Consider the following 57,671-nt stretch of genomic DNA (forward strand, 5'->3'; position numbering starts at 1 on the left):
TTTTATAATGCCATAAACATCTCTCAAGTAGTCTTTTTAATAAATAAATATATACCTAGGGATACACATCACTCCTTTTTCATTATTCAATATAAAGGAAAGCTAATTAAAATTTATCACATTATAATATGAAGTTAATCTAAATATATAATTGATGAAAAAAAGAGCTACTGCATAATCTAGAGTAACTCTACTAATATATCTTAAATAACAGTAATATATGTACTCTATGATAATCATCTCATTTATTCTTTCTTCATCACTGCTAGTAAGAGTTGTAGCAGAGGTGATCTACTTGCTCTCTCCCAGCTGATATAGCATATGCATAAAAATCGATTCCAATCATTCTCTTCGATTCAATACCTTTTAATTCACCTCTATCTTCTATCACCTAATCTAATTAATAGACGATTACGTTCTTTTTATATCACTGCATTAGAATAATTTGTTCTACATAATTAATAAATTAATAACCAATCTACTTTACCTCTTATAATATCATTTAAAATCTCATCAATATTAAATATAACAAATTAAAATGAGAGGTACTGAATATATACAGTACCTCTCTTTTTATATAGAACGTGGGGAACAACACAATTCTAACGTTAAAATATATATAATTCTCCTAAAATAAATAATTAGGAAGAAATAATCCTAGTAATAAATTCATTTGAAATCAGGTTACTATTCTTTTGTCCTATAATGTAAATAAAATACGTTTGTTAATTAATGAGGAAATATAAAAAAAAGCTCTGTGGAGAATTCTCACAGAGCTTTTCCTAAGTTTTATTTTCTACAAAGAGAAGGGATTAGCCTTCTCTCCTCACAACTCTCATAGAGTAATGTCAATTAATTATTGAGCAGAAACATTGAAACTAGAAACTTTGTTATAACCACTGATATCAGTTAGATCAACTAGAGATCTGTCTGAGTTTGTTGCAACTGTTACACCACTTGCAGCTGTAGAAGCGTTAGAGAAGTTTAAGATTACAACGTTATCTGTAGCAGTATCGCCAGTGCTAGGAGCAGCAACAGTATATGCGATTTCAGTTGAACCTGTTTTGATTACAAAGTCATTTGTAAAGTTAGCAGTTGTACTACTTGTGTTAACAGCTTCAGAGAATGTTAATTTTAATCCAGTTGCTAAACCATTTGCATCTTTAACGTATTCTACTTTAGATACAGTTGGAGCAACATTGTCTTTAAGAGTAATAACTTGATCAATTGCTTTTACTTCAGTAGCAGAAGAAGATACAACGAAACCAGTTGAATATTCTTTTACTGCGTTAGCATTTAAAGTGATTTTTGCAGAAACATCATTTAAAGCAACAGAATATGAAGCAGGTAATTCGATTTTAACTTCATCTTTAGCAGATGTAGTGAAGTATGCAACAGATCCAGTTGGAAGTGCAGCTCCATTTAATGAGTAAGAAGATGTAGATGCAGCAGCATCATTAACTTTAGTTCCATAATCTACAGTAATTACATTTTTACCACTATCGTTAACTGCAGTAGTACCAAAGATAGCACCTGTTTTTAGAAGTGTAGAAGCAGTATTAGTAACTTCTGTAGTTAAAGTAGTAGCTTCGTTTACATTGTTACTGCTATCTTTAACTAAACCTTTATCAAGAACCAAGCTGTATGTTCCATTTGTAAGACCAGCAACATCTGTGATTGTGATTTCTAGGTTTTTACCTACAGCTGCAACAGATGCAGCTACTTTTACATTACCACTAACAACAGTTAGTTTAGAAGAATCAGCTACAGTTAATGTTTTGTCAAATGGTACAACAATTTTATCAGTAGCTTTATCATAAGTGATTAATTTTGATGATACTACTTTTGGAGCAGTTAAGTCTTTAGATAGAGTAACTGAACCAGTGTATTCATTACCAATTACAGTACCATTTTTGTAACCAGAAACAGCAACTGATAATGCAACTGAAGTTTCATTTGTACCGTATAAAGGGTTAGCAGAAGTAGCTTGTGTTGGAACTACAACTTTCACGTATTTAGAAGGAGTAGTACCAGCAGATGCAGTTGGGTTACCATCAGCATCAACATATGAAACTGTTAGATCAGCAGATGTGAATGTATAGTTTCCTTTTTTAACTGTGAAGTTAGCAGGAACAATTGTATCAACTGCTTTATTTAAAGTTAAGATAAATGCATTAGAATCTTCAGCTTTAATTGAAGAAACAGCAGGTGTAGACACATCAGCACTATAGTTTACAGAAGTTGTTGTAAGTGCTTCTTTGTTTGCTGAGAAATCTGCATAATTTAATAATTGAACTGTGTTAGCTCCAGATTTTAAAGTTGGTACTGTAAATGTATAAGTATAGTTACCAGCTTTAGTACTGTTAGCTCCTGGTACTAGTACAGAACCATTTACAGAAACACCACCTGAGTTAGTAGTCCAATCTACTTGCTCATCAAATGTTAATTCAACAGTAGTGCTATCTTTAGCAACAGCTGAAACTAATTTAGGAGCTGTAGTATCTTCAACTTTAACAGCTTTAGTTGTGAATTTAGGGAATTTATCATATCCACTAGTTAAGATTGCACCATCTGCGATTGCAACATCAACACCAGCAGCAGGAACTGCATTAGTTAATAATAAGATAGCTGATTTTCCGTCTTCAGCAAGTTTGAAGTCAACAACTGTATTAGCAGCAGCTGTACCAGTAGCTGTTACAGTGAAATCACCAACTGCCACACTGTTTGTTGAAACAGCTTTGTTGAATGTAACTTTTAATTCTTTAGCGTTAATCGCACTTACAGACTTAACTGCAGGAGCTAATTTCGCTTCATAGCTAGCATCTACAGCAGTTTCAGCTGTACGTAATTGAGTTTCGATAGATGGAAGATCTGGGTAAACATCAGTACGATTTGGGTATAATGCTCTTCCAGCTTCTTTGATTTCAACAGCGCGAACTTTAAGACGCTCTAATACTTTGAAGTTTTCTTCAGCAGTTGCAAGTTCACCAGCTGCAACTTGCTCAGCGATTTCGTTCATTAATTCATATTGAGATACTTCGTAGATTACTGCTTCGCGAGCGAATTTAGCATCTAGTAAGTAAGAAGATTGTAATGCTTCACGAACTTCTGATCCGTAGATTTTACCGATTACTCTTTCTGCTTTTCTGATAGTAGCAGATAAGTTGTTGTAAACTTCTACAGTTTCGTCAGTGATTTCACCAGCTTCAACGTGCTCTGCAAGAGCTGCAGTAGCTTCAGCTAAATCGTTTTGTACGAATTTAACACCGTCGATGTAGTAAGCAGCTTTTAAGCGGTTAGCATCAGCAGCTGCTACACGAGCTGATAATAGAGATTTTTGGCTACCAGTTAAAGTAGCAACTTAAGCTTTAGCGCTCTCGATTGATTTTTTCGCTTTGTTGTAAGCTGCAGAGAAATCAGCTGATACGTTAAGATCAGTGCTTCTGTAGAACTTTCCAAGAGCGATAGCATCTTTTTCTGCTTGTACTACTGCAGTCTCAACTGTTGAAGCTGAAGCAGCACTTGCTGGGTTTGCAGCGACTACTGCTGATGCAGCAACTGCAGCTGTTAAACCTAATTGTTTAGCAACTTTCTTTTTAGACATTGTGTGTGTTCCCCTTTCGAGTTTAAAAAAATTATTGTTTTTATTAATAGGAGATTATAGTTACATAGACTATATCCCTATCAATCTACAAACTATTTTAGCTATATTCTCCTGTACATTTAGAAATTATTTCATATTTTAATAGAAATTTCAACTATTTTAAGTATATTTTTTCTAATATATGAACTTATTTCTACCAGATGAATACATTACCAATAATATAACATATCTCGGTAAATTTCTAGTCCTTTCGACCATTTTTCTTTACCAATTACTTCTAATTTAATATCCCGTTAAAGTATTAAACTACGTTATATATGGTAGATTGCTATAATAGCTGTAGGTCTTTCCGAATATTATTTTATTCGAAAAGCATGTATAAAACAACCTTACACCAATATTATCGACATAAGGTTGTCATTATTTAGTATTTTCACGATAAATTTTTTATGGATTTTCTTCCAATTGAGTGATATTCTACCTTATACTTTTCTGCTTCTTCTAGAGCATAGCAATTACGCCCGTCAAAGATAACCGGCGTTTCTAACCAGTTCACATAATTGTCAAACTTAATGCTTTTAATTTCTTCCCACTCAGTCACGATAAAAACAACATCTGCCATCTTTACAGCTTCTTCTGCTGAATTTGTGTAGATTGTTTCTGCTGGTAGTAGTTTCTTCGCATTATCCATGGCGATTGGATCGTAGCCTACGACTTTAGCACCTTCCTGTACTAGTTCATGAGCTAAAGTGATTGAAGCTGCTTCACGCATATCATCTGTGTTTGGTTTGAACGCAAGACCTAGTAATGCGATTGTTTTGCCTTCCAGTGAACCAAAACGTTCCTTTGCTTTCTTAAGGAGTAAACGCTGTTGTTCGTTGTTTACCTGGATAACAGATTTTAATAAATTAAACTCATGCTCAACGAAGCTTGCGATTTGGACAAGCGCGTTTGTATCCTTCGGAAAACATGACCCTCCATAGCCTATTCCGGCCTGCAAGAATTTATTCCCAATTCGATCGTCCATTCCCATACCTTTTGCCACATCACTTACATTAGCGCCTAATTTTTCACAAAGGTTGGAGATTTCGTTAATAAAACTAATCTTAGTTGCTAAAAATGCATTTGATGCATACTTGATCATTTCAGCACTGCGGATATCTGTTTTATAGATTGGAATACCGAATGGCTTGTTAACTTCCTCTATGATGGCAGCTGCTTGCTCTGAGTCTGCACCAATGACAATTCGGTCACCATTGAACGTATCAGACACGGCAGAGCCTTCACGAAGGAATTCTGGGTTTGAGACTACTTCAACGTTTACGTCTTTAGCAAGGTACTCTAGGATGATACTCTTTACTCTTTCATTCGTTCCAACTGGCACTGTGCTCTTTGTGACAACGACAGCATCATTTTGTAGGTTCTGCGCAATGTCTTTTGCCACCTGCTCAATGAAGCGTAGATCTGCTGTACCGTCTTCGCGCTGAGGAGTACCAACGGCAATATAAACTACTTGTGCGTCGTTGAAAGCCTCTGCGTGCTTTGTTGTAAAGTTAAGGCGGCCCGCTTCGTAGTTTTTCACCATTAGCTCTTCTAAGCCTGGTTCAAAGATTGGCGAGATGCCTTGCTTCATTCGTTCTACTTTTGATTCGTCAATGTCCACACATGTGACGTTATGGCCGATATCGGATAGGCATACGCCGGTAACAAGCCCTACATAGCCTGTTCCTACTACCGCTATTTGCATATTAGTGACCTCCATTATCTTTGCTGACTACTTCTTTTAAGTACTCATACACCTGATCTTTTAAATCATCGCGTTGTAGAGCGAAGTCAACAGATGCTTTGATAAAGCCGAATTTATCTCCTACATCATAGCGAACACCTGTGAATGGATAAGCTACAACAGATTGAATGTCGTTTAAGATTTTTAATGCGTCTGTTAATTGGATTTCACCGCCAGCTCCTGCTGGTAGATCATCTAAAATATTAAAGATGTCTGGAGTTAAGATGTAACGACCCATGATGGCATAGTTTGATGGTGCATCTTGAGCAGCTGGCTTTTCTACTAATGAGTCAACTGTAATAACTCCTGGTTTTTGTTGATCCTGCTTAGGAGCAATAATTCCGTATTTAGATACATCCTGATCAGGTACAGGCTGAACGCCCACAACAGAGCACTCATATTTTTCATACATATCAATTAATTGCTTTGTACAAGGCACATCAGATTTTACGATATCATCGCCTAAAAGCACGGCAAAAGGCTCGTTTCCGATAAAACGGCTTGCACAGTTAATCGCGTGTCCAAGACCTTTTGGCTCCTTTTGACGGATGTAGTGGATGTTCGCAAGGTTTGAAATCTCTTGAACCTCTGCAAGAACCTTGTCTTTACCCTTTTTAGCTAGTGTTTCCTCTAACTCATATGATTTATCAAAATGATCTTCGATTGCTCGTTTACCACGACCGCTAACGATCATGATGTCTTCGATTCCAGACGCAACAGCTTCTTCGATAATGTATTGTATCGTTGGTTTATCTACGATTGGTAGCATTTCCTTTGGTTGTGCTTTTGTTGCTGGTAAAAATCTTGTTCCTAACCCTGCTGCAGGGATAATTGCCTTACGTACTTTCATGGTATTTCCTCCCCTATTTCAGATACGTTTTCTTAACTGAAGTCCATGCATAGCCGAGAAAAACAAAAACAGAACGAAAGAGACCGAGCTTCTCAACTTCTCGGTAAACCTTCCAGTTTTGTTTTGCTGCTTTCAATTTATTACTAGAAATTGAGCCTGGTACCAAACGGTAATAAGCTAATACTTCTTGATAGCCATGTGCTTTAAAGCCTCTTTTTAAGATAGAAAGCCAAGTGGCTAGGTCTTGTCGTGTTCGGATGTTCGGCATCTCAATTGGACCCGTCTTTTCAACATTTACAACGGCGGTTAAACAACCAATGATTGTGTTGCTTAGTAAGCCGTTATAATCAATGTTCCTTGGGACATCAATGACCTTGTCGAGTATATTGCCGTCCACGTCCATTAACTGATACTTCGAATATGTAAACGCGTAATCATTGATTTCCATGAACTCAATTTGCTTTTCTAGCTTCGTTGGCACCCATAAGTCGTCGCTATCAAGGAAAGCAATGTACTTTCCTTTTGCCGCTTTAATCGCTGTGTTACGCGCAACAGCAGCGCCGCTGTTTTCTGTTAACTCTATTAACTTAATTCTGTTATCTTTTTCGCTGTACTCCCTAATTACTTTTCGCGATTCGTCCTTTGAGCAATCATCCACGATCAGCATTTCCCAGTTTTGATAGGTTTGCGAGAGAACAGACTCAATGGTTGCCGGGATAAATTTCGTACTATTGTAAGAAGGTGTGACGATTGATACTAATGGCTTGTCCACGCTTTTCCCTTCCTTCTATAATAATTTCTTTTGATAGAGGGAAACCATATAAGCAGCGTTTTCCTCCCATTGATAATGCTTTGACACATGATCGCGCCCAAGCTTCCCCATCTTTTTGCCTTCTTCAGGGTTGTTAATGAAATAAAGCATTTTGTCTGCGATCGCTTGTGCATCCTTTGTTGGGATGACGAAACCCGTTTGCTTATCTAGTACAACCTCAGGTAAACCCCCAACATTTGCAACAACAACCGGAACCTCACAGGCTTGAGCTTCAACAGCTGCAACCCCAAAGCTTTCACTATCAAGAGTTGAAGGCACGAAGAATACGTCGAACTCGTTAATTTTGTTTGGAACCTGGTCATGCGGGATTTTCCCTGTGAAGGTTGTTTGGTCAGCAATGTTTAACTCTTTGGCCAAATTCTGATATTCCTCAAGCTTCGGACCTCCCCCAACAATAGTTAGGTGGGTGTTCTTATACGTTGCCTCGTCCACTTGCTCCTTAAAAAGAGCATACCCTTGTAACAGGTAGCGAATACCGTACTTTTCTGTCATCGTTTTCACAATACCGAAGTTGACCTTCTCTGATTCGGTTCGTACTTCATTTGGCTTAAACACATCAAGGTTCACACCAAACGGAGTAACTTCAATACTCTTGTCTGTATACTTAGCAGTTTCCACCTTCATGACTTCACTCGTTGAGCCAATCATGTCAGCCTTTTTCAATGCATATTTTACCATATATGTATTTAAAGCACCTTCTTTTGGGAAGTCAAAAATATCCATTCCCCAAACCGATATCACATACGGGTGATAATTCGCCAGTGCCCCGATTACTCCATAGCTCGATACATAGTGAGCATGAAGAATATCCGGTTTTTCCTCTTTTAATATTTTCTTAAGAGTTGATACCGTTAAAAAATACGTTAGTTTATTTGAACCTACATTAAGGTAGCGTGTTTTAACATTTTTCCAGTGTGAACGGTCTTGATCATCCTTGTGGCTATCAAAGCTAATGTTGATAATGTCAAAACCTTGTTTGTCATAATAATCAAGGAACTTTTTTGTGTGTACGTTACTTGCTGGTCCTAAGACGGCAATCTTCATCTATTAGTTCCTCCCTTCTTTTATACGCAGCATATCGTTTGCCACTTTCCGTACTCTTGCATACCAGCTATGGTTTTCCCATGCTTTTAGCTCGATGTTTTGTTTTGTTTGATTGTATGTGTCAGGCTGTAAAAGGTCGAGGATTGCCTTTCCGTAGTCAACTGCATCCACTTTTGACACTGCTCCAAATCCTTCTTCTTTTAAAAGTCGAGCTTGGGCATCACAATCTGTTGCTGCAACAGGCAGGTGGTGTGAAAGGTATTCGAACAATTTAACAGGCACAGCAAAATCATGGTACGCATTTTTCTCCCTTGGAATTAACGCCAAGTGGGAGCGGTCGTATACTTCGATAAGCTGGTCTCCTGATAAATGACTCACCTTTAACCAATGATATTGCTCGTACTTATGCATTTCTTCATATTTAGTGTACTCATTTTCACGGCAGACTAATTCAAGATTAATCACATGCTCATTTTCGTTTAGTACTTTGAATGCTTCAAGAAGCATTAGCATCCCAACTTGGTCACTGATTCCACCTACGAAAACTGCTTGATATGGCTTTTCCAGCTTTAATGAGATGTTGTTTCTTCTTTCAACTCTCTCCATACCAGGAGGCAGCTCACTTACTTCACCTTGCCAGCCAACATATTTGTTCATTTCTAATGAAGGAAGATAAAGTAGGTCAACATACTTCTGATATGTTTTTAACTCTTGCTTATAAACTTGTCTCATTAAATAGCGTAAAAACTTAATTCCTTTTGGCGGTACATACATGTCGTCAAATTTCCAATAAACATCACGGTAAAACAAGCTGATCGGAATGTTGTGCTGTTTCAATGTGTTCCAGAAACCGCTGTCTAGCTTTACGTTTTTAGGCTTGCGATCCGGGTCTGTGAACCAGTACGGCATTGTGCTGTTTTCCATGTAACAGAAAAGAGCATTGTTGTAATCGTTACGTGCATTATAATGTTCGATTGCAGCTTGTCTTTCTGACGTTGTCCCGGAAATCACAACAAGCTCAAGACTTTCTTCTTCACAATATTGTTTAAATGCCTCAACAATTCGTTTTGGCCTAACACCTGATCCGCTTTTTGGATTTTTTTGCAGTTCATATGGAAAGTACACGAGAATGTGCTTCATCTATTTCGTCCCTCAATTCAACTAGTTTCGTTTTTCGAACCTACGACAAAAACTCCCGCCACTCCTATCTATGGATAGGTTCGTCAAGACGGGAGATATTGTTTACTTATAAAAATTTAATGTGTTTTGCAGTCCTTCTAAAAGTGATGTTTCCGGATTCCAGTTTAACTGTTCCTTCGTCACTTTGTTGCAAAGGACACTCTTACGGATATCTCCGCTTCGTTCTTCTTTATAATTGACTTCCAAGGATGTTCCTGCCGCTTCTTGCATCGTTTCAAAAAGCTTGTTCACAGTAATTTCCTCTCCGGAAGATACATTCAATGTTTGGTTATGCCCCATTGTTAATGCACGAACGTTTGCGTCTGCAACATCTTCAACATAAACAAAATCTCTTGTTTGCTCACCGTCACCAAAGATTGTCGGAGCTTTTCCGTTTGCTAAGCAATCAGAAAAAATCGCAATAACGCCACCTTCACCGTGTGCATCCTGGCGAGGTCCATATACGTTAGCATAACGCAAAATGGTGTATTCTAGTCCAAATGTTTGACTAGCCATTTTTAAATAATATTCAACCGACAGCTTTGATACACCATATGGAGATAACGGGTTTGTCGGATGAGTCAGATCGACTGGAAGTGAAACAGGATTTCCGTAAACAGCTGCAGATGAAGCAAACACCATTTTCTTAATCCCATACTTTTTAGCCAGATCAATTAAATTTACTGTTCCACGTATATTTACGTTTTCATCGTACAACATATCATTTATTGAATGAGCCACACTCACCTGCGCAGCTTGATGAATAATTGCTTCAGGTTGAAAATCTTGGATTACTTTTTCCATCAAATCGCTGTTGATGTCACAATCCATCATTTGCACTCTAGGATCTAGATTTTTCTTGTGACCTGACACTAGGTTATCAACCACATATACATCATGTTTTTCTCCAATTAACTTATCGACGATATGTGAACCGATAAATCCACATCCGCCAGTTACAAGAACCTTCATACGAGAGATGTCCTCCTAAATCTACTACCTTGCACCTTCACCTGTAAAGATAACTCTTATTGTTTTAATCGCCGTGTTTAAATCTAATAATAAACCCATGTTTTTTATATAAATTAAATCATATTCCAATTTTTCTTTTGGTGTAATGTCGTACCCGCCATTCACCTGTGCCCAGCCAGTTAAGCCCGGCTTGACTAATAAACGCATTTTAAAGCCTGGAATGTCACGCTCAAATTCCTCTGTGAATTCAGGTCTTTCCGGACGAGGACCGATTAAGCTCATGTCCCCTTTAATCACGTTGAACAATTGCGGTAACTCGTCAATACGTGTTTTACGAATAAATGCTCCCACTTTCGTTACGCGGGGGTCATTTTTACTTGCCCACTGAGCACCATTCTTCTCAGCATCTGATCTCATCGAGCGCAGTTTAATAACATGGAAGTTTTCCCCTTTGTAACCAACACGCTCTTGAAAGAACAATGCCTTCCCCGGTGATTCCAGTTTAATCAACAACATTGTGATTAAAATAATAGGGGTAGCGAAGATTAAGCCAATGCTAGCAACTAGAATGTCAAATATACGTTTTAAATATAAGTTATATACTGTTTCCTTCGGTATTACGGCTACTCGTTGATATGAACTTGTTTGAAATATTGTTGACTCTGCTCGATTTATTGCCATCCTTATCACCTCAAATACTAAAAACATGGCTATCAAAAAAATAGAGAACCTTTTTGTGGTACTCATATAGTTCAAACACTTTTATTAACAAATCATCATAAAAAAAAATATCACTTGGAACGCAAAAGGTCAACAAGAACATTTAGAATTACTGGATAAATAATCCTCAAATTGTCATCCATTTTGTCATAGCAGATCAGAGACAGAAGTCCTACAATTACTTATTAATGTAGGTAACCTACGCTCTTTTCATTCACATATTGTTAAAAAAAGTGCCTAACACATAAAGGTAATGAAAAATTGTTCTTTAGATCTCAAGAATATTTTTTCACCGGCTGGTTAAGCTAGGTTCGTCATCATACACTTCGAACCTGCTCTTCTTTTTGTAGCCGTTCCCCTAAGAAACTATACAACATTCCTATCCATCCTACTATTGGAATCTGTAAATTCGAAAAGAAAATATGATAAATTTGTGAAACTTATTTTAACTAGTCGCGTCTAACAACTATATAGTCAAACACGAGAAAAAAATAACCTTAATTTGTTGCAATAAAATAATTGATTAGATAGTCTGCCCAAACTTTGTTTCCATTATCATTAGGACTTCCATTTGCTGTTATGTACTCTTTCATTTTGATGTCATTTAAGTCAGGCCAGTTTTCCCAATGATTTAAATAAACAATGTCTTTACTTTCAATATAATCTTTCAGCTGCGTAACCTCTTGCGGATAATACGTTGCCCCGTATATAGGGTTTGGAGGTTGCACCATTAGAATTAGCTCATTGTTTGCTTCTTTCCATGAATCAATGATCGTTTGAACATTTTCTAACGTGTTATCAATACCAACAACTCCATTATCCTTTAACATCGGAGGTTCAAATAGGATAACATCAGCTTTAGAGTTCAGTTCTTCATATGTCTTATCATTTATTATATCTAAAGTCGTTTTATCACCAGTTGAAACGATCGAGATATTAAAGACCTTTTCACCATAATGTTCCAAAATTTCATTTTTAATTTTTTCAGACCATGTATCATCTGATTCAACTGAACCAAAAATAATAAGGTTGATTGCTTCATTAGAAGCAGTTGATTTCTTTATTTTTTCTTGTAATTCCTTTGGTAGATGCTTAGAGGCTTCGAGAAACTCAGGTTCCTCCTCCTCAACTGGTTTTTTTTCAACCACTTCTACCTCCGTTTTTTGATTTGTGAATTTTCCTGTTTTAGCGGAGATTTTATTATTCCAATGTAGGTTTCCTACAATGATTCCAGCAACACAAATTAAAAGCGTAAGAACAACTGTGAATCGTTTCAATTTCTTTACCCCCATTTTACAAAAATTACTTAGTAAAATTATACACAATTTGATAGATTTCTACAAAGAACTTCCAAAAATCTAGGTAATTGGAAACAATTTTTGACAAAAAAAGATTGTCTAAATCCTTAATCAGCCATATAATTTCGTTAGTATTAAATTTTAAAATAAAAAGGATGAACATAGATATGCGTGAAACAAAGAAAAAGAAACGAAAATGGCTTTGGATTTCACTTAGCATCATTGGCTTATTAGCAATTAGCATTGGAGGCTATGCCTACTATATTTTCCAATCAGCTGCCGATACTGTTGCAAGCATCCATGAAGACATAGATCGAAAAGTATCTAAAAAAAGAACGGAAGAAGTTGTCTTCACTGAAAAAGATCCAATCTCAATCCTACTAATGGGTGTTGATGAACGAGAAGGAGATAGAGGCCGATCTGACTCTTTAATTTTAATGACCGTTAACCCAAATACAAATTCAACTCAAATGGTCAGCATTCCACGTGATACTAGAACGGAAATTATCGGTAAAGGTACTCAAGATAAAATTAACCACGCTTATGCGTTTGGTGGTACAGAAATGGCACTAAATACGGTTGAGAACTTCCTTGATGTTCCTGTAGATTATTTCGTTAAAATTAACATGGAAAGCTTTAAGGATACTGTTGATGCTGTGGGCGGTGTTGAGGTTAACAACACATTAGATTTTTCATACGATGGCTTTGATTTCCCTAAAGGAACAATAACTTTAAGCGGAGAAAAAGCATTAGCTTATACACGTATGCGCTATGAAGATCCTCGCGGAGACTTTGGTCGTCAAGATCGACAAAGACAGGTAATCGAAGGTGTTATGAAAAAAGGAGCGAATATCACGTCCATCACAAAATTCGGAGACATGTTCAATGTTGTCCGTAATAATGTCACAACCAACTTAACTTTCGATCAAATGTGGGACATCCAAGCAAATTATAAAGCAGCAAGCAAAAACCTAACTCAATATCAGGTGAAGGGATCAGGCGATAAAATTAATGGCGTATATTATTATATCGTCCCTGAAGAAGAACGCCTGGCTTTATCTCAGCAACTAAAGGATCATCTTGAGATCTCAAGTAATACAGCAAGTACAAACTAACGAAAGGTCAGCCTTTTAACGGGCTGCCTTTTGCCATGCATAATTTTGGTTTAATTCCATATTCTTTAAGGATATAGTATGTAAAGGGGGAATTTAAAAATGGAATTTTCATTTGGATTTATACTTTCTATAGCAATCGCGATTTACTTAGCAATCGATGCACCAAAGCATAACCGCAACCCTTGGCTTTGGGGGATTTTAGGATTTATCTTCGGGCCGATCGTGCTTGGTATTTATTTAATTAAGACTGGACGTAAAGTGGCAGGCTGGATTATTTTAATTATCTCGATCATCTTAATCATTCTCGTGATTCTGCTGTTTGCTGTCGGTATTTTCTTTGTCCTGAATGGTTTTAGCGGTTATTAAAAAAGTCCTTCACCCGAAGGACTTTTTTTATTTATACTCCCACACGACTTTCCACACTTCCTCATGTAAAACGGCATACACATCCTGCTTCACCGTAAACGTCCCGAATTTACTTTTAAACGTTTGACTCACCGTCATCTTGAAAGCAGTTGGAAACGTCTCAGCATCCTTAGCCATTTTAAAATTCTCGACCTCTTCTTCCCCGTCTACATCATATGAAAAAGTCGTCACCCCATAATGGCTCATATAAATATGCGAACGTTCCGTCACATAGCTGTTTTTCGTAAACCGCGCCTGCATGCTCGGATGAAAAAGCTCCCACGCACTACCAAAGTCACCCTCTTGCTCATACTCATAAAAAGCCTTCACAACATCTTCAGGATCATTCGCTCCAAAGCCTGAAATCAAGCGAACTAAGAAAAACCCACCTACCACTACCACAAGACCGATCAACATAATCGGCAGCTTGCTTGATGAACGTCTGCGCATTTTGGACACCTCTCTGCCTGTCTAATACAGAGTATGATGAGGGTTGGTGAGATATTCTTTATGTCTTTGGATGGAGGGATTTTTATGGATAATTATGGTATTATGGGTGGTGAACTGATTTAAAAGGGGGAAAACCGATGGAGTTAACGTTTGGAGACTTCCTGACCATTGTTTGTATCCTTATTGTGCTATATGTCATATACAGACTCTCAAAAATAAACTATCAATTAAATTTGATCATAAAACACCTTGGCGCCGATAAAAAAGAAGTTGTTCCCAATGATGAGATTGAAAAAGAATTGCAACGGGAATTTAAAAAATAGGTACGAGGCTTATTGCAATTTTCATCCGGATCTAACATAGTATAAGACGGATTTGAATTTTTTAAGGAAGTAGTGTGACGGAATGAAGGATGCTATTTTATTTCTCGTTGACATTGTTAATTCCATTCATGACATATTAATTGTTTTGATTAACGATATGCTCGGACTTCAAATGACAGATAAAGATATGCATTTTTGGATTATGGGCTTTATTGGGATTGGCACGTTTGCCGTTGTTTATCTTTTCACAAAATGGCTGGCAAAGCTTCCATTCGGCCTGCATCTTGTTGCGTTTATTTATACATTAACCTTTATGTTCGTGCTTGTCTTCGCCATTGAAATTCAGCAGGCTATTACAAGTCGGGGAAATATGGAATTTATAGATGCGGTTGTTGGTTTATGGGGCTATATTGCGTTGTTCCTCGTGTATGCTGCCATTGCTGCGGTGTTTTTGATTGTGAAGAGGTTTTTTAGTAAAGATAAAAAGAAACGTGATTTGACACTATAAATTCGAAAATGGCCATCAACTGCACAATTTTTGATGGTCATTTTTTGTATGTAGGGCAGTTCCTACGATTAACATCCTATAATAACATTTACGCTTAAACTCACTTTTAAGATCATTTTTCCCTTTTTGGATCTTTCGAATGGAATAGTCCTGCCCACTCATGCAAAAGCATACGCATTCCTTTTTTGCGTATGCTTTTAGCTCCTTTTCACTGAAAAATGATACACAAATGGACATTTTTTACAATATTATCCACTTAAGAACTCACTTTTCCCTTTTTTTTGGATCTTCCGAATGGTTTAGTCCTGCCCATCCACGTAAAAGCATACGCATTCCTTTTTTGCGTATGTTTTTAGCTCCTTTTCACTCAAAAACGATTCACAAACGGACATTTTTTACAATATTATCCACTTAAGAACTCACTTTTCCCTTTTTTTGGATCTTCCGAATGGTTTAATCCTGCCCATCCACCCAAAAGCATTCGCATCCCTTTTTCACGTATGCTTTTAGCTCCTTTTCACTGAAAAATGATACACAAATGGATAATTATTATAAGCTTGTTAAAAATCGCTTTTTCTCCACAAAATAAGCCCACTCTTTAAAGCCAATTTCTTTCAGTCTTTTTTGAACAAGCTCAAATTCATCGCAAATTCTCTCAGGCTTGTGTGCATCAGAGCCGAATGTTACTTTCACATTATAATGTAGGGCTCTTTCTAAAATTTCATCAGACGGATACCAGCCACCACAATACTTTGTTTTGCCCGACGTATTGATTTCGATTGCGACATCTTCTTGACCAATGACTTCTAAAGTTGAATCAATCATATTTGTTTCAATCGCAGAAAACTCAGGATAATAGCCTTTCATCGCGTCAATATGACCTAATACCTGAAAGAAGCCGCTTTTGGCTGACAGCTGAATGAGTCGGTAATACTCATCCTTTACCTCAATCTGCTCCTTTGACGTTAACCCTTCCCAGCGACTTTTCTTAAAAATATTCACATCGTGTACATAGTGAATGGAACCGATTATGTAATCAAACGGATGCTTAAGGAGCTGTTCACGATAAATGTTGAAATGATCCGGAAAAAAATCACTTTCCATCCCTAGTAGCACATGAATTTTATCTTGATATTTTTCTTTTAAATGAAGAACTTCCTCTACATAATTGACAAGATCACTTTTCGCCATTGCAATACCTGGGTACAGCTGATCCTCGTCACTGTGAAAATACGGAGTGTGATCAGAAATCCCAATATAATTCAAGCCATAATCAATCGCCTGCTTCACATAATCTTCAATCGTTCCAAGCGCGTGTCCGCAGCGCTCATGATGTGTATGTAAATCAAATTTCATGCTTCCAGCCTCCTCTTTTTTACCCCTCTCTCGTTATCTTAGCGTATCCTGTTAATTTTATCCATGATGTGTTTATAAGTTTTGAAAAGTGACCAAGATGGAGAAATGGAAGGAGGCTTTGATGATGATTGATATGAGAAGGGTTACGATTTTCGCATTTATTCTTTTGGTTATTATCTATCTTGGTAGCAAATATGTATTGATTGATGAAAAGGAGTCACCAACGAGTCACACACAGCAAAGGCAAATTGTGAAGGAATTAGAGGTTCCTGGCCAGACTGTTTTTAATCCTACAAAAATTGGTCATGTTGAGGTTAGCTCTGTTGGAGAAATTAAAGCTACTTATCAGCAGAAATTCGAGGACTTGGAAGCAAAAACAAATGAGAAAATTGATGCTTTGTTCAATAAAGCAAAAAATGATTACCAGGAGTTTTCGGAAGCTGGCGGTGGTTCCCTTAAAGACCTTTATAAAAAATACGCCGATGAAGGTCAAAAGATTGAGGATGAAACAGAAGCTGCGTTTAAGGTGCTTTATGAAGAGATGTCTAAGGAGCTCGTCTCAAACGGCTATAACTTGGCTGAGGCTGAAGAGTTCAAAGATAAATACATGGAGCAGAAAGAATTGCGAAAGTCAGAAATCTTGGAGAAAGCACTGTCGATTGTGCGGAATTAGAAAAGCCCTGTGTTTGGTAGTGACACAGGGCTTTTTGTTCGACAAATTTCGAGGAGTGACAGGCACCACAAACCTATCTAAACTTCCCCCACAACCACCTACTAAACATATATAGGTAACTGCCCGCCAAAAAGAAGATGGTGACCATTAAGTTGTAACTTAAAACAGCTTCACTGAATTCTTCTGTTTGATTTGTTGAAAGTAATGTTCCAATGTTTATAGCCAGAACCACTAAAAATCCATCCAATAGCGGTTTATACCATTTACGATTCCCTGCGTTTACAATGAATAATGCTATTAGTGTTAATAACCATGGAAGCATGTCAATTGAACTAAAAAATCCATCTTCAATTGGAAAGTGTGGAAACCACAGACTAACCATTGGTATTTGAACGAGAGCTATAAAAACACTGTAGGAATGTCTCCTTTTCCTGCTTTTCTCCAATCTCATTTTAATTTCTTCTGTTAAATACACATCATCTTTAGCAAAATCACTAATAATATCGCCTATGGTAAACGATAATGTGCCTTCATATTCTTGCTTAGGAATTCCCGCAATGGCCTCTGATGTATTTGGAGTCTTATTTAATGATAATTCAGTATGATAAAGAGGCACCTGATTTTCTCTAAAAACACGAACCCATTCATCAAACATTTCGTTATGGCCAATTTTAAACGTTAATACTTCTTCCTTTTCTAAGGTACTGCTTCCTTTAATATATAATTTTGCTTGCGCGACCTTTTTCAATCTTGGTTTAATTCCATCTAAAGTTTGTTCATTCTTCGGCAATAAAATATAGCTTTTTCCAATAAGAACATAATCGATTTTTTGATAAGGTAATAGGATTTCCTCTGTTTTTCTTGTTTTTTTATTATGAAAACTATAATAATAGCCATCATCACGAAGTTCTACTTTTATTGCATAATCCAGGTATTTTCTTAAATTTTTATATCCAAATAGAGCTAAAAATAAAATAATTAGAGCGGCAAACAATAATAAGAGAAAAGAGCCAAGACTGCTTCCCAACGCTACTGTAAACGCAAGGTAGGTAATCCCTAGACCTAAAAGCAGTAAAAATAAAATAAGCGTTACATGAGCACCAACTGCCCAATTTGGGAGTTTATTCGAAAAAAATCGGTGATCCTTAGAAAACATTTCCATTCTTTATTCACCTCACTTGTTCATTTGAGGATACACTCCCCGGAGAGTGTTCACATGTGAAATTACGAGATTTCTATACGAATCTATTGCTTTTTATCTGCTTGTTATGCACCTAAAAAAATAGGGCTTGGTTAGGCCAGCCCTATCTGTTTATAAACAACCTTACATCCCCGCCAGCTTCTTCTTCAAATCCGTCTCCATCATCGCAAGATCCTGCTCTGCCTGCAGACGCTTCGCACGCCCTTCCGCTTGGATACGAAGTGTTTCTTCTAGTGTAGAGACTAAGTGGTCTTGAACTTTCTTCAATGTATCCACATCTACTAGTCCTCGTTCGTTTTCTTTCGCTGTTTCAATTGTGTTCACTTTCAGCATCTCAGCATTTTTCAGAAGCAGGTCATTTGTTGTTTTAGACACAAGCTTTTGTGCTTCTACTGCATCTTTTTGGCGCAGTAGAGTTAAGGCAATGGCCACTTGGTTTTTCCACAACGGTATAGCCGTTGTAATGGATGATTGAATTTTTTCAACCAACGCTTGGTTTGCACTTTGAATTAAGCGAATTTGCGGGGCGCTTTGCATCGTGATTTGTCTGCTTAACACAAGGTCATGTGTACGTTTTTCTAATCTGTCGGCAAATTGCATGAGGTCGTTTACCTCTTGAAACGCCATTTGGTCTTGTGTGGCTTCTGCTTTTTTCTTCAGTTCTGGGATTAGTTTTGTTTCGAGCTCTTCTATTTTTAATTCGCCCGCTGCGATGTAGACGTTCAGCGCATGAAAGTATTCTTTGTTTTGTTCGTAAAGCTGCTCAAGAACCGTGATGTCCTTTAACAAACCCGTTTTTGCATGATCCAGTTTCACACTAATGCGATCGATTTGCACACCTGTTTTTTGGTATTTTGTTAATACTTCCTGGACGGAGTTTGATAGTTTTCCAAACACCTTAGAAATCAGTCCACGTTTTTCTGGTTTTAGAGCATCAGGGCTTACTTGCTCTAATTTCTTCATTAAGTCACCGATAATTTCGCCAATTTCACCGGTGTCTTTTTTCTGAACATGATCCAACATCGAGTGTGAAAAGTTTAATAGCTTTGATTGTGCCTGTGATCCATATAATGAAATCGCTTGTTGGTTTTTTGGATCAATTTGCTCAGCAAGCTGAATTGCCTTTTGGCGGTTTTCTTCAGGTAAAACGTCAATAAGCTTCACCTGCTTTGGTTCTCCTTGCTCTGTTTTTACTTCATTTATTTGTAGCTCTTCTTCGCCAAATGGATTGGCAAGCAGCTGATCTAATTCGCTTTTCATTGGGATGGCCTCCTACTATTTTTTAATTGAAAGTTTTGCAACATCTAGTTCGAAGTTCAACTGAGATATATCTTTAGACAAAACATCGTGTAAATCCTTCTCCAGTTTTTCTGAAAGCTTGGAAATCGTGTCACGCGTTTCATCTAGAGAGTGAGATAATTCACGGTTCTTTTTCGGCTGTGAAACTAAGAATGCATATTTTTCGCTTAACTCAACGAGCGAGTCTAAGTGAGAATAGTAAAACTGCTCGGCTAGGTAAAAACGCTTCGGCTCTTTTTTTGTAATCGAATAAATACGATTCACAACACGATACAGTTCGATATTTTGTTTAATGGAAGAAACTGATCGGATCGTAAAAAATGTTTTGCGAAGACGTTTTATTTTTTTATCTGCTTCCTTTAAATGATGATGAATATATTTGTACTCTTTTCTTGAAAGTTGGTTTTGTTTTAAAAAGCGTTGAGTTGTTAGTGCTTTTGTTCCGGCAAAGGCAATGGCCCCTCCCCCCAACGCATAGGCACTCGACATAAGGTACGTTTGGTCCAGTGGAAAAAAGCTGACCATCCAGATTGTACCCGTTGATACAAACGCTGAGGTGGACTGTATGAAAAAATTGACAAATGTATTCATGTTAATCGTCTCCTATAGTTTATCATTCCTACTATTTAGTACGTATCTCCCGACTTGAAAGTTTCATTGTTCTATTAAAAGTTTTTTGTTCAAGACTTGATCACATCTCATCTTTCCACTAAAATCACACTTGGTATACATACGAACGTCGCAGAAGGTAGAAAGAATCATGATTTTAGGTTAAGATTGTTACTAGGACAACCGCAGAATATACATTTAGAAAAGAATGATAGGTGATGAAATTGGAATTAAGACGTAATGATCCGTGTTCTTGTGGAAGCGGAAAAAAATATAAAAAGTGCTGCATGAAGAAAGAAAATGTAATTCAGCTTCATGTTGTAAAGGAAGAACGCTTTTATCAGCAAAAGCATGCACTTGTTGTAAAGGTGAAGGACTTTGTTTCTAAGAAGCTTCCTTTAAGTAAACAATACCAATTACATACGGAATTTAAAAGAAGAACAGATCACACACTGAACGAGCAAGCAGAAAAACAGTTCTTCGATTTTTGGCTGATCTTTTTTACCCGTTTTGAAAATGGTGTACGTGGAATTGAGTGGTTTTTACAGGAAAATGGATCTCGCCTTTCAGAAGATGAGCGCGAAATGGCGAACACTTGGTCATCTCTTAAGCCAAGGCTTGTACAAGCGATCGATCAAGGTGAGAAAACCGTTCTTTTCGAAGATGCTTTTACACATGAGCAATTGGCGGTAGCACGTACGCAGGAAAACCTGCCAAGCGTTGCACCATGGTACGGAACAATTGGTTTATTAGAGCCTTTTGATCAGTTATTCTATTTTAATGGCGTAAGAAAATTCGAAAGTCCGCAAAATTTCCACTATGCTGTGAAAAAAGTGGACGAGCTTCAGAAGGAAAAAGCACTGAATCATGAGCAAATTCTGATCGATTACTTCCCAGAGATCTTAGCGGCAATTGCTAAGGGTGAAGAACGTGAATTAGGGACAAAAGAAATTCATCAATACAATTCCTACTATACAATTGAAGATTTCGAAGCTGTTGATTCTTTCTTTCAAAACGAGGGAATTTTCGTAATGGATAAATGGGAGCCAGCTCAAAAGCTTTGTAACTGGGTGGAAAACTGGCACCAATACTCAGATAGCGAAATTTCTGGCCCAATCCGCATGGGTTCGGTATACGGCTCGATCCGAATTGAAGGAAATCAGCTTACATTTGTTACATTAGATGAAGCAAGAGCGGAAGAATTCAAAGGTATGATGGAGCGCGTTGGTGCTGTTTCATTTGTGAACGAGGAAACACATACACAAACCGTTCCTTTCCAGGTTGAAATCATCAACACCATTTCTTCGATGAATGAAGATACGCCACAGTACTTTGCTTTCTATGCAAAGCATGATCTTCGTTTTGATTTAGATAAATCTCTTCCATTGTTTAATGGTCAATCAATTAATGAGTTGGTTAAAGCAGGACGCAAGGACGAGGTTGAGGCATACTTGCAGCAAAGAGAATACAGCTTATATGTTCAAGCTCATTATGAGTTTAAGGATATCGCTGTTACACCAGACTTTAATTCAGTACGTAGAGAATTGTGCCTTCCTCTATCACCGTTTGTTACGGGTGGAAAAAGTCGAGCATCTTCAATCGAGAAAATCGATTCACCTTTAGCTAAGAAAAAATCAATCGTAAAAGAAGAAGATATCCCGAACTATGAACTGTTGGGTTTCACACCAGCAACGGTTGATAATTTCTTTGCTGGAGATTTCGTGACATTCTTCAAGGAAAAAACAGAAGGTAAATCAGATCTTACTCTAAGAAAATATCGAAACTGCTTATTTGATCTAAGAGAAATCTTCCTAGAACACCCTGTTTCAAGCTGGGAAGAATGCGACGAAACATTCTGGCACAACGTATTCCTGGCAGATTTCCCGAACCTCTACAAACCACTAACCAAGACTGTTGTTAAGGACTTTGCCAGCACAACAAAAGCACTGGCTAAATGGATTGAGAAAGAAAAAGGTGTTAAAGGACTTTCTAAGGTTGTTAATAAGATTGCGAAGGACGCGGAAGAGCCGTTGTTGGAGTTGGTTTAAATTCTATATAAGCAGCTACTAATTATAAAATTAGTAGCTGCTTTTTGTTGGTTGCAACCTACTTTTGGCTTGAGGCAAGCACTGTGAACCCAGAATCTAAACTTAAATGGATATTTCAGCTGAATTTTGTTGAATTTTGTAGAATCGGAGATAAACCTATTAAAATCGAAGATAAAACACCAATAATCAAAGATAAAAGGGGTAATACCTAAAACTAGTCTGTTTATTATCATACGTAATACAGAGGGAAAAACTGTTTAAAAGTTACCTACTTCAAAGTAATACCCTTAAAAAAGCTAAATTTTAAATATGTCACATGAATTTGACGTTATTACAATTAAAAAAGTAGTAATCTTCCCTAATTTGTAAGGTTGATTACTACTTTTTAAGTCTATTTTCTTATAACTCCACCAATTAACGCACCAATAACTGCTGGTACCAACCATCCCAGTCCGATCTCAAAGAGCGGAACGTAGTCTACTAAAAGGCTCATCCCTGGAATCGCGATACTTGCCGCAGTTAACCCGTCAATTATACTGAAAACTGCTGTAGCAATTAAGCTGAAAACATAGACTCTCGATTTGATCCCAACTGCATAGTCTACAAACGATAAAATAATAAGCACAATCGCTAACGGATAGAGCGCAACTAACAATGGAACTGAAACAGAAATAAGCTGTGATAATCCAAAGTTAGCAATGCATGTACTAAAAACAGATAAAACGAAGATTACCTGTTTGTACGAAAATCTCGGAACTACTTTTGATAGGTAATTTCCACAAGCTGATACTAGTCCCACACTTGTTGTTAAACAGGCAAACGTGATTGCTAGTGCTAAGATTCCTTTCCCCAACGAACCAAACAAAACGCTTGCTGTTGCAGAGAGAATGGCCCCGCCGTTGTCCAGGTAGCCAATCTGAGAAACACTTGTGGCTCCGATAAACGAAAGAGATACATAGACAAAAATTAACCCTAAACATGCGATTAACCCAGCCTTGATACAAACCTTCATCACTTCTACTCGTTCTGAGATACCTCTTTCTTTTATCGCCGAAACAATGACAATGCCAAAAACAAGTGCACTTAGCGTGTCCATTGTTAAGTAACCTTCTAGAAATCCTTTGAAAAACGCACCTTCTATATAATCATTCTGTGGTGCTTGAAGTGATCCCATTGGACTCAACAAAGCTTTTGCCGTTAAGATCACCAAAATGATCAATAGAGCCGGAGTCAACATTTTCCCAATACGATCAACTAATTTGCTTGGATTTAACGACAGCCAAAAAGTTATCGCGAAAAACAATATTGTATAAATGAAAAGTGGAAATCCTTGAGCTGCAAGGTCAACAGGCAGGAACGGAGTCACTCCAATTTCAAAAGCAACCGTTGCTGTTCGTGGAATTCCAAAAAATGGTCCAATTGTTAAATACAAAATAATCGGAAAAATCAGACCGAACTTTGGATGAACTTTGTTTCCAATTGTTTGAATGTCACTGCCAGACAAAGCAATAGCTAATATACCTAAGAAGCAAAGTCCAACACCTGTTATAAGAAACCCTAGAGTTGCTGCCCAAACATGCTCACCAGCCTGCTGGCCCATGGCGGGTGGAAAAATCATATTACCTGCACCTAAAAACAGAGCAAATAACATTAAGCCGATAACAATTGTTTCCTTACCGGATAATTTTTTTACCATAATATCCTCCTGCATGAATAAGTTATATCAATATATGAATGTTTGTCGAAAAAAAGCACAAAAGATAGTTTAACATAAAATATTGTCGATGTTGTAGGAAAAAAATAAATTTTATAAAAATTTCAAACATGCAATTTTTTCTATCTCAAGATATCTTTTTAATCAGAATATAAACAATAATTTTAAAAGTTGCACTTTTTAGAGTTTACTAGATTTTATGTTCGCTCCTTGTTATAATTCTGCCTATTATCTTTTAAGGAGTCATTATCATATGCTTAAGAAAAAAGAACTTATTCTTATTAGTTTTATGTTATTTTCTATGTTCTTCGGAGCCGGAAACTTAATTTTCCCGGCATTTTTAGGTAGATCAGCTGGAGAAGATGTTTGGCTTTCACTTGCTGGATTTATCTTAACTGCAGTTGGACTTCCGATTCTCGGGGTTTTAGCTGTTGCAAAAGCTGGTAGCCTTGATACATTAGTAAACAGGGTACATCCTGTTTTCGCGTTTCTTTTTCCATTTTTAATTTATGTATCAATAGGTCCAGGACTAGCGATTCCTCGTGCAGGTTCCACTGCCTACGAAATGGGATTAAAGCCGTTCTTACCAGCTGAAGGAGTAAGCCAACCGATGGTTTTATTCTTCTACACAATCGTCTTTTTTGCGATTACATTATGGTTGAGCTTAAATCCTTCAAAATTAGTGGACCGATTCGGTAAGCTGTTAACGCCACTATTACTAATCATGATTTTGATCATTTTTGTAAAAAGCTTAATTACACCTATTGGTTCATTTTCTGAAGCAACTGGTGCTTATGCTCAGAACGGATTCTTCCAAGGCTTTATGGACGGATATTTAACAATGGATGCCCTTGCGGCGTTGGTGTTTGGGATTGTTGTGGCAAACACCATTCGCACAAAAGGTGTAGCAGACTCGAAATTAGTATCAAAGTACATGGGCTATGCTGGGATTGTAGCCGGCGTTTTACTAGCTTCTATCTATGGAATTCTCGCGTTCTTTGGGGCATCAAGCACATCACATGGTGAAGCAGAAAATGGTGCGCAAGTGTTAACGATTGTTATGAATCAATTGTTTGGTGGAGTGGGCATCGTGATGCTCGGTTTGTTGTTTACACTAGCTTGCTTATGCGTTTGTATCGGACTTGTTATTTCTTGTAGTCAGTATTTCTCTACGATTTTCCCAAAACTTTCTTATGCGAAGTGGGCGGTTGTTTTAACGGTTATAAGTCTACTATTAGCGAACATGGGATTAACGCAAATCCTTTCAATCTCCGTTCCGATTTTAGGGGCGATCTACCCTGTAGCGGTTGTGCTGATTGTTTTAGGTTTATGTCAGGATTGGATTCATAACCAAGTTTACTTGGTGGCAACACTGTTCACAGCTGCCTTCAGCGTAATAGAAACGATTAACAGCACTTTCCTAGGCAGGTCATTAGATTCTGTATTGAGCTACGTACCTCTTTACGACAAAGGTGTAGGCTGGATTTTGCCTGCAGTTGTTGGAGTTGTTATTGGAATCTTAATCAGTGGACGAGCTGGAGGTTCCGGTGCAAAAGATGCTAGTTTAGGAGAATCAAGACCTGAACCTAGTTTGTAGGGTTTGTGTGGTGCCTGTCACTTCCCGCATTTTGTCGACAGGATACACTTGACTGTCACATTTGTAGAAATAGAAAAAGTAGCTACCAAACCTCTAATCAGGTAAGATAGCTACTTTTTTTGTCAATGTTAAATAGGTAAAAAACTTACTAAACTTTTTATAATAGCAGGTAGACTACTCTTTTTAACATCCTGCTACTTATTACTAATTGTTTCTACAAGGTGATACATCTGATACTGTTCCTTTTGTTCCTCTAATGTACCAGGAAATTCGTTCAACAGTATTACTGGATCAAAAAACGGAAGATTCCGCTTGTCATGTTCTGTATCCACAAAGTACTGATAACTACTCCATGGATATTCTTCCGGCTTCTCCACCATACCCGCCACCACTGGGTTAAGATGTATATACCGACTTACTTCTAGCATCCCCTTCTTCGAAAGAATGACCTCATCAAAAAATCGTTTTTCATAGACATGCCCAGTAAGATTATGCCGATTGTTATAGTAATCCGCATATTTTTTGTTTATCAACGCCATTATGGATGATAGAGAATGGTATTGTGATCTGAGTTGCAAGTGGTAGTGGTTTGTCATTAAGCAATAAGAAGCTATTTCAAAATGGTATTTTTCATGGAGCTTTTTGAGGAGATAAAGAAAAGTTGCAAAATCGCCATCATGCATAAAAAGAGGATCTCTGCGGTTTCCGCGGCATACAATATGATAGAAGCAATAGGGGATCGAGACTCGAGGTTTTCTGCCCATTATCGTGTCACTCCGAGGACTCTGCTTTGGATGCAAGCTTTATGTGCGTGCCATCTACCCTAGATTTGTTTGCCCACTTTAAAGCACACTTTAATAGAATCATATATCTACCTCCAATATTTATTTTCTTTTTCCAGAACAAGAGTATTCTACTTACTAACAGAGATCAAGTGGTTTCGTTCGACAAATTGCGGGAAGTGACAGGCACCACAAAAACCCCCGTCCCCCCGCACTTACTTTTTACCAAGCACCCCTGTAAGCACCTCAGTGACCCCATGCATGTCCAATGGTCGACTTAACAGATAGCCTTGCCCCAGTTTACAGGAGTTTTCTAGTAGAAAAATAAGTTGCCTTTCTTCTTCTATCCCTTCTGCTATGACTGAGAAGTTCATGGTGTGGCTCATTTCGATGATTGCTTTGGCAATCGAGCCGTTTAGGCCTGAATCTAGGATGTCATCTACAAAAGATTTATCAATTTTAATCTTATCAATCGGAAGATACTTTAAGTAGCTTAGTGAAGAATAGCCTTTTCCAAAGTCATCAATCGCAATCTTAACTCCAAGCTCCTTCAACTTCTTTAACACTATTCTTGAGAATTCTATATTTTGCATAATGCTCTCGGTAATTTCCAGCTCTAGGTCAGCAGGGTCTAGTTTAAAGTCCTCCAGTGCCTGTTTAACATCGTCAACAAATCCCAAGTCCTGTATTTGTCTAACTGAAACGTTAACCGCAACCGGTACAGCTCCCAGACCAGCGTCCTTCCATAGCTTATGCTGCTCACAAACTTTGCGAAGCACCCATCTGCCTATCGGGACAATGAGACCAGTTTCCTCTGCCAGCGAAATGAATTCAACGGGTGAAATCATTCCGAGCTTTGAGTGCTTCCACCTTAACAAGGCTTCAACACCACAAACCTCTCGTGTATCCAGCTTGTATTGTGGTTGATAGTACACTTCAAAATGATCCTCTGCCAATGCCTTTCTTAATCCAACTTCCAGCTCCATTTTTCTTGTAGATACATTTTGAAGAGAAGAGGTATAGTACTGATAATTATTTTTCCCTCGCTCTTTCGCAAGGTACATCGCAGTGTCAGCATTCTTAATCAGTGTTTCCTGGTCTTTTCCATCTACTGGATATAGACTAATCCCCACACTAGGTGTGACAAAAAACTCATCGCCATTAAGGTCGAACGGCTGAGAGAATACCTGAAGAATTCGATCAGCAACTTCTTCGATTTCCTTATTTGAAGTGGACTCCAACAAAATGATAAACTCATCGCCACCTTGTCGGGAAACCATGCCTTGATCACTAACAGCCTCTAACAATCGTTTCGCCGCTTTCTGCAGTAAAAGATCTCCAGTGGAATGACCTTTTGTATCATTGACGATCTTAAAACGATCTAAATCTATAAATAAAACAGCGACCATGTTGTTGTCGTCCGCTTTACTCAAACATTCATTTAAATAATCTTTAAACATGTTTCGGTTTGGTAGTCCTGTTAGCGAATCATAATAGGCCATTTGATGGATGATCTCATGTGCTTTTTTACGTTCAGTGATATCTCTTCCAACAATTAACCTTGCTTCGCGTCCTTCATACAGGATATTCATGACTGAAATCTCAATATCAATTGTGTTGCCATCAAAACGAACAATTTCAGTTTCAAAGCGCTTTTTTTCAAGTTCAGAGGAAATCATGTCTGATAATGCCTCTTTAATCACCAGTACACTTTTTGTTGGCATGTAACGTAGAATCGATTTCCCAATTAAGTCACAAGGATTTTCTTCCCCCAATAATTTACTACCTGCCTCGTTAATATAATCAAATTTCCAATTCCGAATGACTGCAATAATATCAGGAGACATCTCAACTAATCCGCGATAACGCTCTTCTCGTTCCTTGTTATCCGTTACATCAAATAACACGCTAGTGAAGTCAACAAAGTTCCCCTTTTCGTCAAACACAGGAATCCCACGATCTCGAATCCATCTTACTTCACCATCAGGCTTTACGATCCGATAGAAGTTTGTTACAGGCTTTCCACCCTTTAACTCTTCCTGTCGCTGTTCTATAACCTGTAAATCCTCTGGATAAATAACTTTTTTCCACAAAAGCTGATCTCGGTAAAACTCATCAAGGGAATAGCCATATAACTTCTCCATTCCAGGAGTAATCATAAGATTATCCTCTTTTAAATCATGAGACCAAATCGCAACATCCAATGAATCAAAAATACTATTCAACCTTTGATTGCTCTTCTGCAAATCCTTAGTTGTCTTATTTACAGTTGCAAGCAAATAGATAAGTAAGGCAATCATTGAGAAATTCAATGTAATAAAAACAATGTGATATAACATACTGTCATGGTGAAAAAAGAAGTATAGAGTTCCCACTAAGATATTACAGATAATTATTAACGATATATACGACATCCATTTATGCTTAAAAATATTCATTAAAAACTCCCCTAGTGTCTAACCTAATACTTCTATTTTACATAGCGATGACAGTCCCTGTATAGGTCAAAAGCAATATACTTTGACCAATTTAGACAAAAGACGACAAATCCCCTACACTAAACAGGTGCTCTCTCCTAATGCTTAATCTTTGAATTTTTTAGGATCAACCATATACAAATTCGTTTCCTCTACAACAAAAGATTGGCGAGTGGTATCCGTTATTCGTTCATGCCTGTATTCATATGTATTAACAAGACGGGCGGCAATGCTGAGCTTTGCCTGTAAAGTTCACCATTATCTGAGTAATAAGGTAAAATGCCATTTTATACTCGTGGATCATGTAATCATTTAACATTTGAATGCTCTCCATATCATCATCCTCTAATTAAATTTAATTCTTTAAATTTACAAAAGAGTTGGATATAATACGAATATAGTTGGAATGATATCCAGCTCACATCAGGCCTTAAGCACTCGCCGACCAAAGTTTATGCTTAGGGTTTTTTCGTTCCCCTCATATTTACCCCTTCCATTTCCCTACAAAATTTACTATATCCTCCAATATTATAAGTTAATTTTCCAGAATATTATGTAATTTTATTGTAAATCTTGTAAACTTTTGATGTTATTTGTTGCAGATTGTAGCAAACTGTTATATGGATTAAATGATTCGTGTAAGGTTTAACTAAACCTCATCTCACCTTCAATAAAATCATACATCCCAACCCTAGCTCTATACTCTCTCCTGGATTCTTCCACAAATTGCTGATAAAGAATTGTATAAAAATATCCTTCAAAACTCTTATGTATTTTTCCTAGCTTTTGTGCAAATAGTGTTTGTTTAAAGGCTTCAATGACATGATCTACAAGAGACTCAATGTCTTGATGAAAATTCAGTTTATTGTATGCAACCATTACTGAATTCCATAGCTTATAAATGTCAATTGCTTTGAAGTAAGGTTTTACAACTTGTACAAATTCTTTAGGAATTGAGCCTGGTAGTTCTTCTATTTCTTCTTGAGCTGATTTCTCTTGTTTTTGTATTATATTTTTATTCTCACAGAGTGAACTTAATTTATTCTCTGTTTTATTAGGGGTGACAGGTGCCGTGACATCATGGGGTGACATCTTCGCTTGCAATGACCTGACAGAAGCAAAGGATTGTATGATGAGAAGGTTAACACCCTGTGACCCATTCATTCGTTTTGTTGCGATTTTCTTAACAATCCCCTTTCCCTCTAATGCATTCACCGCGCGAATCACCGTCCGACGACTTACACCAACCATTTCAGCAATATAGTCATACTTTGCAAATGACACCCCAATCACCTTAACCGAATGCCTCCATATCACACGTAGAACCTCAAGTGTTCCCTCTGATAACTCACTTTTATGCTTATATAAAAAACCTCGCACAGCCTGGTCCATCTCCTCGATCGTTTGGAACGATTGGTACTTCCTGATTGTCTCATAATTTAACTTTTCCACAGCTTGTCACTCCTTATTTAATAGAAAATAAGTCATCTTCACTGCTTATATAGGGATTTTTTGTGATTGAGTAGCGTCTCATTTAAAAAAATTTTTTTAAAAAAATTAAATTCAGACGCTACCCAATGACAGTTTTTCTCTATATATAGGGCGAAAGGAGGTGATCAGCATGGCAGATCAAGTTATTTTAGATAGCAACCTAAGCTTAATTTACGACATGGGGATGGACATCAATGGCAAGCCAATCTCTAAACGAAAAAGCTACAACAATGTAAAAACTTCTGCAACACCAGACCAATTGCTTCAAGTAGCACAAGCAATCGCTAGCTTACAAACTGAAACCTTAACACTTGTTGAGCGAAGCGACACACACCAGCTTACAGTTTAAGTTCCGCTAGATTATTAGGAAAGGAGGTGACATCATGGCCAAAACGTTAGAACTTCAATTTTTAAACACAGAAGGAAAAACAGTTAAGATCAACATTGATTCACCTATTGAACCTGTTGATACTGTTGCTTTAAACACAGTAATGGACACAATCGTCTCTACGAACATTTTCTTCTCAACTGGAGGGGACTTTGTTTCTAAAAAGGGAGCTAGAATTGTAGAGCGTAACGTAGAGGATGTTGTGCTTTCATAATAAGGTTTTGGGCTGACAATGGTTTTTTGTCAGCCTACCTTTATATAAAAAAAGAACCAGAAAGTGAGGTGCAAAACATGGAGCAATGGATATCATTCATCAGCGAGGTCGGCTTTCCTATTATTGTTACGCTGTATTTACTAAATAGGATTGAGAGCAAGCTTGATGCATTGAATCAGTCAATCCAGATGCTGCCTTCGCAGTTGGGGAAGGTTAATTAAATAAGACTATTTAAGGAGTGACGCATGAGCTCACTCTTTTTCTTTTTATTCAAAAGGAACTTTCGTTTCATAACCACTTTCAGCAATCACTACATTCTCTATTTTTTCAGAAGTTTCTTTATCTACTTGAATGACAAATGTTCTAGGTGTTGCATCAGATGTGCAATTCCCCTCTGGTTCAGACAATGGCAGTGTCATTGTTTTGTTGTCAGAGCTTACTTCAATATTTTCTATCTTGTGAGGACAACTACCCGATTCGTGAACCCCAATGAAAAAAACATCTTTTTCTTTAAAGTTAATACTCGGTAGTTTTTTCTCAAACCCATACAACTCCCATGTTTGTTCAAATTCTGATGAATTAACAGATTTCTTCACCATGTATTCAAACATTGGTCCTGTTTCTCTCACAAAGGCAATTTCGTGAAAATTTTCTGGCAATGTCTTTTCACTTGCTACCACATCTTTGTCATTTGGCTTACTTTCGGTAGTAGGCTCATTGCTACAGCCGAATAATAATAACGGTATAAATACAGCCAGTGCGAGTAATGATTTGTGAATTTTCATTTCATCCTTCTCCCCTTTCTCTATTCGATTAGACGACTATTTTATGTGAAAGTTTCATATTACAGGTGAATGCATTAGTGCTTTTTAGAAAATTAACCCTCTCCTATTTCCGCTTTCTCTTTTTAGTTAAACTCGCTCGAACACACGCATACTCTATTAACCTCTCAATAAAATCAGAGCCATCACCACTCGTAATGGCTCGATTGCCTGGAATTGAACCTAAATAAACTTGTCCATCAACAATCAAATCAGGCGCGTGTTTTTCCACACGAGCAATTACCTCACTGTTTTTAAACCCATTTCTTCTTCCGTTATGGAAAACATGATCAACATTAAGCTGCAAAACATTTGATGAATCACCAGATCTATCTCTTGCAACAGCTAGATACGTATTTCCTGCGCGATTACCATAGACAGGATCATTCTCGAAAGCCGGTGTTCCAAAGACGGCAATTCTATAGATTTCATGTTTCCCCTTTAAATTTTTCACGATAAAACTACGATAGTACCCGGGAAAAGCACCTCCACTTGCATTACCGAATGAAAAATATCCGTAGGACAAGTCTTCTTCTATTTGTGACTGATATTTCCCACTAATCATAATATCTCCACATAAAATATAATTTTGCAACTCCGAGAGAAATGGGTGCATATCAGCTTGCGTCCCCTCACCAATATACCCAGCATCAAGTAAAAATTGAACATATCGATTATATGTGGTCAAGTCATATGTTAACCGCCGCAAAGGACGAAATGAGGTATATTCCACTTTTCCTTTGATTAGCTCTGAATATGTATAAAGTTCCTTCGTTAGAGGTATAGTTTTCTTACCTTGAACTTCATATAGTTCTATATTTTGACCGTTTGCAATGCCAATATATTTGGCTTGAAGGACCTTATTATAGGCTTTTACCTGTTCCAGTGTATGATCTGTTAATTCTATATGCTTAGCTTTTAACTCTAATACTAGTAAGGCATGCTCTTTACCTTCCCTATCTTTATGCCAAACCACAATATCCGCTCGTTGCTTCGATGTGTGATCTATTTGTTTGAGGGCAAATTCAGTACTTATCGAATCTCTAGGTATCTTCATTTCTTCGATTAAAACCTGTAGTAACTGCTGTCTAACCTCTTCTTCAGGGGTATACTGCAGGAAAATTTGTCTACAAGGATCATATAACAGCTTCTGTCGTCCACTTTTATAGGTCTTCATCTCGCTTCTTCCCTTTTGTACAACTTCACAGGAAGGCGATCAACCATCCCCACATCAATAAATTCTATATATCCTTTTGAGAGAAATAAGATCTCGGTTGTAATCGTCGTGTGTGTTTGTCTTGAAATATCGTAAAGTATGACTCTATTATCAAATTCTGCTGAATGCAGCACTAGAAAGGTTGTGAACATTTCTTCCTCTGATTGGTCATGACTTTCGTTTATTACTGCGAAAATATCATATGGATTTGATAAGAGTAATTGCTTTATTTGTGATTGAGATAAGCTTGTGTTTATTAGATGAAAATCTTGACCTCGTTGCGTAATGACTGAAGGGAACATGAACTAGTACTCCTTTTTATGGAAATTTACTTTATTATAAAAAAATTTCAAATCAGACGCTACCCAAGTCTCCTTTTTCTATATATAAGGGGTGAAAGGAGGTGATCAGCATGGCAGATCAAGTTATCTTAGATTCTAACCTAAGCCTAATTTACGACATGGGGATGGACATCAACGGCAAGCCAATCACTAAACGTAAAAGCTACAACAATGTAAAAACAGCTGCAACACCGGACCAATTGCTTCAAGTAGCACAGGCAATCGCTAGCTTACAAACTGAAACATTAACACTTGTAGAGCGTAGCGACACACATCAGCTTACAGTTTAATTTCACTAGACTATTAGGAAGGGAGGTGACATCATGGCGAAAACTTTAGAACTTCAATTTTTAAACACAGAAGGAAAAACAGTTAAGATCAACATCGATTCACCAATTGAACCTGTTGATACTGCTGCCTTGAATACAGTAATGGACACAATCGTCTCTACGAACATTTTCTTCTCAACTGGAGGGGACTTTGTTTCTAAGAAGGGAGCTAGGATTGTGGAGCGTAACGTTGCTGACGTTGTGCTTTCATAATGGAATGGGGGTTGGGGCTGACAGGGGGGTTTCTGTCAGCCTCTTCTTCATTTCGACAAAATTCGGGTGGTGCCAGGCACCACTAAAACCCCCTTCCCGCACCACCCTCATACTGTGCTCCCCTTCTTGCGTGTACTATTCGAGGTTCATTCGACAAAAACCGGGAAGTGACAGGCACCATCTTGGAACTTCCCCTCCGTTTCTGTATAATACTTCTATATTAATTCTGTTTAAGGGACAACTTTAAGTCATAACTCTCGAACAAGCATCATACATCTTTTCAAGGTAGTTTTTCTAACTTTCAATGAACACAGGAGGTTACTATGAATCTAATTGAAGTACAGCCCGTTAAATTTAGTTTTTTTGAAAAACCGCCCGCTTCCTCTATGAATCAAGCATTTGTTTATGAAAATGCTGAGCATAACTATGAGGTTGTTAAGAACGGAGACCGCCTTTCTCGAAGTGATTTACGCGCAGGTAAATACACGAAAGTTTATATTGTTGATATGAGCATCCAAAACTTCAAAGATGTAAGTGAGTACCCGTCACTTGACCGCGGCCGTAGCTTTCAGATTGATTTATCGATAGATTACAAGGTTATTGACCCTATTTCTCTCGTGCAGCAAGGAGCTGGAGAGATTGTTACGTTTATTAAGAAAAAGCTCCCATATTGGCTTGAAGAAATCACTGTTGACTATTCAATTGAAGATATTAAACGTGTGAAAAAGCATATTGAAGATCTTCACGAGCACTCATCAATGGTGACTGGACTTAAGCAGGTTGGCATTGTTGTTTCTGACATCAATGTTCTCGTAAAGCAAAGCAGCAGTGATCAGGAGCACGATAAAATGTTCAGAGAAGTGGACAAAGATCGTGAGCTTCGAAGATATATGCAGGAATACGAGCTTGAGGATGCCCGTTTTATCGCATCCCAAATTCAGGATGAAATTAAATCTGGTAATCTTTTTAACGCCCTGCTTATTGCTGAGAAAAATGAAGCAGCTGCTGACATTATTAAAAATCGGATTGCTAATGAAGAAAGATTTCGAATGGAAGTCCAAGAACAAGTCAGAACAATGCTGTTAGATCCTACTGTAGATGAGGTTGAAGCAAGAAGACAGCTAACGAAAATGAACATGTATTTTCCTGTCGAGAGGTAGAGATTCACAAAAGGAGAGTCATATAAGTGGAATCGATTATTAATCAAGTATTCTGGCTATGGGTCCCTCTAGCTCTTTTGCCCATATGGCTGCGAATTGGTCTTACTGTTTTTCTAGTCATACTTGTTGCGCGACCGATCATCATTCGACTATCACCGAAACTTATTCAATGGACGGCACTTCTTTTAACAAAGGGAGTCGAGCTGCTCTCCTATCCGGTGATGCTCGGATTTCACCGCTATCTAGCAAAACAAAGAAAAAATGGATACTATCATATTCCGGTTTGGCTTGAAGGTAGTGAAGAGGTTTTTGCGCTGCTCATAAAAGGGCTAACAAAGATACAAGACCTTTCAAGAAAACGAAAGAGAAACAGCATTCTAGCCAATCGAATCGTACGAACTTTTGCCATCATGTCGGCCATTTTACTGCCTCTTGCAGTCGTTAACAATCCAACAGCGTCGTATTCAGAAACATGGCATCGCTTTGACAACTGGGTCTCAACGGAAAAAGTAGAAAAAGAGCTCGGATTTCAATTAAGTAATACACAAAACAAAATCCTTGGTCGAGTAAACCAAGCCACAGCTAAAATAAATCCAGTTGAATTTGTTTTAACAAAGGACTTCAAAGAAGGCGGAAACATCCGCTCCACACCGTCTCTAAAAGGAAAAATTGTTGGTAATTTCTCAACCGGAGAGGTTGTTACCTACCTTGGTGAGGAAGAATATGATGATAGTGGGATACGATGGTTGAAGGTTGAAGCAGAGTCAGGAGAGGTTGGTTGGGTTTCTTCGAGGATTGTGGTGAAGAAGTAGGTTGGTTGGTGCCTGTGCGTGGCTCGGGGTGGTGCCTGTGGCTCGGGCGTGCCTGTCACTTCCCGAAGTTTGTCGAATGCGGTTGGGGGGCCATGGATCGAGGTGGATCGGGGTGGTGCCTGTCACCACCCGAATTTTGTCGATTAGAACCTTATACTTTCCGCATATGACCAAGCCCCATCCAAAGAAATAAACACAAAAGGACCGCATGAACATGACGGTCCTTTTCTACTCATCAAAATATACCTAAGAACTTCTTCTTCTTAATTTCTAGTGGAGGCTGCCTATAAATCGTATTTCCTTCCACGACAAGCTGAGCATTTTCTTGGAACATATAAGTAAGCTCACTACCAAATTCCTTTTCAATTTCATCATAAGCTTCTCGTAAACGAAACGTTCGACCTGAGAGATTATGTGCGTCAGATGCAATAAAATGAGCCTGACCTGCTTCAATTAACTGTAGTGAAAATTTCTTTATTTTCTTCCCAAAATGCCCGGTAACACTAGAAGCAGTTACTTGTGTAGCTGCACCTTTTTCAATTAATTTATAGAGAATACTTGGATGTTCAATAATCTCTGAATTCCGTTCAGGGTGGACAATAATAGGTAAAAGGCCAGCTAATTGAATATCAAATAGCAATTGCTTCGTATATCTTGGCACATGGTTTGAAGGCAATTCAATAAAAAGGTATTTTGAGTAATTAAGTGTTAAAATCTCACCCTTCTCATAATCCGCTAAAAGATCACCGTATATTCGTGTCTCTTGACCAGGCAAAATCTCGATAGATAGATCTTGTTCTTTAATCCGTTCATTTAACTCGATCACTTTATCCTTAATATCCGAAGCCTTATTGACGTATTTTCCGTTGTTATGGTGTGGTGTTGCAATGATTTTCGTAATACCCTCATTAGCAGCATGCCTTAACATATTCAATGTATCTCCGAAATCCTTTGCACCATCATCGATCCCTGCCAGAATGTGGCTATGAATATCAATCATGTAACCCCCTACCTTTCTATTAAGACTATACAAAATTTCAATATTACTATTATCGTATACTTAATACTAGAAGTCTATATTCTAAATTAAGCCAACATATATATCTATCATTTGGTATCGGTCGTATGATTGATCTACAAAAGAGTAATAAAATAGGGCCGTGATGATCCTTTACCTTCAACTAACAAAAAAGAGAAGTGTGTGAACACCTCTCTTTACTCAACCTATGATTCGACAATCTTCGGGAAGTGACAGGCACCATCCCCACAGGCACCATCCCCACCCCCTCACTGTCTTCTTTCCAGATAAACCTCCACCCACGGCCGAATCGAAATATAAAGCCCTGCTATAATTAACCAGCCAAAAGCAAGATACGTCCAGCCTTTGAAAAACTGTAGCGTATAATTATAGCCCGTCAAAAACATGATTCCTGGGAAAGCAAAGATCAGGATAAATGTTAACCAAAGGGCCCAACGCGTGCACATCTTGGCATCTTTCATCAATTGCTTATCTTCCATGATTAGATAACCTCTCTTTCTGTTGCAAGCTGAAGTTCCTTCTCTTCTTCATCAAAGCTCTTGAATTGATCCTTCATTGCTTCAAAATCAAATTCCTGCTTGGAAATTAAGGCATGACCTATTGAAATAACTCCACTCACCACAAACACTGTTACATTTCCATACAGCATCGCATGTAGTTGACCTAGTGATTCGACTGTAATTGCTCCGGATAGCATATTAGCAGAAAGTAACCAAACAGTAATTCCCGATACCATTCCAGCTAACGCCCCATAAAAACAGCCATTGTTCGTTGCTCGTTTCCAAAGGAGACCAATTGTTAAAGGAATAACCGCACCACTGACGAAAATACCCATTGCCATGTAAACAAAACCTAGACCAATTCCAATATTAAAAAGTAAAACTGACAGAATACCCATTGCAAGGCCGAAACTTAATGTAACAATACGTGACACCTTTAATGTTTGCTTACTACTTGCTTTTGGATTAATGGATTTACGATAAATATCCGTTACAATAATATTCGTAATAGCTGTTAGCTCTGCTGCACCTGTTGACATAACCGCCATGAACAACATCACCAAAAACAGAATAGAACCCACACTACCTAGTAACTCAGCTGCCATTAAAGGAGCAGAGGCATCCGGGTCGGTAATATTTAACCCAAGTCCCGCTGCCGTTACCCCTAAGAATGTAGCAATCGCAAACGGAATCGAAAACCATGCAATCCCACCGTAGATATATGCTTTCGATGCTGCACTATCTTTACTCGCAATCGCTCGTTGCCAATACGACTGATCCACAAACACAGTACCAAAGTTACCAATAATATTAATCATTCCAAAAAGAAGTCCTGGTACTGAAGCCATTGTTAGCATTTGTTGTGATTCTGGTAAAGCGCGCAACCCATCATAAATTGTATTTACACCAAATTTCATATACACAACTGTTGCAAAAATCGTTAAAATAACAAAAATCATGACCGTATTTAAATAATCTGCAATAAATGATGCTTTTAAGCCGCCAATCATCGTATAAATCGTAAACGTCAGTGGAATGAGAAGTGCCGCCACATAAACATTCATTCCTGTTAATGAATTTAGAGCGATTGCGCCGCCTAAAATAACCATCGCTGTTACAATAATATTTGTCATAAGAGCAAAGAACATCATTAGCTTATGATTTTTTTGATCAAATCTTTTCCCAATAAACTCTAAAAACGTATGTGCCTTAGGCGCCTTTCGTTTTAAATGAATCGCAACAATGGCAAATAATAATACTTGAATACAGGCCCCTGCCGCATACCAGTACGGCCCACTAATACCATACTGAAATCCTGTTGATGAAGACATCATCAACGTTGCTGCCCATGTCCAAGCTGCAATGATCGATGCACTCGCTAGCCCAATCCCCACACTTCGCCCAGCCGTACTAAATTCCTCAGCTGTCATCTTTGTCTTCGAACGACGCTGCATAATGATTGTTAAACCAGTGAAAAACACACCGAAAATAAGTAAAATCATATATCCCGTAGTTGATGTTAACATGAACCTACCTCCTATTTATAAAAGCTAACAAAGCAATTACTCCCAGATAAAATAAATGTGATTAAATCTAACATGTCTAAGTATAGTGAATTTTCTAATTACTAATCAAATGACTTGTTAGATTTTCTAACATTGTAATTTTATGGGCAGGGGCCTTTGGTTTTAAAAAGGGGCAAGATATGTAGGTTTTAACGTCCATTACAGGACCTTTACTCTCTTCTTAGATTTATTCAGTTGTAGGTTCTATCTAGCAACGTTCGACAAAATTCGGGGAGTGACAGGCACCAGCTCCCACTCCCGATACAAACAGCAGAAAACGACAAAAATCGGGTGGTGACAGGCACCACCCGATTTTCTATTCTACTCTCTATCTCTACCTTGTTCTAACAGCGAACGGCCTACTTCACTTAGTTGTTTTTTGTTTTCGTTTTTCACTGAGCCTTGACCTTGTTTTGCTGTTTCAGAGCTGACTGATGCAAAAATGCTGTTGGCTAGTAGGCGGTAGCTTGCTTGTGTGTGTGCTCTAAAGGCAAGGTCGTTTGCAAATAGAGTGATGTTTGAGTCTTCAAGATTTTGCGTGAATGCTAGTGTTTGACCTTTTGCAGCGTCATGTCCTGGCCACCAGCCCGCAACGTAGAAGTCGTTACTGTTACTTACAGTTGCTAATACTTCAGCTTCCTTAGGAACAGATGTAATCCACGCACCATTTGTTGTGTATAGCAGTTCGTTTGCTTCGTATCCAGAAGTTAGGATATGATCTGTTACATTAGCTTTTAATAAGCCTTCATGACCTGGGCTTGTGTAGTTGAAGTCGTAGCCTTTTAAGACTCCGCTCTCTTTGACAGCATTAAGAGCATAAACTCCAATTCCAACATATGCCTTTCCTACTAAACTATCGGCATTAAAATCATCTCTGTCACTAACAACAACGTCAGCTTCTTCAGCATTATCAACTACCTCAAAACCAAGTTCTTTCACTGAGAACTTTAGTTGCGCTGATCCCGACACTGCCACTTTAGGAAGAGTTAATTTTTCAGTTTTTACTTTTTGAGCTGTCCCAGCTGATGTAGCTTCGAAGTAATAACCTTTATACTTAGCTAAATCAGTTGTATTAACGATATAGTCACCTTTATTCACATTACCCTTCGTTTCCAATGCCTTTTCAACAGTTTTTCCGTCTTTTAAAAGCTTGTTGACTAGCTTTACAGTGTCATTATTCGTGTTCGATAGGATTTGCTTTGGTGAATTACCAGTGATTTTTCCTGTTGGTAACTTAACACTTTTCACTTCTTTCGTAAGCTTATCAAAAGCATCCTCGTCACGAACTTCTTCCAAGTCAAATCCTCTTAAGTCAGAGAAATTAACAACGATTGGATCGTACATTGCACCCCAGTCTGAAACATCGTCACCTTCGTAAAGCATGGCGTTTGCTAAGCCACGTTTTGCTTGATCCATTGGGACGATATATGTTCCCTTCGGATATACGGTTCCATCCACTCTTGCTGTAATTAACATTTGCTCTACTTCTACTCCATTGCGAAGCAAGTAATCAACCATTTTCGCTGCTTCTAATGGGTTCTTTTGTACTTTTTCATCGACTGGAATGACGTAATATTCAGGGAAGAAATTCGCATTTCCTTCTCTTGTACGCCCGATTGATTGTCCAGCTGCATTCACAAAATACTCATCTACCGCACGATCGTCTTCACCATTTACTCCACGTTCAAAAATTTCAAGCTGATTTTTATACAATTTATCCTTATTTTCTGTTACATAAAGGGCTGCCCCAAGTCCAGCACCATACATAGCATCATACCCATTTTGGCTTAGTGCAGGTGTTTCAACTGTATGACCTAATGAACCATGTAGCATCGCATACATTGCCGTATAAGCAGGCGTCATATCATCCCAGCCATCGCCATAATCAAGAGCTGGAATTTCATAGGAATCATAAGCTGAATTACTAATTCCTGCATCTCCCATTGAATGAGCTTGCTCAATCATGTTTCCATAAAGTAAATCGTATTCAAAGTTCGGATTATGTGGTGGTGTTGTTGGCTCAATTAAGAACCCACTCACATAGCCGTGCAGATCAATAAATGATAGTGGTGTCCACTTTGCAATTTCTTGTGTTACTTCTTGTGTTTCAATTTGTGTTTGATAGTGGTTATCACGATTTAAGTCAAAGCCATTGGCATTTGCTCTCGTGTTTGCCACTCTTCCATCAGGATTGTTCGTGAACATATAAAGGAAAATCACGTCATCAAGAACATCATCAACATTTAACGTGACAGCTTTTTCTTGTTTATTTTCACCTGTATTAAAAGTAATTTCGTCTTCTAGTGCAAACTTCTTGAATAACTCAACCTGTGCATCCACACCTTCTACTTCATCAGGGTGAATATTGTTAATCCAAACGGGAACCTGGTAATCGCCCATTTCTCCGTCTTCTAACTTTTCTAGTAAACTCTCAGGATCTTCTAATGCAGTTGGTAGAGTTTCATTTAAATACTTGTCTACCGCTTCTTTATCTCTAGCTAAAACAACAAAATGCAGGTCACGACCTTCTACTGATTTCCCAAAGTTTTGGTATTCAAGGTAGCGATCATTAGTTTCTTCTGCTTTTTCAAAAACTGAATCAATCGTTGGCTTCAATTCATCATAAAAATGAAATTGGTCATATACATTTAGTTCGACCGTCTGTGCTGCCTTCTTATTACTAGCTTTGTCCACTAATGCTAGTTCGTAATCACCAATAAATTGCTGATATTGAGTACGAATTGTTCGGTTTGATAGATTGTCTGTGTCGTAAAGAAGACCGAACTCTAAAGTTGCTTCGATTTTTGTTCCACTTACGAAATGTGGCTCCTCAATCACCTTAATGAAAGGGTCTCCTGTGTATGTATTGTCCTTCTTAACCCACTTTTTCCACTCTGAAAGCTTTTTGCCTTCAAATTGAAATTCTAATTGACTTAAATCTACTTTCTTTCCAAAATCCGCTTGAACTTCAACTGTTCTCGCTTCAGTTAACGAGAATAAAGTCCTATTACTCTCTAACTCTATTACATTGTCCGCTGTTTCAGCAGCTGAAACCGGAAGAACTGGTTGTGCGAATAGAGTTAATACTAATAAAAATGCTAATAAACCTGAAAACCTCTTCTTCAATAAACTCATCCCTTCTTATATGTTTGCTTAATAGAATACATAATAATAGTAATGGAAAATTCTGAATCTTAAAAGAAAAAATGTTCGGGATACGAAAGAAATATTTCGACAAACTCCCCATATACAATCTACTCTTCTACTTAGCTCCCTTTACACTCCAACAGTCACTCTATCTTTTAGCCAATAGTAGTATCAATAGCCCACAAATGTTAACAAAAATCTTCACATCCACCCCAAAGTTCTAGCATTCTATTAATACTGATATATTTGAAGTTTAGTATGTAATTTTACCTATTTCCATTTTTACGTAAGATCCTTTAACAGGCTTTCTATATGTTAAACACAAATTATCTTTTCCTACTGCACAAAAACATTTAGAACAAGTAGTTAGATGAGTTTTAGAAGAGAAGACCCTTGATTTAAAAAAACGTGATCATCCCTCCCATCAAAAAGAAGCAAAGGAGCCCACCCTTTGCTTCTTTACTTTTTAAATACAGCTATTGTTGTAGATTCTTAGAATTCCCTACAGCAGCTGTATTAAAATCATCTTCCTCTAGCTTCCGAATAGCATATCCCTTTGTATATGGCGCAAGGAATCCATATAATGCTGAGAACATGAATCCGCCTAGGTTAAAGATTGCCCATGGTAGGAATTCAAAGTTACCTACACCTAAAGTGGTTGCCATGAATACGCCGGAAACAGTCCAAGGCATTAATACTTCTGTTATGGTGATCGAATCTTCCATATTTCTTGATAGATTAACTGGATGTAGCTTCTTTTCTTTATATACTTTTCCATAAATATCTTGAACTAGGAAAAACGATACAAGGGCGTTTGATGTACAGTTAATCACTGCAAAGCCAGTGACAAGTGCGGAGAACGTGATGCTGCCGATTGTTTTTAGGTGAACGATGATACGCTCTAGAATGACGTTTAGGGCTTGAGAAACTTCTAGGGCTGAAGCAAAGAAAAAGGCAACAAAGACAAAGAAGGTAGCGTTATACATAGAATAAAGGCCGCCGCGGTTTAGTAATGATTGCATTTCTTCACTAATCGTATTTTCGCCAAGCATGTCAACATGAAAACCAGAAACAGCTGAAGCAAATAGATTTGATACAGATGCGCCTTGTGTGATCCATGCAAGAACTAAAGCAGTAATCGCTGAGGTGAATAAAACTATAAGTGGTGGCTTTTTCATTAAGGAACCTGCAATAACAACGATTGCTGGGATCAATAAGAATATGTTTAAGTTAAATAATTGATCAAGGCCAGTCATCATTTCCTGAATACTAGCTAGCTGTGTAGAATCTTTTTCAATCCCAAAACCTACAAATGTAAAAACAATAATGGCAATAAGAGAGGATGGAATGGTTGTATATAACATGTGCTTAATATGTTCATAAAGGTTAGATCCTGCAGCAAGGGAGCTCATATTTGTTGTATCTGATAGAGGAGATAACTTATCACCAAAATAAGCCCCTGAGACAACCGCACCTGCAGTGATCGCTAATGATAAATCCATTGTTTGAGCTATACTCATAATGGCAACACCAATCGTTCCCGCTGACCCCCAAGAGGTACCAACACAGGTTGATACAATGGCTGTCACCAAGAAGGCTAATAAGTATAAGTAGCTTGGATCAATAATCGCAAGACCATAATACACAAATAAAGGAATTGTTCCTGAGATCATCCAGGTTCCTATTAAAAGCCCGATGCTAAATAAAATAAGGATAGCTGGTAGCGCCTTTTTTATTTTTTCTCCCATTACGCTGATGATCGTATCCCATTTGTGCCCGTTCACAACAGCGAAAATTGTGAAGACAACTCCTGCAAATAATAGCATTAATTCTGCTGGATACTTTAATATACCGATACCACCAATAAAAATGACTAACGAAATAATAATAGGAAGTAATGCCATCCCTAATGAAGGGCGTTTCATCGTAGCCTCACTCATATATCAACTCTCCTCTACATTTTTTTATAGTTGTTGAAATCCATGTTCTAAGTCACTAATTTGAAGGTCTGAACCTTCTAACCCTACTGATAATCGAATTAATCCTGGTGAAATTCCTTGTTGCTTTAAAATCTCTTCATTGTTTACCTTCACTGGTGCGTTCACAAGGCTCTCAAACCCTCCCCAGCTAACACCAATTTTGAATAGTGACAGGCCATCAATGAATTTGCATACACTAGAGAAGTTAGCCTCTTTAAGTTCAAAGCTCAAAAGACCTGTAAACCCTTTCATTTGTTGTTCTAGAAATGGCTTACCCTTCTCAAGGCTAGGGTGATAAATGCGCTCAACTTCTTGCTTTGACTGTAGATAATCAATAATTTTCAAGGCATTTTCATGATGTTGCTTTAAACGAATGGGTAATGTTCGCAAGCCACGAATAATTAAAAATGCATCATTTGCTCCTAACACAGAACCATTTAGCTGGTACCCATATTTAAAAATTTTATCAACTAACTCAAAACTACCGATTACCGCTCCGCCAACCACATCACTATGACCACCGATATATTTCGTTAGTGAATGAATCGATAAATCAAAGCCTAATGTTAGTGGTTTTTGAAAAATCGGTGTTGACCAAGTATTGTCAATCGCTGTGATAATCCCCCTTTCTTTAGCTATAGTTGCGACAGCTTGAAGATCGACTATATTCATAAGCATTGTCCCTGGACTCTCTACATAGATCATTTTTGTGTTGTCCTGGATTGCATCATTTATGTTGTTTAGTTCATGATCAACATAACTACAGGAAATGTTGAATTTCTTGAGGTGTGTCAGCAATTGAGTTGTAGGTCCGTATATATTATTGATAAACAATACATGATCTCCGCTTTCTAGAAGCGAGAAAAAAACGGCACTAATGGCCCCCATTCCAGAACCAAAGCATTTACACTTATCCCCCCTTTCAAGTGCAGCTAGCTTTTTTTCGAGAACTTCAACTGTTGGATTCACCCCTCTGGAATAAACGTAATGCTCCCTTTCCAAGTTTTGAGCCTCGGTAAATTCCTTGAAGTTTTCAAAAGCAAAAAGACTCGTTTGATAAATTGGTGGAGAAATAGATCCGTGATGTTGTGAAGGATCTTCGCCAAAGTGGGTGCATATTTTTTCATCGATGTGAAGCATAAGTAAGTCAACCTTCTTTCCTTTAACTAAATTCCAGCATCCTTTCACCACCTATACTATCATACTATCAACCTGTATGAAAGCTCTAAATATTCTGATTTATATTTCCTTTTTTAAATTGGATAAATAAAAGGGATTATTATACACTTAAAGCAAGATACATTAGAGGTGAATTGTATACATGAAAACTTTTAAAAAAAGGAGACTATCTGAATTAGTCGCTGATGAAATAAAGGAATATATAAAGCAAGAGGACCTCAAAGAAGGAGATCGCCTACCTCCTATTTCTACATTAGTTGAAACACTAGGTATCGGCAGATCATCACTACGAGAAGCTCTACAGTTATTAGAATCACAGGGTTTTTTAGAAATTTTGAATGGAAAAGGAACCTTCGTCAGAAACAGTAAGCCATTCCAAATTCAAACTTCCTTCGATATTGACAATGAGAAACAATTTTTATTGGAAGCATTAGAGGTAAGAACTGCCCTTGAAGGAAAAGCAGTTGATTTGGCTGCAAAAAGAGCAACACGTGAAGAAATAGAGAAAATGGAATATCATTTAAAGGTTTATGTACAATGTATCGAAAATAACGAACGAGATGAGGCCAACATGGCTGACTCCTTATTTCACCAAACCATCTATGAGGCAGCCAATAATGAATTATTAAAAACCATCATCGACTCTGTATGGGATACCTTTCATGAATTTTGGAACGAGCCGTTTGGAATTCAAGACATCTTCGATAAAAGCTATCCGTACCACGAAGAGCTGCTTCAAGCTATAAAAGAGAAAGACCCAGAACGAGCTTCAGCTGCTTTCTTGAAGATCATGGACTTTGTTAGAAGGGCTATTGAAAAGATATAACTTTGTGGGTTAAGGAGCCCCCCTCTACTAGAGTGTGGGGGGTTTGAACATATCTTTTTAAAAACCACTCATTGCTTTCGTAACGAGGAGTGTTATTTGCTAGCAATCGACAAACTTCGGGAAGTGACAGGCACCAAATAAAAGCCGTTGCTTTCCTCTTCTCCATTAGAATATTTTTTTGTATAATAGACATATACTAAAAAGAGAAGTGCGCTAACACTTCTCCCTGCAACCTCTACCGTCAGGGTGGCGGTTGTCAACATTATTTATGTTTTTGAGAACCACCCTTTAGCTTCCTACGGCGCGGGGTGGTTTTCTTGTTTTCTAAAACGTTCTTTCGAAAGAAATATGCACTAATTTCCCGTACAATTCCCTTCAAAACTTCCCGTAGAACTTCAAGAAATGTTTCCATGGTTATCACCCCCTTTCCTCTAAAGGAAAGAAGACCAACAACCAACCACCCTCACAATATTCAGTTGCAACCTTATATTACCATAATCTACCTAGTGTAATAACTATCAATCTTCGACAAATTTTGAGTAGCCCCTGTGAGGAGAAAAAACCTATATTTTGTGTAGAAAACTAATGGTTATATGTGAGGAACCCTTCAAGGTTGATGCAGTAAATGTAAAGGTTGTCATTAAGTATATTGGAATATATTCAAACCATACAACTAAGAGTGTGATGTAATCATTCTAAGAGCAATACTCATACTTGCCCAACATGTGGTCCTGGACTGATAAAAGAAACTGAAGTCGGTGTATGTACGATTGTGGTGATAAAATTTTTAGTGATGGTTCATTCTTTTATATAAATTGATCGCTTAAAACGGATAGATGAAATTTGTTAAAAACTTAATAATCCTAGCAGTTCAAAACCTTCTTTATTCATGTACACAAAAAAGAAAAGTGCGCTAACACTTTTCTTTTTTCAAGTCTGCATACTTCACCTTAGTCCTAGCCTACCTTCCTCCATAAACAATCCTCTTCAACTCCGCCTTCTCTCCACCAACCAACATAATATCCTTTCCTTTATCCCGGTCATAAGCCGTGAAACTGACTACTTTTTCACCCGAGTTGATAAATAGCTCAATAGAATGTAAGTCAATGTAGAGAGATAGCTTGATATTTTCATCGCTGTTTGTCGATAGGTCCTCCACCTTGATGTTACCTTCATCACCATAATCTGAAGATAAGAGTAATACATTGTTTTCAACATCTACTTTGATATTTGTTGACTTTTCCCCTTCCTTATTCAGCTTAATGGTGAATTCGCCACTAGTTTTAGGCACAACCACTTCCAAAAAGCCGGTTGTTTTCCCTTCAATATGCATTTCTTCTCCTTCAGTCAACTGAACAATCTCACCAATAACAGATGGAGAAAAATAGTTCTGTGTATCAATAAACGGTTGTTGAACAAGCCGTTCGTTGATTACGTTTAATTTCCTCGGTAATGACATCATTCCATTAAATCCATATTCTTTCGGTGGATTTGTTTGGTTCCACCTGTGCATCCATCCAATTAACAAACGTTCTCCATCCTTCCCCTCTGTTGATTGGGGCGCGTAGAAGGTTTGACCATAATCTAGTAAGCCCTTATCGTCCGGAGTGAATTTCCCTCTTTCAAAATCCATCTTGCCAATCAGATATGCTGTTGTATTTGGAACATCCTTTGTATATTCAGGATCACATGGCATTTCAGAGAATAAAAGAACATCTTTTTCATCAACTTTAAACAAATCTGGGCATTCTAATAATTTATTTTCTTCGAAGGTAGATTGAAAGATTGATGAATGATAGGTCCATTGAACTAAATCCAGAGACTTAAACATAATAATCTCGCCACGCCTCTGAGCATTTCTAACAGATAATACACAATAATACACACCATTAACCTCAATAACCTTAGGATCTCTAAAGTCACAAATTAAATAGTCTTCCGGTAACTGCTTTTCACCGATCACAGGGTTTAGCTTATGTTTTTCAAAAGTAATTCCATCTTCAGATATCGCAATACACTGGCGTTCCGCAATCTCAGATTCTACTTTGTCAAAGCCTAAGTTCGGATCAACATGACCCGTGTACATGACATATAGCTTTCCATCCTTTTCAATCGCACTTCCTGAGAAACAGCCATTCGCATCATAGGCTTTGTCATTTGCCATTGCCACAGGGAGGTATTCCCAGTCAATGAAATTCTCAGTTACGGCATGCCCCCAATGCATATCACTCCAGACAATATCGTAAGGGTAGTATTGGTAAAACAAATGGTATTTTCCTTGATAAAAAGTAAAGCCATTCGGGTCGTTCATCCATCCAATTTCAGGTGAAAAATGATAGATTGGACGGTTATTTACGTTGTTTTTGTTTTGTTGAATATATTCGTTTGCTTTTTGTAATTTATTCATTTTGCACCTCGCTTATTTAATTCCACTCTGCATTGAGCCTTCCACAATATACTTTTGGAAAATGATATATAAAACAACAATCGGGATCGTCACGATCGTTAACGCAGCCATGATATGACTTGTGTAAATATTGTACGTATCACTGAAAATTGCATTTAACGCCACTTGAATTGGCATTAAGTCTGCATTTGATAGAGCCATAACCGGCCATAAGAAATCATTCCAAGATGCTAAGAAGGTTAGTATTCCTACGGTGATATACATGTTTAAGCTTGAAGGAATCACAATTCGGAAAAAGCAGCCAATCTCACTTAATCCATCAATTTTTCCAGATTCAATCAACTCACCAGGGAAAGATAAAAAGTGCTGTCTAAATAGGAAGATGTTCATCACATTCACGATAAATGGCAATAAATATCCTGGAACACTGTTGATTAATCCCATTTCATTAACAACTAAAAACAACGGAAGAATGGTTGCTTCAATCGGAACAATCATCAGCGCAATAATAAAAATCAAAATCCAATCTTTAAACGGAAAGACAAATCGTGCTAGAGCATATCCAGCTAAGGAATTAATTGTTAATCCAAACACGACTGTTAAGGACGCGTAGATTAAACTATTTCCAACGTTTTTAAAGATATTATAAAATCCTAGTAATTCTGTATAAGATTTTAACGATAGATCAGAAAACCTTGGCAAGATCGCATAAATTGATCCAATATCTCTGTAAATCACTTCGTCAATTTTGAAGGATGATAGCACCATCCATAGCAGAGGAATTAAGAATTGCAGGGCAATTAAGGTTGCTAGGATATAAAATAATAGTTTTTTGATGATCTTCATGCTGCCCGCTCCTCTCTAAATAATTTTTTAATCACCATCGAAACAAATACTAGGAAAATTGTAAACACAAGAGTAACAGCACTGGCATATCCGATGTTTCTATGTCTAAATCCATATTCATAGATATATTGAAGAATGGTCATTGTTGAATAATCTGGTCCACCACCGGTCATGACCATCGGTTGGACAATTAGCTTGAAGGCTTGAATCGTTGTTGTTATGACTAAAAACATTAATATGGGTTTTAATGAAGGAATGGTAATATATAAAAACTTCTGAAACGCATTTGCCCCATCAATGTCAGCTGCTTCATATAAGCTTCCATCAATATTTTTTAATCCTGCCAAGAAGATCATCATTTGATATCCACAACCTGACCATGCGGAAATCACCACAATGGTATACATCGCTTGATCTGCGCTTGATAAAAAGGGTTGCTTCGGAATTCCTATATTCACCAAAATTTCATTGATTAATCCAGAGGTTGGGTTTAACATGACCGTCCAAAGAATGGAAATAACAACGAGGGACAACACAGCTGGTGAAAAGTACGCTGTTCGAAAAAAGCCTACGCCCTTCACTTTTCTATTAATGATTAATGCTAGGCCAAGCGCCATAGCAAGCTGAAGTGGAACAACAAACACCACAAATTTAATCGTGTTTAAAAAGCTTTGAATTAACACTTCATCTGTTAGCATTCGTTTAAAGTTTTCCAAGCCAATAAATTGCTTATCATTAGGTTTTAATAAATAGTAATCTGTAAATCCATACGTAAAAGCTAGAATGATAGGTAAAACAATAAATAAAATGGCAAGTACCATTGCAGGAGTCAGAAAACCAAATGCTGAAACTACTTCACCCTTTTTGTAATGCTCACTATTTCGATAGTGCTCTGTTGTATTTCTTATCTTCACGAAATTTTTTACTGGTTTCATCACATCACACCCTTTTTCGCTTGGTCCTTTACCAAGGTCTTTATGGTATGGAAGAGGCGAGGTCAGCACCTCACCTCATTTCCAGCTAGTTATTTTTTATATTTCTCAAACTCTATATCAATCTTTTTCACTGCTTCATCTAAGTATTCTTTAATTGTTGCTGAGTCTGTTGTTTTATTTTGACCGATTTTTAAAATAACATCTTTGGCAAATGTTTCAGATAAGTATGGATATCCTGGTGAAACAGGACGAGATTTATTTGTATTTTCAACTTGATATTTCAACACCGACCAAGCTTCATTATGATAAGGATTGTCAGTATTCGTATCAATGACATCAATAGAATTTACACGAGTAGGGATCGATCCATTTGCGTGATAATATTCCTCTGATGCTTCATCATTGTTTAGCCATTCCATCACTTCAACAACCTGCTTAATACGTTCTTCATCTTCCTCTTGCCCGTTTCTCACAAATGCCCAGCTTCCTGATGGAGTGTATAAGCCATCATAGCCCTCATTCATCTTAGGATAACGAACTGTTTTAAATTTTAGATTAGGATAGTTACTTGTTAATTCACTAACATACCAGAAACCACTTACAGATAAAGCTGTTTTCCCAGAATGAAAGGCTTTTTCTGATTCAGATGCACTTGCAAGCTGTGGTTCCTCAAATAACTTGGCAAATTTCGTTAAAGCTTCAACACTTTTCTCACTGTTTAAAACACCATCGACTGTCACACCGTCTTCATCAACAATGTTTGTATCGTTGCCCCAAAGCACTGGTGTAAAGTAATACGTTCCTGTTTCATATGCACCTGCTGTAATATCTGGCAATAACAAGCTTACTGCACTTTCATAATCTTTAAAGGCAGGATCATCTGAACTTTTTGCAAAATCATCTACCTTTCTAGCAAGTTCCGTGAATTGGTCCCATGTCCAATCCTCATCAGCTGCAGGTACTAATTCTTTTATATCTTCAGGCAATGCATTCATCATATCTTCGTTATACATAATCGCTACCCCTGAATCTGAATAACCCATTCCGTAAAACTTTCCGTCAACTGTACCTTGAGCAATGATTGATTCAGTAAATCCTTCTTTAAACCCATCGCTCATATAATCGTCTAATTCACCAAGAAGTCCAGAATCTACGTACGCAGCAATATCAGGACCATCTAATGTAAAAATATCAGGCATATCATTCGCTGTAATGGCTGCATTCAGCTTATCAATATAACCAGATCCTGCCCCCGCACGTGTAATGTTTTGAATTTCAACTTGAGGCTTGTCAGGATGCTCCTCGTTGTACTGTTTTACTCGTTCAGCAAACATTTTTCCCTCAGGATGATCAGCAGCAGCCTGTGTCCAAATCACAATATTCTCATCACTACCACCTGTTTCACTTGAACTACACGCAACTAACGAGAAAGATAAAACCAACATAGAAACATACAAAAATAGCTTTTTCATACTTTCATAGACCCCCCAGTCTGAATAATTGGTGAAAACGTATTCACGTTTCCTGGTTTTCATGTTACGCTAGGTGTATATAAAAGTCAATACGTAATTTAAAGCGTTTTCAGTGATCTTTATGTTATAAGCTGATATCTCTTACACTTGATTTTTATATGGTATAATAACAATATATTATACTTAAAAAGTAAATGAATGACTTCATTCTATTCATATATCAGAATACGTATTCAAGACGGAGGAACCTTATGAATAAGTTAACAATGAAAGAAATCGCTAAACTTGCAAACGTTTCCCAATCAACTGTATCAAGAGTGATAAACGGTAATACAGGAGTAAATGAAGACGCCATGAAACGGGTGCTTTCAGTTATAGAAGAAGTAGGTTATGTGCCAAACAAAGCGGCCCAAACACTAAAAAAGAGTCAATCAAATATTATCGGAGTATGTTTAACAGAAACCTATAATCCATATTTCGTCGAGTTAGTTGATGCACTCGAATCAGAAGCTCGAAAAATCGGATACAGCATTTTACTGCACAATTCCAGGCATAATCCCATCACAGAATGGGAAAGCATCCAAAACTTTATCGCTCGTCAGGTTGACGGAATAATTCTTGTCCCGACTGGTGAATATAACATCCAGCGAATTAGTAAGCTCGCCATTCCGACAATCGTCATGACACAAAACCACAAACCACTTGATAGTATAGGACTTGATCACATGAAAGCAGGTAAAATTGTTGGTGAAAAATTCATTCACGCTGGACATAAAACCTTTGGATATGTCGGAACCACCCCTGATGATGATAAATTCCTCGGCTACAAAAGTGCTCTATATGAAAACGGATTCAGCTTCGACCAAAAAAATTACATTCAGCTTGAAGAAACATCAACAAACAATTTCTTAATGAGACGTGACATCGAAGATTATTTAAACAGAGTTGAATCCCTTGATTTCACCTGTCTTTTTACATCAAATGACATTATGGCACTAGAATTTATGAAAGCTGCTAGAGAAAGAAATATAAAGGTACCTGAGGATATTAGTGTGATCGGATTTGACGATACGTACCTTGCTAAAATTATGGGTATTTCCAGTATTCATCAGCCGATTGAAGAGATGGTGAAAACAACCATTGATATCCTGTTAGACAGGATGGAGAATGAGGTTTCATCAGAGTCTGTACAGATTAAGTTGGATCCAACGTTGATTGAGAGAATGAGTAGTTGATGGGGTTCGCATTCTAAACAATTAGGAGCGTCGCTGAGTTGTATAAATAGTCTTGAATGATCTGAGATACTTGAATTTTGGACTAAATTGATCTTTCAATCAAGGAAATTCCGCACGAAGAAGCCAAGGGACCTGTCCCCTTGGCTTTTTTAACCTTTGATCCCCTATTCCAGCTCCCCATTCACCCACATACCTGAATAAGTAGACCCATCTGCATATCTCATGGTTCCTTCACCATGTGGCTTTCCATCCAAAAGGTTCCCTTCATAGATAGCTCCATTCGCAAACACTAACTTACCGCGACCTGTTAACTGACCATTTAGAAATTCTCCTATATAAGTATCTCCATTCACCCATTCTAAGGTTCCTTTACCATGAGGCTGTCCATTTTTAAATTCACCTGTATATTTAGATCCGTCTGGCCATTCGTATGTACTGATTTGTTTTGATGTTGAAGTTGTGCTTTCAAAGGTAGCTTTTTCTTTTGCACTTTGTAGTAGGTTTGTTAGGTTCGTGTCGTTCTTGTTTAAAATATAGATAGCTATAAGGACGATCCCAATCATAATGATGATGCCCTTTGGGAACATGATAGTTCTTTTTCTACTTAGTGTACTAGTAGGAACTCTCTTCGTTTCATATTCTGTGCTGAATAGAATGCGCGAACACTTTTTACAGGTATTGCGAAGGGGCTCATTTGCGGTATGGCAAAAAGGACAAATATAATGATTTTTTATCTTTCTAGGATCTTTTTTATTTTTAGACGAAGGTCTAGGGGAAGTGTTTCGTACTTGTGGCATTTTGGTTGATTGATTACTAACGGTTTCATAGCACATCCCACAAACGACCATTCTTTTAAAGCTTGCCTTCTGATCTTCCGGGTGAAGAACCTTAAAAGCTGTTAACTGACCTTCAGTGAAGAAGTTATTATTTTTATCTACATACATGTATTTCGCCATACTATCAAAACTTTTGCAACAGCTACACTTCATAATCAAGTATCCTCTTCTTATCTATCATTTATTTCTATAACAGTATTTTACAATTTTCGATAAAATTTTACTAGGTATTCGCTGTGCTATTTCACCTAGTGCTAATAATTGGCAAAAAATTGAGTATATTTATCTCGCACCTCGAAAAATGATAGATTTTGACTAATCCTTCCTATAAAATTAATTTTGGAAAACATTTCTATACGATTGATCAAAATATCCTTTATTAGGAGGTTATTTATGAAATCAACAAAGCTAAGAAGTTCTCTACTAAAAGCTTCTACCTTATTACTAGTTACATCCTCACTTCTCGTAACACCAACTATCAGTGAAGCAGCAATTTCTAAAAAACCACAACTTACTAATATTGAGATGACGAAGTATCCAGCAGTAATAATCAAAGGGATAAGTTTAACACTCAGAAAAGAAAAGCACCGAAAATTAACACCTACTGAAATAACAGACAGATCGAGAATATGTCGAAAGTAGCTGCTATGGATACATATATGAGAAGCTTTCCAAAGGATTTAACAGGTTCTAGGGTCAGAGAAATCGTTTATCAAATTTATAAAATTGACCTTGATGCGATTTCTGACTTAGGAGCTGGCACAAAACAGAGTGTTTATCCTGATCAGATCACAAATAGCATAAAACATATAGTGGATGTGGATGATATAGATTCCTATATTAGCAACCTCTCTAAATCAGAAATTATGGACTTGTATTTGGAATCTTATCATTATGAGTTAGCTCCGAGTGAGATAAGGGTTGCCATTAATTTAATATTTGGCACGAATTTAGATGGTATTTCTACATTAGAGAATTCGGGCATAGGGTTATTGTCGAAGGGACAATGGATTAATCAGTCGAGTGAAGATTTGTTTGTGGTGCATACGAGTAATGATGATGTTGACGTGAAGATTTATCCTACAGATTATTTTAAGAAACAAACTGGATTAGAGGAACTTCCAATTGAATTACAAGAGTCATTAAAAAAGCTTGGTTATTCTTTTAATGAAGAGATAGGTGCTTATTATTACGCTGATCCTCATGGACAATCGGTGCCAGATTTCTTTAAAGGACAGACATTGGGGATACTAACAAGATTTATTTCTACTAACTATTAATATCTATTAGTTTACAACTCAGATTTATCAGCTTATATTTTTCGCCGTCTTATTGCTAAATAAGAATAGGATGTTAATAAATTTCTTTGATTAATAAAGTATATAATCTGGTTTCTATAAATATCCCAAGGATTAACTTGGGTGTGGTTAAGCTGAAAACATTAAAATAAGTGAGTCGGGGGCTGTCCCCTTGGCATTAGAAGGGAAGATGTTAAATAAATGTCTGAAAATCCACGGTTGGATAATTGGTTAAAGCAATATGAAGAAAGCAAATATGACAAAGACGATGTTGTTGTTTCAAAACGGAATGAAGTTGGTAAACCAACACAAGTCAATGCGGTAAACTATGTCTCAATTAATAATGTCCATTACTCACCTTCAAGTACAAAATCATATGAATATGTAGGCTTTTGGAGGAGATTTTTTGCCCTTTTTATTGATAGCATCATTCTATCATTATTGTATTTTATTACTGATAATTTCGCTGTCCATCTTGCTGTGAGTCTTTTATATTACAGTGGCTTATCTTCTTCTCCTATGCAAGCAACGATTGGCAAAGCAGCAATCGGAGCAATTGTTGTTGATGAAAAAGGAAAAAGAATTTCATTTCTTCATGCACTCGGAAGATATTTCGCTTACCTAATCTCAGGAGTCTTATTCTTTATAGGTTTTATTATGATTGGTTTTCATGGTAAGAAAAAAGGGTTACATGATTTAGTCTGTGGAACGATGGTTGTAAATAGGAAATAAGCTCTAAGAGGAAGGGGTTTGGCTTATATTTGTAACCTAAGTAGCCTTAGGTATATATAATGGTATTATAAAAAAAGAAGTATACCTCCTTCACATATTCTTATTGATGTAAAGTAAAATATTCTAGCATTTGAAAAACCCCTCCTACTACAAGGAAGGGTTTTATTATTTAATTATTCTCTCTGTGTACTACTACTTTCTTCACCTATATAAATCACCCTCTCAAACAGGTAAGATACATAAAAGCAACGGGCAATTTTCCAGGCTTATTTACAATAACTAAGATAAATTTCATTCATTATTCGACTGATTTCTTTCTTGGATTCTAAAGTGAGTTGAGTTTCTGATCTTTCATATAGACTCGCAACGATATGTGATAAATCTGTAATTGTCTCAACGATTATATCAGGATCAATATCCTGAATGGTTTCATTTGTAACGATTGCTTGAATGTTTTGGTTGGCTTCAGAAACTGTCAGTGTTTTGTGGTGTCCTTGCATGCTATTTTCTCCTTTCATAACCAACTCCAAGTAGATCGGATAGAAGCTGCTATTTGATTTGCTGGCTTACTACTCACTGTATGTTTTGTTTGGAATGTGTCTGCAATGGTGATGACTTTAGTTGGGTGGATGTAGGGTAGGGAGGTAATTTGTTTGTAGATTTTACTGTTTTGTGTTTGATTTAAGATTGAGATACCTTCAATTGACCATCCGTGTTGATGAAGTGTTTGAATATAGTCTACACCATCGGGCAAATGATAATTTCGATTATTTGTGCCGTGTATCCACACTGGAATCAAAAGGGAATAGTTATTAGTTTTTGCAGACATAACTTCTGGTTGCTTGATAAAGTTTGTATTCCAATATGTTGTTTGATTCGGTCTAATGCTGCTTCTTTTCGCTTCATTTATGGCGGCTTCTTGTAAAGAGGAAATGTACACTTGGACTGTTTCTGTTTTAGAAATTCCTCCTCCCATCGCTACTTGCCAAAGCCCCTTTACCTGTACTCCTGTTAGCGCTCGTATTGTAGAAGACTTTTTGGTGTTTGGGTCTCCCATTACAACAAATGCTTTTGACATTTTGTTTTCCTCCTCTTGGTGTTTTGTGTTGATTTAGCTGTCATGCACAATTCTTTTGATTACCTTAATTGCTTGATAGGCAGCCTCAGGTTTTAGATGATTAAGATCAAGATTACTCAACAGAAACTCTATTTCTTTCAACTGTTCAATTTCCTCTGAAACATCCTTTTCTCTTATCATGTTAGTTGTTTCTGCAGGCTTGATTGATGTAGTGAAAAAATCAGTGCCTTGTTCCTGCTCGATTTGTTTTAAAGACCAGGCTTCGAGACTGTCCTTGCTTACCTGATTCATCCGTTTATTGAGTGGTTTTACTTCTAACTTTTGTTGATTGATGGCATGGTGAATTTTTTTATAGATGTTTCTTGGTGTTATCCCATTTTCGATAAACATTGCTTCAACCCATCTGGCTGCCTGCGGGATCGTTAAGTATCCATTTGAATTGTTATAGTCCTTCATTTAATCTCACCTTCCGAGCAATTACTTCATCCTTACACAATCATTACTATGCCAAATCAAACACAGGTATGACTGAAAGAAGAGTAAATGCAAAGAAAAGATAACAAGGAGAAGAACACATTAGATCCGTACTCAAAGGTCATAGGCGTCCATATTGAACGAAAAATTTCTGAATTCGATTCACAAGATTGTTAATACTATGATCTCTGACAATTTGCTGAAAGTTAATCATCTTTATTGGAGGGAGCACAGAAATTATCCCTGAAGCTTCCCTCTTCTCTAATGGAATGATCTTTTTTATAGGCTGTTTTCGT

General features: G+C 37.4%; 55 protein-coding genes and 1 pseudogene. 19 read left to right on the top strand and 37 right to left on the bottom strand.

Going from position 1 to position 57,671, the window contains the following annotated elements; all coding sequences use genetic code 11:
- Nucleotides 1–856: 856 nt before the first annotated feature.
- The 11 genes and pseudogenes from COD11_RS04650 to COD11_RS04695 form a co-directional block, all read right to left on the bottom strand.
- Complete coding sequence (locus tag COD11_RS04650) at nt 857–3,019, bottom strand: hypothetical protein (protein ID WP_098795600.1); 2,163 nt, start codon at nt 3,017–3,019, stop codon at nt 857–859.
- A 57-nt stretch (nt 3,020–3,076) separates the two neighbouring features.
- A pseudogene (locus COD11_RS27940) lies at nt 3,077–3,349 on the bottom strand (hypothetical protein); the annotation flags it as partial.
- Between the two features lie 12 nt (nt 3,350–3,361).
- Nucleotides 3,362–3,604: a hypothetical protein gene (locus tag COD11_RS04655; protein ID WP_098795601.1), complete on the bottom strand. Its 243-nt coding sequence runs from the start codon at nt 3,602–3,604 to the stop codon at nt 3,362–3,364.
- A gap of 433 nt (nt 3,605–4,037) precedes the next feature.
- The gene (locus COD11_RS04660; RefSeq protein ID WP_098795602.1) at nt 4,038–5,351 is read right to left on the bottom strand and encodes a UDP-glucose dehydrogenase family protein; all 1,314 of its coding nucleotides are present in this window, start codon (nt 5,349–5,351) and stop codon (nt 4,038–4,040) included.
- A gap of 1 nt (nt 5,352) precedes the next feature.
- Nucleotides 5,353–6,240, bottom strand: a complete 888-nt coding sequence (galU, locus tag COD11_RS04665) for a UTP--glucose-1-phosphate uridylyltransferase GalU (RefSeq protein WP_098795603.1) — start codon at nt 6,238–6,240, stop codon at nt 5,353–5,355.
- A 13-nt stretch (nt 6,241–6,253) separates the two neighbouring features.
- Complete coding sequence (locus COD11_RS04670; protein ID WP_098795604.1) at nt 6,254–7,012, bottom strand: glycosyltransferase family 2 protein; 759 nt, start codon at nt 7,010–7,012, stop codon at nt 6,254–6,256.
- Between the two features lie 15 nt (nt 7,013–7,027).
- Nucleotides 7,028–8,116 carry a glycosyltransferase gene (locus COD11_RS04675; protein ID WP_098795605.1) on the bottom strand — a complete coding sequence of 363 codons (1,089 nt, stop codon included), beginning with the start codon at nt 8,114–8,116 and terminating at the stop codon, nt 7,028–7,030.
- A gap of 3 nt (nt 8,117–8,119) precedes the next feature.
- On the bottom strand, nt 8,120–9,256 hold the full coding sequence (locus COD11_RS04680; protein WP_098795606.1) for a glycosyltransferase: 1,137 nt from the start codon (nt 9,254–9,256) through the stop codon (nt 8,120–8,122).
- A 102-nt stretch (nt 9,257–9,358) separates the two neighbouring features.
- Complete coding sequence (locus COD11_RS04685) at nt 9,359–10,267, bottom strand: NAD-dependent epimerase/dehydratase family protein (protein WP_098795607.1); 909 nt, start codon at nt 10,265–10,267, stop codon at nt 9,359–9,361.
- A gap of 24 nt (nt 10,268–10,291) precedes the next feature.
- On the bottom strand, nt 10,292–11,014 hold the full coding sequence (locus COD11_RS04690) for a sugar transferase (protein ID WP_098795608.1): 723 nt from the start codon (nt 11,012–11,014) through the stop codon (nt 10,292–10,294).
- Nucleotides 11,015–11,484: 470 nt separating this feature from the next.
- A complete protein-coding gene (locus COD11_RS04695) occupies nt 11,485–12,264 on the bottom strand; it encodes an SGNH/GDSL hydrolase family protein (protein ID WP_098795609.1) in 780 nt (259 codons plus the stop codon).
- Nucleotides 12,265–12,452: 188 nt separating this feature from the next.
- On the opposite strand from COD11_RS04695, the gene tagU reads away from it, so the two are divergent.
- The gene (gene tagU, locus COD11_RS04700; protein WP_098795610.1) at nt 12,453–13,400 is read left to right on the top strand and encodes a polyisoprenyl-teichoic acid--peptidoglycan teichoic acid transferase TagU; all 948 of its coding nucleotides are present in this window, start codon (nt 12,453–12,455) and stop codon (nt 13,398–13,400) included.
- Nucleotides 13,401–13,499: 99 nt separating this feature from the next.
- Nucleotides 13,500–13,766, top strand: a complete 267-nt coding sequence (locus COD11_RS04705; protein ID WP_098795611.1) for a hypothetical protein — start codon at nt 13,500–13,502, stop codon at nt 13,764–13,766.
- A 27-nt stretch (nt 13,767–13,793) separates the two neighbouring features.
- On the opposite strand, the gene COD11_RS04710 is transcribed toward COD11_RS04705, so the two are convergent.
- The gene (locus COD11_RS04710; RefSeq protein ID WP_098795612.1) at nt 13,794–14,255 is read right to left on the bottom strand and encodes a nuclear transport factor 2 family protein; all 462 of its coding nucleotides are present in this window, start codon (nt 14,253–14,255) and stop codon (nt 13,794–13,796) included.
- 137 nt (nt 14,256–14,392) lie between these two features.
- On the opposite strand from COD11_RS04710, the gene COD11_RS04715 reads away from it, so the two are divergent.
- Nucleotides 14,393–14,578 carry a hypothetical protein gene (locus COD11_RS04715; RefSeq protein ID WP_098795613.1) on the top strand — a complete coding sequence of 62 codons (186 nt, stop codon included), beginning with the start codon at nt 14,393–14,395 and terminating at the stop codon, nt 14,576–14,578.
- Between the two features lie 82 nt (nt 14,579–14,660).
- Complete coding sequence (locus COD11_RS04720; RefSeq protein WP_098795614.1) at nt 14,661–15,086, top strand: hypothetical protein; 426 nt, start codon at nt 14,661–14,663, stop codon at nt 15,084–15,086.
- 549 nt (nt 15,087–15,635) lie between these two features.
- On the opposite strand, the gene COD11_RS04725 is transcribed toward COD11_RS04720, so the two are convergent.
- Complete coding sequence (locus COD11_RS04725; RefSeq protein ID WP_098795615.1) at nt 15,636–16,442, bottom strand: histidinol-phosphatase; 807 nt, start codon at nt 16,440–16,442, stop codon at nt 15,636–15,638.
- Nucleotides 16,443–16,566: 124 nt separating this feature from the next.
- On the opposite strand from COD11_RS04725, the gene COD11_RS04730 reads away from it, so the two are divergent.
- Entirely contained in the window at nt 16,567–17,115 is a 549-nt protein-coding gene (locus tag COD11_RS04730) for a BAR domain-containing protein (RefSeq protein WP_098795616.1), read from the top strand.
- Nucleotides 17,116–17,188: 73 nt separating this feature from the next.
- Here the strand turns inward: COD11_RS04730 and COD11_RS04735 are convergent, their stop codons facing one another.
- From COD11_RS04735 to COD11_RS04745, 3 genes are all read right to left on the bottom strand, one after another.
- A complete protein-coding gene (locus COD11_RS04735) occupies nt 17,189–18,277 on the bottom strand; it encodes a hypothetical protein (RefSeq protein WP_098795617.1) in 1,089 nt (362 codons plus the stop codon).
- Between the two features lie 162 nt (nt 18,278–18,439).
- Entirely contained in the window at nt 18,440–19,576 is a 1,137-nt protein-coding gene (locus COD11_RS04740; protein ID WP_098795618.1) for a toxic anion resistance protein, read from the bottom strand.
- Between the two features lie 15 nt (nt 19,577–19,591).
- Entirely contained in the window at nt 19,592–20,206 is a 615-nt protein-coding gene (locus COD11_RS04745) for a 5-bromo-4-chloroindolyl phosphate hydrolysis family protein (protein WP_098795619.1), read from the bottom strand.
- 236 nt (nt 20,207–20,442) lie between these two features.
- Between COD11_RS04745 and COD11_RS04750 the strand changes: the two genes are divergently transcribed.
- A complete protein-coding gene (locus COD11_RS04750) occupies nt 20,443–22,272 on the top strand; it encodes an SEC-C metal-binding domain-containing protein (RefSeq protein WP_098795620.1) in 1,830 nt (609 codons plus the stop codon).
- 391 nt (nt 22,273–22,663) lie between these two features.
- Here the strand turns inward: COD11_RS04750 and brnQ (COD11_RS04755) are convergent, their stop codons facing one another.
- The gene (brnQ, locus tag COD11_RS04755; protein WP_176550977.1) at nt 22,664–23,968 is read right to left on the bottom strand and encodes a branched-chain amino acid transport system II carrier protein; all 1,305 of its coding nucleotides are present in this window, start codon (nt 23,966–23,968) and stop codon (nt 22,664–22,666) included.
- Between the two features lie 271 nt (nt 23,969–24,239).
- Between brnQ (COD11_RS04755) and brnQ (COD11_RS04760) the strand changes: the two genes are divergently transcribed.
- Nucleotides 24,240–25,583 (top strand): branched-chain amino acid transport system II carrier protein, encoded by a 1,344-nt coding sequence (gene brnQ / locus COD11_RS04760; protein WP_098795621.1) that lies wholly within the window; start codon nt 24,240–24,242, stop codon nt 25,581–25,583.
- Nucleotides 25,584–25,777: 194 nt separating this feature from the next.
- Here the strand turns inward: brnQ (COD11_RS04760) and COD11_RS04765 are convergent, their stop codons facing one another.
- The 3 genes from COD11_RS04765 to COD11_RS04775 form a co-directional block, all read right to left on the bottom strand.
- Nucleotides 25,778–26,347, bottom strand: coding sequence for a transposase (locus tag COD11_RS04765; protein ID WP_098795622.1), 570 nt, complete (start codon nt 26,345–26,347; stop codon nt 25,778–25,780).
- Between the two features lie 233 nt (nt 26,348–26,580).
- Nucleotides 26,581–28,803, bottom strand: a complete 2,223-nt coding sequence (locus tag COD11_RS04770) for a sensor domain-containing protein (RefSeq protein WP_098795623.1) — start codon at nt 28,801–28,803, stop codon at nt 26,581–26,583.
- Between the two features lie 684 nt (nt 28,804–29,487).
- On the bottom strand, nt 29,488–30,294 hold the full coding sequence (locus COD11_RS04775) for a helix-turn-helix domain-containing protein (protein ID WP_098795624.1): 807 nt from the start codon (nt 30,292–30,294) through the stop codon (nt 29,488–29,490).
- A 169-nt stretch (nt 30,295–30,463) separates the two neighbouring features.
- Here COD11_RS04775 and COD11_RS04780 point away from each other — a divergent pair, with 169 nt between their 5' ends.
- The 3 genes from COD11_RS04780 (at nt 30,464) to COD11_RS04790 (ending at nt 31,156) form a co-directional block, all read left to right on the top strand.
- Nucleotides 30,464–30,682 (top strand): DUF1659 domain-containing protein, encoded by a 219-nt coding sequence (locus tag COD11_RS04780; RefSeq protein WP_098795625.1) that lies wholly within the window; start codon nt 30,464–30,466, stop codon nt 30,680–30,682.
- A gap of 34 nt (nt 30,683–30,716) precedes the next feature.
- Nucleotides 30,717–30,935, top strand: a complete 219-nt coding sequence (locus tag COD11_RS04785) for a DUF2922 domain-containing protein (protein WP_098795626.1) — start codon at nt 30,717–30,719, stop codon at nt 30,933–30,935.
- 77 nt (nt 30,936–31,012) lie between these two features.
- Entirely contained in the window at nt 31,013–31,156 is a 144-nt protein-coding gene (locus COD11_RS04790) for a YvrJ family protein (RefSeq protein WP_098795627.1), read from the top strand.
- A gap of 45 nt (nt 31,157–31,201) precedes the next feature.
- Here COD11_RS04790 and COD11_RS04795 read toward each other — a convergent pair whose 3' ends face one another.
- The 3 genes from COD11_RS04795 to COD11_RS04805 form a co-directional block, all read right to left on the bottom strand.
- Nucleotides 31,202–31,720, bottom strand: a complete 519-nt coding sequence (locus COD11_RS04795; protein ID WP_098795628.1) for a hypothetical protein — start codon at nt 31,718–31,720, stop codon at nt 31,202–31,204.
- Nucleotides 31,721–31,823: 103 nt separating this feature from the next.
- Nucleotides 31,824–32,933 carry a type I restriction enzyme HsdR N-terminal domain-containing protein gene (locus COD11_RS04800; RefSeq protein ID WP_098795629.1) on the bottom strand — a complete coding sequence of 370 codons (1,110 nt, stop codon included), beginning with the start codon at nt 32,931–32,933 and terminating at the stop codon, nt 31,824–31,826.
- Nucleotides 32,930–33,274, bottom strand: coding sequence for a hypothetical protein (locus COD11_RS04805; RefSeq protein ID WP_098795630.1), 345 nt, complete (start codon nt 33,272–33,274; stop codon nt 32,930–32,932). The genes COD11_RS04800 and COD11_RS04805 overlap by 4 nt, the downstream gene beginning before the upstream one ends.
- Before the next feature lie 110 nt (nt 33,275–33,384).
- Here COD11_RS04805 and COD11_RS04810 point away from each other — a divergent pair, with 110 nt between their 5' ends.
- From COD11_RS04810 to COD11_RS04825, 4 genes are all read left to right on the top strand, one after another.
- The gene (locus COD11_RS04810) at nt 33,385–33,603 is read left to right on the top strand and encodes a DUF1659 domain-containing protein (RefSeq protein WP_098795631.1); all 219 of its coding nucleotides are present in this window, start codon (nt 33,385–33,387) and stop codon (nt 33,601–33,603) included.
- A gap of 33 nt (nt 33,604–33,636) precedes the next feature.
- Entirely contained in the window at nt 33,637–33,855 is a 219-nt protein-coding gene (locus COD11_RS04815; protein WP_098795632.1) for a DUF2922 domain-containing protein, read from the top strand.
- A 323-nt stretch (nt 33,856–34,178) separates the two neighbouring features.
- Nucleotides 34,179–35,015, top strand: coding sequence for a hypothetical protein (locus COD11_RS04820; RefSeq protein WP_098795633.1), 837 nt, complete (start codon nt 34,179–34,181; stop codon nt 35,013–35,015).
- A gap of 26 nt (nt 35,016–35,041) precedes the next feature.
- Nucleotides 35,042–35,827: an SH3 domain-containing protein gene (locus COD11_RS04825; RefSeq protein WP_098795634.1), complete on the top strand. Its 786-nt coding sequence runs from the start codon at nt 35,042–35,044 to the stop codon at nt 35,825–35,827.
- Nucleotides 35,828–36,062: 235 nt separating this feature from the next.
- On the opposite strand, the gene COD11_RS04830 is transcribed toward COD11_RS04825, so the two are convergent.
- From COD11_RS04830 to COD11_RS04855, 6 genes are all read right to left on the bottom strand, one after another.
- A complete protein-coding gene (locus tag COD11_RS04830) occupies nt 36,063–36,827 on the bottom strand; it encodes a tyrosine-protein phosphatase (RefSeq protein WP_098795635.1) in 765 nt (254 codons plus the stop codon).
- Nucleotides 36,828–37,114: 287 nt separating this feature from the next.
- Entirely contained in the window at nt 37,115–37,345 is a 231-nt protein-coding gene (locus tag COD11_RS04835; protein WP_098795636.1) for a hypothetical protein, read from the bottom strand.
- 2 nt (nt 37,346–37,347) lie between these two features.
- Nucleotides 37,348–38,892, bottom strand: a complete 1,545-nt coding sequence (locus tag COD11_RS04840) for a sodium:solute symporter family protein (protein WP_098795637.1) — start codon at nt 38,890–38,892, stop codon at nt 37,348–37,350.
- A 360-nt stretch (nt 38,893–39,252) separates the two neighbouring features.
- Complete coding sequence (locus COD11_RS04845; RefSeq protein WP_255301535.1) at nt 39,253–42,057, bottom strand: M14 family metallopeptidase; 2,805 nt, start codon at nt 42,055–42,057, stop codon at nt 39,253–39,255.
- Nucleotides 42,058–42,554: 497 nt separating this feature from the next.
- Entirely contained in the window at nt 42,555–44,018 is a 1,464-nt protein-coding gene (nhaC, locus tag COD11_RS04850) for a Na+/H+ antiporter NhaC (RefSeq protein ID WP_098795639.1), read from the bottom strand.
- 24 nt (nt 44,019–44,042) lie between these two features.
- Complete coding sequence (locus COD11_RS04855; protein ID WP_098795640.1) at nt 44,043–45,197, bottom strand: trans-sulfuration enzyme family protein; 1,155 nt, start codon at nt 45,195–45,197, stop codon at nt 44,043–44,045.
- Between the two features lie 181 nt (nt 45,198–45,378).
- Here COD11_RS04855 and COD11_RS04860 point away from each other — a divergent pair, with 181 nt between their 5' ends.
- Nucleotides 45,379–46,062 carry a FadR/GntR family transcriptional regulator gene (locus tag COD11_RS04860; RefSeq protein ID WP_098795641.1) on the top strand — a complete coding sequence of 228 codons (684 nt, stop codon included), beginning with the start codon at nt 45,379–45,381 and terminating at the stop codon, nt 46,060–46,062.
- A 961-nt stretch (nt 46,063–47,023) separates the two neighbouring features.
- Here the strand turns inward: COD11_RS04860 and COD11_RS04875 are convergent.
- The 4 genes from COD11_RS04875 to COD11_RS04890 all read right to left on the bottom strand — a co-directional run bounded on the left by COD11_RS04875 (nt 47,024) and on the right by COD11_RS04890 (nt 51,722).
- Nucleotides 47,024–48,469 carry a glycoside hydrolase family 32 protein gene (locus tag COD11_RS04875; protein WP_098795644.1) on the bottom strand — a complete coding sequence of 482 codons (1,446 nt, stop codon included), beginning with the start codon at nt 48,467–48,469 and terminating at the stop codon, nt 47,024–47,026.
- Between the two features lie 12 nt (nt 48,470–48,481).
- Complete coding sequence (locus COD11_RS04880; RefSeq protein ID WP_098795645.1) at nt 48,482–49,315, bottom strand: carbohydrate ABC transporter permease; 834 nt, start codon at nt 49,313–49,315, stop codon at nt 48,482–48,484.
- Nucleotides 49,312–50,250 (bottom strand): carbohydrate ABC transporter permease, encoded by a 939-nt coding sequence (locus COD11_RS04885; protein ID WP_098795646.1) that lies wholly within the window; start codon nt 50,248–50,250, stop codon nt 49,312–49,314. The genes COD11_RS04880 and COD11_RS04885 overlap by 4 nt, the downstream gene beginning before the upstream one ends.
- Nucleotides 50,251–50,339: 89 nt before the next feature.
- Nucleotides 50,340–51,722 carry an ABC transporter substrate-binding protein gene (locus tag COD11_RS04890; protein WP_176550978.1) on the bottom strand — a complete coding sequence of 461 codons (1,383 nt, stop codon included), beginning with the start codon at nt 51,720–51,722 and terminating at the stop codon, nt 50,340–50,342.
- Nucleotides 51,723–51,973: 251 nt separating this feature from the next.
- On the opposite strand from COD11_RS04890, the gene COD11_RS04895 reads away from it, so the two are divergent.
- A complete protein-coding gene (locus COD11_RS04895; RefSeq protein WP_176550979.1) occupies nt 51,974–52,957 on the top strand; it encodes a LacI family DNA-binding transcriptional regulator in 984 nt (327 codons plus the stop codon).
- Between the two features lie 164 nt (nt 52,958–53,121).
- Here COD11_RS04895 and COD11_RS04900 read toward each other — a convergent pair whose 3' ends face one another.
- The gene (locus COD11_RS04900) at nt 53,122–53,913 is read right to left on the bottom strand and encodes an MORN repeat-containing protein (RefSeq protein WP_218012729.1); all 792 of its coding nucleotides are present in this window, start codon (nt 53,911–53,913) and stop codon (nt 53,122–53,124) included.
- A gap of 273 nt (nt 53,914–54,186) precedes the next feature.
- On the opposite strand from COD11_RS04900, the gene COD11_RS04905 reads away from it, so the two are divergent.
- From COD11_RS04905 to COD11_RS04915, 3 genes are all read left to right on the top strand, one after another.
- A complete protein-coding gene (locus COD11_RS04905) occupies nt 54,187–54,435 on the top strand; it encodes a hypothetical protein (protein WP_098795650.1) in 249 nt (82 codons plus the stop codon).
- A 5-nt stretch (nt 54,436–54,440) separates the two neighbouring features.
- Nucleotides 54,441–55,073, top strand: coding sequence for a hypothetical protein (locus COD11_RS04910; protein ID WP_141549647.1), 633 nt, complete (start codon nt 54,441–54,443; stop codon nt 55,071–55,073).
- 219 nt (nt 55,074–55,292) lie between these two features.
- Nucleotides 55,293–55,823 carry an RDD family protein gene (locus COD11_RS04915; protein ID WP_098795652.1) on the top strand — a complete coding sequence of 177 codons (531 nt, stop codon included), beginning with the start codon at nt 55,293–55,295 and terminating at the stop codon, nt 55,821–55,823.
- 266 nt (nt 55,824–56,089) lie between these two features.
- Here the strand turns inward: COD11_RS04915 and COD11_RS04920 are convergent, their stop codons facing one another.
- From COD11_RS04920 to COD11_RS04930, 3 genes are read right to left on the bottom strand one after another with little or no spacing between them, the layout of a single operon-like run.
- On the bottom strand, nt 56,090–56,323 hold the full coding sequence (locus tag COD11_RS04920) for a hypothetical protein (RefSeq protein ID WP_141549648.1): 234 nt from the start codon (nt 56,321–56,323) through the stop codon (nt 56,090–56,092).
- Nucleotides 56,324–56,337: 14 nt separating this feature from the next.
- Nucleotides 56,338–56,901, bottom strand: a complete 564-nt coding sequence (locus tag COD11_RS04925) for a hypothetical protein (protein WP_098795654.1) — start codon at nt 56,899–56,901, stop codon at nt 56,338–56,340.
- A 33-nt stretch (nt 56,902–56,934) separates the two neighbouring features.
- Nucleotides 56,935–57,357, bottom strand: a complete 423-nt coding sequence (locus tag COD11_RS04930) for a hypothetical protein (RefSeq protein WP_098795655.1) — start codon at nt 57,355–57,357, stop codon at nt 56,935–56,937.
- Nucleotides 57,358–57,671: the final 314 nt, after the last annotated feature.

Origin of the sequence: Bacillus sp. AFS040349 (assembly GCF_002577655.1) — a bacterium.
GTDB lineage: Bacteria > Bacillota > Bacilli > Bacillales > Bacillaceae > Metabacillus.

Coding starts and splice junctions, on each gene's coding strand:
- COD11_RS04650 (WP_098795600.1), bottom strand. CDS start 3,019: ATGAACGAAATCGCTGAGCAAGTTGCAGCTGGTGAACTTGCAACTGCT.
- COD11_RS04655 (WP_098795601.1), bottom strand. CDS start 3,604: ATGTCTAAAAAGAAAGTTGCTAAACAATTAGGTTTAACAGCTGCAGTT.
- COD11_RS04660 (WP_098795602.1), bottom strand. CDS start 5,351: ATGCAAATAGCGGTAGTAGGAACAGGCTATGTAGGGCTTGTTACCGGC.
- galU (WP_098795603.1), bottom strand. CDS start 6,240: ATGAAAGTACGTAAGGCAATTATCCCTGCAGCAGGGTTAGGAACAAGA.
- COD11_RS04675 (WP_098795605.1), bottom strand. CDS start 8,116: ATGAAGATTGCCGTCTTAGGACCAGCAAGTAACGTACACACAAAAAAG.
- COD11_RS04680 (WP_098795606.1), bottom strand. CDS start 9,256: ATGAAGCACATTCTCGTGTACTTTCCATATGAACTGCAAAAAAATCCA.
- COD11_RS04685 (WP_098795607.1), bottom strand. CDS start 10,267: ATGAAGGTTCTTGTAACTGGCGGATGTGGATTTATCGGTTCACATATC.
- COD11_RS04690 (WP_098795608.1), bottom strand. CDS start 11,014: ATGAGTACCACAAAAAGGTTCTCTATTTTTTTGATAGCCATGTTTTTA.
- tagU (WP_098795610.1), top strand. CDS start 12,453: ATGCGTGAAACAAAGAAAAAGAAACGAAAATGGCTTTGGATTTCACTT.
- COD11_RS04705 (WP_098795611.1), top strand. CDS start 13,500: ATGGAATTTTCATTTGGATTTATACTTTCTATAGCAATCGCGATTTAC.
- COD11_RS04710 (WP_098795612.1), bottom strand. CDS start 14,255: ATGCGCAGACGTTCATCAAGCAAGCTGCCGATTATGTTGATCGGTCTT.
- COD11_RS04715 (WP_098795613.1), top strand. CDS start 14,393: ATGGAGTTAACGTTTGGAGACTTCCTGACCATTGTTTGTATCCTTATT.
- COD11_RS04720 (WP_098795614.1), top strand. CDS start 14,661: ATGAAGGATGCTATTTTATTTCTCGTTGACATTGTTAATTCCATTCAT.
- COD11_RS04725 (WP_098795615.1), bottom strand. CDS start 16,442: ATGAAATTTGATTTACATACACATCATGAGCGCTGCGGACACGCGCTT.
- COD11_RS04730 (WP_098795616.1), top strand. CDS start 16,567: ATGATTGATATGAGAAGGGTTACGATTTTCGCATTTATTCTTTTGGTT.
- COD11_RS04735 (WP_098795617.1), bottom strand. CDS start 18,277: ATGGAAATGTTTTCTAAGGATCACCGATTTTTTTCGAATAAACTCCCA.
- COD11_RS04740 (WP_098795618.1), bottom strand. CDS start 19,576: ATGAAAAGCGAATTAGATCAGCTGCTTGCCAATCCATTTGGCGAAGAA.
- COD11_RS04745 (WP_098795619.1), bottom strand. CDS start 20,206: ATGAATACATTTGTCAATTTTTTCATACAGTCCACCTCAGCGTTTGTA.
- COD11_RS04750 (WP_098795620.1), top strand. CDS start 20,443: ATGAAATTGGAATTAAGACGTAATGATCCGTGTTCTTGTGGAAGCGGA.
- brnQ (WP_176550977.1), bottom strand. CDS start 23,968: ATGGTAAAAAAATTATCCGGTAAGGAAACAATTGTTATCGGCTTAATG.
- brnQ (WP_098795621.1), top strand. CDS start 24,240: ATGCTTAAGAAAAAAGAACTTATTCTTATTAGTTTTATGTTATTTTCT.
- COD11_RS04765 (WP_098795622.1), bottom strand. CDS start 26,347: ATGGGCAGAAAACCTCGAGTCTCGATCCCCTATTGCTTCTATCATATT.
- COD11_RS04770 (WP_098795623.1), bottom strand. CDS start 28,803: ATGAATATTTTTAAGCATAAATGGATGTCGTATATATCGTTAATAATT.
- COD11_RS04780 (WP_098795625.1), top strand. CDS start 30,464: ATGGCAGATCAAGTTATTTTAGATAGCAACCTAAGCTTAATTTACGAC.
- COD11_RS04785 (WP_098795626.1), top strand. CDS start 30,717: ATGGCCAAAACGTTAGAACTTCAATTTTTAAACACAGAAGGAAAAACA.
- COD11_RS04790 (WP_098795627.1), top strand. CDS start 31,013: ATGGAGCAATGGATATCATTCATCAGCGAGGTCGGCTTTCCTATTATT.
- COD11_RS04795 (WP_098795628.1), bottom strand. CDS start 31,720: ATGAAAATTCACAAATCATTACTCGCACTGGCTGTATTTATACCGTTA.
- COD11_RS04800 (WP_098795629.1), bottom strand. CDS start 32,933: ATGAAGACCTATAAAAGTGGACGACAGAAGCTGTTATATGATCCTTGT.
- COD11_RS04805 (WP_098795630.1), bottom strand. CDS start 33,274: ATGTTCCCTTCAGTCATTACGCAACGAGGTCAAGATTTTCATCTAATA.
- COD11_RS04810 (WP_098795631.1), top strand. CDS start 33,385: ATGGCAGATCAAGTTATCTTAGATTCTAACCTAAGCCTAATTTACGAC.
- COD11_RS04815 (WP_098795632.1), top strand. CDS start 33,637: ATGGCGAAAACTTTAGAACTTCAATTTTTAAACACAGAAGGAAAAACA.
- COD11_RS04820 (WP_098795633.1), top strand. CDS start 34,179: ATGAATCTAATTGAAGTACAGCCCGTTAAATTTAGTTTTTTTGAAAAA.
- COD11_RS04830 (WP_098795635.1), bottom strand. CDS start 36,827: ATGATTGATATTCATAGCCACATTCTGGCAGGGATCGATGATGGTGCA.
- COD11_RS04835 (WP_098795636.1), bottom strand. CDS start 37,345: ATGGAAGATAAGCAATTGATGAAAGATGCCAAGATGTGCACGCGTTGG.
- COD11_RS04840 (WP_098795637.1), bottom strand. CDS start 38,892: ATGTTAACATCAACTACGGGATATATGATTTTACTTATTTTCGGTGTG.
- nhaC (WP_098795639.1), bottom strand. CDS start 44,018: ATGAGTGAGGCTACGATGAAACGCCCTTCATTAGGGATGGCATTACTT.
- COD11_RS04855 (WP_098795640.1), bottom strand. CDS start 45,197: ATGCTTCACATCGATGAAAAAATATGCACCCACTTTGGCGAAGATCCT.
- COD11_RS04860 (WP_098795641.1), top strand. CDS start 45,379: ATGAAAACTTTTAAAAAAAGGAGACTATCTGAATTAGTCGCTGATGAA.
- COD11_RS04875 (WP_098795644.1), bottom strand. CDS start 48,469: ATGAATAAATTACAAAAAGCAAACGAATATATTCAACAAAACAAAAAC.
- COD11_RS04880 (WP_098795645.1), bottom strand. CDS start 49,315: ATGAAGATCATCAAAAAACTATTATTTTATATCCTAGCAACCTTAATT.
- COD11_RS04885 (WP_098795646.1), bottom strand. CDS start 50,250: ATGAAACCAGTAAAAAATTTCGTGAAGATAAGAAATACAACAGAGCAC.
- COD11_RS04890 (WP_176550978.1), bottom strand. CDS start 51,722: ATGAAAAAGCTATTTTTGTATGTTTCTATGTTGGTTTTATCTTTCTCG.
- COD11_RS04895 (WP_176550979.1), top strand. CDS start 51,974: ATGAATAAGTTAACAATGAAAGAAATCGCTAAACTTGCAAACGTTTCC.
- COD11_RS04900 (WP_218012729.1), bottom strand. CDS start 53,913: ATGGCGAAATACATGTATGTAGATAAAAATAATAACTTCTTCACTGAA.
- COD11_RS04905 (WP_098795650.1), top strand. CDS start 54,187: ATGAAATCAACAAAGCTAAGAAGTTCTCTACTAAAAGCTTCTACCTTA.
- COD11_RS04910 (WP_141549647.1), top strand. CDS start 54,441: ATGGATACATATATGAGAAGCTTTCCAAAGGATTTAACAGGTTCTAGG.
- COD11_RS04915 (WP_098795652.1), top strand. CDS start 55,293: ATGTCTGAAAATCCACGGTTGGATAATTGGTTAAAGCAATATGAAGAA.
- COD11_RS04920 (WP_141549648.1), bottom strand. CDS start 56,323: ATGCAAGGACACCACAAAACACTGACAGTTTCTGAAGCCAACCAAAAC.
- COD11_RS04925 (WP_098795654.1), bottom strand. CDS start 56,901: ATGTCAAAAGCATTTGTTGTAATGGGAGACCCAAACACCAAAAAGTCT.
- COD11_RS04930 (WP_098795655.1), bottom strand. CDS start 57,357: ATGAAGGACTATAACAATTCAAATGGATACTTAACGATCCCGCAGGCA.